This window comes from Thermomonas hydrothermalis (assembly GCF_900129205.1).
In the GTDB taxonomy this organism is placed as follows: Bacteria; Pseudomonadota; Gammaproteobacteria; order Xanthomonadales; family Xanthomonadaceae; genus Thermomonas; species Thermomonas hydrothermalis.
The window spans coordinates 1-55,851 of record NZ_FQUK01000010.1 but is presented as its reverse complement, the minus strand read 5'-3'; the positions used below and the strand labels follow the sequence as shown (position 1 = coordinate 55,851).

Here is a 55,851-nt window from a genome sequence, read left to right as displayed (position 1 = left end):
ATAGGCGTTCGGGGTGGTGGTCGACGGCACCGGTGCACGCGCTGCCCCCATCAATGCGGCGTAGTCCTTGTGATCGGGCTGGATCGCCTGCTTGATGACTGCCTTGTCCTGGCCGTTCTGGTCCTTCTCCCAATCGACCTTGCCGAGGAACTCGATGCCGTCGAGGTCGGCGAACCCGGCGATGCGCCGGGCGTTCTGGGCCTGGGGACTGGCGTCGCCCGGATGGACGCCGCGCGCGGAGTTCAGGATCGCCTTGACGAAGGCGCGGCCCATATTGGCCCACTCGGGGCCCTTGGGGCTATGGAGGCCGATCAGCGACCACATCTTGCGGCGGGCGTACTCGCCCTCCATCACGACGAACTCGCAGTTGAGGTACACCGAACCGGTGTTGTCGTTGCGGGTGGCGTAGCCGCCGGTCCAGCCCTGGCTCGCATCGTCGAAGCCGCCGGGGCGGATGGTCATGCGCACGCGCACCAGCGTGCCCTTGGGGATCAGGTCGAACGAAGACTGCTCGTTGGCATCGTTGAAATCGAAATAACTCATGGTCGTGGCTCCTTATTGCTGTACGGGTTCGGAAGGCGCGGGGCGCGCGAAGTCGAGGCGTTCGAGGGCGGGGCGCGCGGGGCTGGCGATCTTGGCCATCAGCCGGCCAAGATGCGGCTCCTCGATCTGGTCCAGGCGGCCGGAGCGGTCCTTGGCGGGGTAGCCCCAGGGATTGAGCGTGTGGCAGACGAAGGCGCGGTAGGCGGTGCCGTCGTCGGCCTTGAGCTCGGCCAGCGTCACCACCTCGTCGACGATGCCCGGCAGCTCGAGCCCGGTCTTGGAACCGTCGATCTGCAGTTGGAAGACGCGGCGATTGAAGTCGTCGAGTCGCTCGTCGAGGATGCCGACGAACCACACGTTCTTGCCGCGCGTGTGCTGCAGGTGGGTGAGCCAGGCGATCATCTCCTGGCCCATCAGGCCGTAGGCCCCGCGAAGGTCGGGCTTGCCGGTCTTCTCGGAGTAGGCCTGCGGCTGGCCCTTGCACCACTGCAGACACAGACGCCCGGCGACGGTGATCGAGTCGACGAACACGGTCTCGTACTTGTCGAGCACGCTGGGGTCGCCGAAGCGGGCGCAGACGGCGTCGAAGTGGGCCTGGCTGAACGGCTGGTCGTCGCGCAGCGCCGGGTTCGGCCCGCCGATGTACACCGCGAAGTCGCGGCATTCCTGCCAGGTGCGCGGCCGGATCGTGTCGCCGGCCCATCCTTCGACGGCGAGATCGCCCGCCTCGAGGTCGAAGAACAGGGTGGCCTCGGGCGCCAGCGTCCAGAGCTGCGAGGTCTTGCCGATGCCGCTCTTGCCGACCAGCACGCCCTTGACGCCGCGCTTCTCGGCCAGGCGCTGGTCGGCGGAGATGATGGGAAGGCTCATGAGCGGCCCTCCTTGTCGGCGATGGCGTCTCCGATCCGGTGCGCGCCGAGTGCACCGCGTTTACGGGCGAGGTCGTAGAGCTCCCGCAAGGCGTTCATGCGGCGACTGATGGGCCGGACCTCGTTTTCGAGGGCGATGACGGCGAAGGCGATCTGGTCCAGGGTGGCGCTTTCGAGCGGCATCTCGATACCATCCACGCGGACCGTGGCCGGCAACTCGTCCAGCAGGTAGGGATGCTTGTTCTTCAGCTTCTCGAGCAAAGTGCGGTTCTTGAACATGGCGGTCACTCCTTCATCAGGGCGAGGCGGAAGCCGGGCTTGCCGGTCTTGAGCGTGCGGGCGGGCGCGAAGGCGCTCTTCAGCGACTCCGGCCAGGCGTTGAACTTGGTTTCCGAGACGCGATAGCTGATCTCGACGTACTCGGCCGGGTCCTCGCCGCCGTTGGCGATGCGGCGAACGACCTCGGCAAGGCGCCGCTGATCCCACTCGACCCGCTTGGGTAGGTCGGCAGTGACGCGCACGTGGCCGTCATCGAAATGCACGATGCCGGTGTCCTTGCCGGCGGCCAGGCGCAGGGCATGGGCGCGGTCGGCGTATTTCAGTTCGAGTGCCCGGTCGATGTGCTCGACGATGGCGCGGGCCACCGAGAGCAGATCGGCGGCATCGTTCTTCAGCTGGAACAGCGCCTCGCTTTGCAGCGCGGCCAGCTCGCCGGCCGGCGTGGCGAGAACCTGGTCGGGGGTGAGGCGGCTCATGCGACACCTCCCGCGCCGACGCGCTCGGAGGTGCTCTTGCGCAGGCACTCCGCCTCGTAGGACTCGACGTCCTCGACGCGGTAGAGCACGCGGCCTTGGATCTTCAGAAAGACCGGCCCGATCCCTTCGGAGCGCCAGCGTTCCAAGGTGGCTTCGCTGACGCCCCAACGGTCGGCCAGTTGGCGTTGGTTGAGGTGTTTGATACTCACGTTTTTCTCCTTTCGGGTGATTGCGAAAACGTGAGGTCAGTGTCGGATTCGTGATGTGCGGGCGTCCGCCACCACCATGTACGGGCGGATGTACGGGCCCGGCCGAAACGGGGAAATACGGGCCACAGAAAACAAAAAACCGCCCGAAGGCGGTCATGCGGAACAGGGACGGGAAGATGCTGGGGTCAGTCGAGCAGGAACCCGTACTTGCCCTTCTCGGGGTTGGCGATGTAGTCCTCCCACTCGGTGTTGCCGCTGAAGAGGTTCTGCATGCGCTGGCTGCGGGCGGTTTTCTTGTCCGGGTATGCGGCCCCCAAGATTTCGCCGGCTGGCAACAGCCAACGGTCGTTCATTGCCTGCTCGTACATGTAGCGGACGGCCGCCGCTTGGCGTTCGCCCTTGATCACCCAGGGCTTGTTGCTCTTGCTGCGGATGGTGAGCGTGTTGGTGTACTCGTCGAAGTGGACCGGTAGGAGCGGGCGAAGCATCCCGTCCGCAGGCGTCGCCAGGATGCGATGGAGCAGGTCCATGTCCACGGTGGGTGTTGTCACGTAGTCGACGAGTACCTGGCGCACCGCCGCGAATCGGTAGTTCCTGGGGGGACGCACGAACTCGGGCAATGGCTGTCCCGACGTCAGGATCAGGCCTTGATCCGGCAGGGTCGGGGAATGGAAGTGCCGGAAGATGTCTTCAACCGATTGCGCGAGGCCGCGCGCGAACCAGACGTCAGTGTGTGCCGGGCCGACCCGAGCTTTGCCGAGATTCCAGAGCACTCCATCAATTGAGGGCGAGTCGATCCCTTTGCGCAGCGCCTTCGGAATGTCGAGCAGGTCGGCGACCACGCCGAGAAACGCGGTGGGGCGAACGGCATAGACTGCCGCTTCCGCGGCTTCGAGGAATTTCAGCCGGAAGGTTTCCGGGCAGCGATACCGGTACCGGGATGGATCGTCGTCTTCCTCCAGTTCGACGGGAACGTGTTCGTCGCGGCATGGCGCCGGGTAGGAGCCGGAGTACCCGATGCATTCGAGCCACGCATCCCGCTCCTTGGGCGGCATCCGCGTCATACGTGCGAGGTCCCAGCCAGGGACGCCGTGTAGGCGTTGTCCCTCGACATCGACGAGCGGCTGCCGAGATCGCTCGAACAGGTCGATCAGGTCAAGCAGCGACTTCGTCGACAGGCGCTTCGACGACATCGCCGATCTCCTTGACCAGCTGCCATTTGGCGAGCAGCCGATCGCACAGCGCGCGGTCCTTCTCGCGCTTGGTCTTGATGTTGCACTTGTTGTCGTCGCGCAGGATCACGGAGATCGTTCGCGCCCGCTCCCGCCCGACCTTCTTCAAACGGATCGACAATCTGGCGTAGGTCAGGCGGTGATGGCGGAAGTCGAAGGATGGGCCGATCAGCGACTTCGCGGCCGTGTGGATGTCGTCGGGGTCCTTGGCCCAGATCTTCACCAATAGCGAGCGGTGGTTTGAGTCCGAGTAGCCGAGCTCGGCCACCTTGACCGAGGCGACGTTTTCGCCTGAGAGGTCGAAGCTGCGCGGCGCCGCGAGGCTTTGGTAGTCGTACTGCTTGAGCGGGATCCTCTCGCCCGAGAAGGGAGACTGCAGCAGACAGTCCGCAGCGATACGCGCCAGCGCCTCGCGCCCGTCGGTCTCCCTGGACAGCACCTCCAGGTGGCCGTTGGCCGGCTCGTAGGTAATGTGGGAGGATACGGCGCGAACCACTTCCTGGGCCACCAACTCGCTCGCCTGCACGCAGTCGATGATCTCGGGCGGGCGGTTGTTGTGGACGCTGATCTGGTACAGATCGACGTCCTCGCCGGTCTGCGAGTTCGGCCGCAGCCGCTTGAAGATCTGAATGGCGACGTCGTCCTTGGCGCAACCGAGCTGCCGCGCCACGTTCTCGTGGAACGCCTCCTTCGCCTTCTCATCAGTGGCCATGACGAGAGCCTTCGGCGCGACGAAGCCCGAGTAGCACGTGACGCTCTGGCGGAACACGTCGGCCTGCCGGGCATCCAGCGCTTCCTTGAAGATCTCGGCGGCGTTCGCGTACAGCCACAAGGCACGTTCGTATTGGTCGCGCAAGGCATCGAAAGCTTCACGATCCGCATCATCGAAGATGCCGTCCCGGAATCCGTCGACGACATCCTGACCTGCACCGTCAGTCAACAGGATGATCTTCTCGGCGACCTCCTCGATCCTCTGCCGCTCCAGTACGGGCAAGGCGGCCAGCACAGCCTCCATGACTTGGCGATGTTCCGTCTTGGTCTTCTTCTTTTCGAGTTCTGGCATGACGAGCCCGAACTCCTCCGCCATGAAGGCGCGAAACAGCTCGGGCTTCAGGTGCCCGAGCAGCTTGGCCAAGTTTTCAGCATCGTTCATTCGTTCTTGTTCTCCCATGTGACGAAGAATCCTTTCCGGGCGTCAGTGCCGGCCGCTCAATCTTGCTTCGCGGTGAAGAGGGCGAGCCGCTTATTGATCTCGGCATTCGGCAGCCGTGTCCGCGGGTCGTCCAGCATGCCGCGCAGCGCCTTGGCGAGCGTGGGCTTGCGCACGATGCGGTGCTCGGCAAACCGGTCGATGACCCACAAGACGCCGTGCACCTCGAGGTGCTCTTCGTCGGCGAGGGCACGCATGCGCTTGTCACCCGTCAGCAACGGCCAGTCGTTCGTCACGGCCAGGGTGACGGCAAGGCAGTCGTGGAGGGTGAGCTTGGGCCGGGCCGTCTGATAAGTGACGGCCCGGGCCATGCCTTCCGCATCCAGGGACTCGACCCGCAGGCCCAACCCCTTGAGCTGCTCCCGATCGATCTCACCGAGATCGATGAGCTCGTCCTCGTACAGGGCGTCGGGTACCGCAAACTCGAACGGCAGCTTGAAGAGCGCCTCGAGGAGGGACCATTTCGCCAGCTCAATCAGAATCGAGGCGTCGCTCACCAATACCCGCACGATAGGTCACTCCGCGGGTCCTGACATGATCCGGCTCACCTCGCCCGTGCTCGTGCGCAGCAGCTCTGCGGCTTTGGGAAGCGAGATGATGTCCTCAGCAAGGGCGCGGAGCACCAGGCGCTGGAAGCGCCGGGGTTCCTCGTTTTCCGGGAGCGGCTCGGGCTCGGCCTTGCGCCAGGTGCGGCCGATGCCGCGAAACACGGCCTGCAAGGTCCCCTCGGTGATGACGCCGAGATCGCGCAGCCGGACGATCAGGGCGGCGGCGCTGACGCCGTACATGCGCTTGATCTCGATGATCTCGGCATAGCCGAAGGCATGGCGGCGCTGCCCGACCTCGAACAGCAGGTCCTCCCGGGGCATCAAGAGGGCGCTGGCGAAGCGCTGGCACGCTTTCTCCTCGTCCAGGTCGCCGTCGATGGCCATCACCATATGGCCGAGCTCGTGAGCCAGGGTGAAGCGCCGGCGTTCCACCGATTTCGCCACCGAACCCACGATGACCGGTACCTTCTCCTGGCCCGGCCGCGCCACCCGGCAGGTCAGTCCGTCGACCGAGAGCGGGAAGTCGAGCTTGAGCACCTTGATGCCGTGCTCTTCGAGCAGCTCGGTAACGTTGGGGATCGCGTCGCCACCCAGGTTCCAGGCCTTGCGGACGCTCTCGGCGGCGGTCTCCGCATCATCGAGGTCGGAGACCTTGAAGGGAGCCCCTTCGGGCTTGTCCCACACATGGCTGCCGATCTCCAGCAGGTCTTCGACGAGCAGGTAGCGGTCGAGGCTGTCCAGGACGGCGGCTTCCACCATGGCGCGCTCCTGGGCCCGGGTCGCAGCGGTCTTGCGAAACTCCACCCCCTCGAGGCGGATCTCCGAGGGGCTGAACAGGTAGCTCAGCGGGACGCCGAGCGCCTTGGCGAGTTTCAGGGCGGTCGCCGAACCGGGCAGCATCTCGTTGCGCTCATAGCGGCCGATCGCCTGGGCACTGACCGCATGGTTGATGGCATCGGCCAGTCCCCGAAGGGACAGGCCGGAGCGCTTGCGGGCCAGTTTCAGTCTTTCGCCAAACATTGGGGAGCGTCCTCTTTTGTTTACAGTTTACGCATGAAGCTTTGTTTTGTAAACATCGCCAATTCTGTTCGCTTGGCGCAACCCGATCCCGCGAACTCCTTCGCACCAGCCCCCATCGGTCCGCACCGGCCCGAAACTCCCTGATGGCCGAGGTCACGGCCTGACCGGACAATCTCGTCATCAAGCGAGTTGGACGTTCAGGACCGATACCGATGTGCACGATCAACCACCTACCACCCGAACGGATGACGCCGGAGCAGCGCCGGCGCGAAGCCGCATCCTTGCTGGCCCACGGCCTCGTCCGACTGCGCGAGGCCGTGTTCGCCCAGTCCGCAGGCGGCCCCGCGGAGAGCGAGTTTGAGCTTGGCTTCTCCGGCCACCAGCGCCTTCATAGCCACCCCGTCAACAACACTTTGGAGGAGGCTCCATGAAGGCAAGCACCGTCCCACCCACCCCGCCGAGCGTCGTCGCCCGGATCGCCGGGCTCCCGGATCTCTCGATAGAGGAAATGAGGGCGCTTTGGCGAGAACTCTTCGGCAGCGACAACCCGACGCCCAATCGCCAGTTCATGGAGCGGCGGATCGCGTACAAGCTGCAAGAGATCGAGTTCCGCAAGGTCGATCCCAGCCTCTTGGAGCGCAACAAGCGGCGCATCAAGGCCCTGGTGGAGACCGGCAAGGCGCGCAAGCTCGATCGCGACATCCGGCTGATGCCCGGCACCGTGCTCACCCGGGAGTACCAGGGGATCGAGCACCGGGTGACGGTCGCCCAGGACGGACAGTATGAGTTCGAGGGCAGGCGCTACCCGAGCCTGTCCATGATCGCCCGCGAGATCACCGGCACCCGCTGGTCCGGGCCGCTCTTCTTCGGCGTGAAGGCACCGGCCAAGGCGAAGAATCCGAAGAAGCAGGGAGGTCGGCGATGAACGAAGCCCTGAAGCGCCGCCTGCGCTGCGCCGTCTACACTCGGAAGTCCACCGACGAGGGGCTCGACCAGGAGTACAACTCCATCGACGCCCAGCGTGACGCCGGCCACGCCTACATCGCCAGCCAGCGCGCGGAGGGCTGGATTCCGGTGGCCGACGACTACGACGATCCCGCCTTCTCCGGTGGCAACATGGACCGGCCGGCGCTCAAGCGGCTGCTGGCCGACATCGAGGCCGGCAGGATCGACATCGTGGTGGTCTACAAGATCGATCGCCTGACGCGATCGCTGACTGACTTCTCGCGAATGATCGACGTCTTCGAGCGCCACGGGGTCTCCTTCGTCTCGGTCACCCAGCAGTTCAACACCACCACCTCGATGGGGCGGTTGATGCTCAACATCCTGCTCTCCTTCGCCCAGTTCGAGCGCGAGGTGACCGGCGAGCGCATCCGCGACAAGATCGCCGCCAGCAAGCGCAAGGGCATGTGGATGGGTGGCGTGCCGCCGCTCGGCTACGACGTCGAGAACCGGCGGTTGGTGCCCAACGAGCGCGAGGCCAAGATCGTCCGCCACATCTTCCAGCGCTTCGTCGAGCTCGGGTCCTCGACCCTGCTCGTGAAGGAGCTGCGCCTCGACGGCGTGACCTCCAAGGCCTGGACTACCCAAGACGGGCGGGTGCGCGATGGCAAGCCCATCGACAAGAGCCTCGTCTACAAGATCCTCAACAACCGCGTCTACCTGGGCGAGATCCGCCATCGCGATCAGTGGTATCCGGGCGAACACCCGCCCGTCGTCGAGCGCAGGCTGTGGGATGCCGCCCAGGCGATCCTCGCGCAGAACTCGCGTGTGCGAGGCAACAACACCCGCGCCCGGGTGCCGTTCCTGCTCAAGGGGATCGTCGTGGGGATCGATGGCCGGGCGCTCACGCCCTGGTCCACGCGCAAGAAGAACGGACGTATCTACCGCTACTACCTGCCGACGCGGGAGAACAAGGAGCACGCCGGCGCCTCCGGGCTGCCGCGCCTGCCGGCCGGTGAACTGGAGGCCGCCGTGCTGGAGCAGATGCGCCGGGTGCTGCGCGCCCCGGCCATGGTCGCCGGGGTGGCCGAGCGCGCCGCCCGGCTCGACCCCTCCCTGGACGAGGCCCAGGTCACGGTGGCCATGACCCGGCTGGATGCGATTTGGGATCAGCTCTTCCCGGCCGAGCAGCAGCGCATCGTGCGGCTCCTCATCGACAAGGTGATCGTCTCGCCGGACGACATCGAGGTGCGGTTCCGGCCCAACGGCATCGAGGTGCTCGCCCTGGAGCTGCGCCCCGAGCCCGCCCCGGAAACCCTTGAGGAGGCCGTGGCATGAATGAAATCTTGATCGACAAGACCGGTCAGCCAGAGGTGATCACCGCGAGCGACGGCAGCCTTACCATCGCTGTGCCGATCCGGATCAAGCGCCGCGGCAGCCGCAAGGCCGTGGCCCTTCCGGACGGCAGCGCTGTCCAGCCCCGTCCCTGGGATGACACGCCGACGCCGATCCAGCTCGCGCTCGCCCGCGGCCACCGCTGGCTGGCGATGGTGGAGTCCGGCGAGGCGCGCACGCTATCCGAGGTGGCCGAGCGCGAGGGGATGGATCGGGCCTATGTGAGTCGGATGGTGAACCTCACCACCCTGGCGCCGGACATCGTCGCCGCCATCCTCGACGAGACCCTGCCGCCGGAGGTGACCCTGTTTGATCTGGCGTCGGGGACGCCGCTGTTGTGGGATGAGCAGCGAGCCATCATCGATCGCTGATTGCCGCCGGCTCTGACCCTTCAGGTTGGCTTACTTGTCGAGAGACCAGCCGGAGGCCTTGATCAGCTGCAGAACCCGTCCGACTTGGGATGAGGCCGGAGTGGTATCGATGAACGGGAAGAGTTCCTTCAGCATGTCGCCGAAGGTCAAGATCTCGATGGGGTTACCGCCGAGATGCTCACGAAACGTCGCGTTGTCCTGCCAGGCCGATCGGCTGCCGATGACTTTCGTGACGGCCGTGATGTAGGTGAACGAGGACGAACCCGTCAGTTCGGCGACCATCGTCCTGAACGCTGCGGCCCACTTCTCCCTGGTCAGTTCGCGAAACCCGCGCCAGGCCTCACGCCCCGAGACCACCTTGTTCTTGGCGATCGCATCGACCCAGTATTCGGGACGAAAGCCACCCTGCCAGCTCTTGCAGCTCACGACCATCACCCGACGCGCGCCGTCGAGTCGCGGATGGATGCCGATCACGTCGATGTCGCTATGCACGGCATCCTGGCGGGTGTCGTACTCCACATGATCGCCGGCAGGTCGAAACTTGATGTTGTGCCGGGTGAAGTACCCTTTGTGCTGCAGGTACTCGTCCACCATTTGTTCGAGGATGTCCTCTTTCATGCCTGTCCGCCCTCGCGATCGATCCGTTGGCTGGCAAATCCCTCGAACTCAGGCCGGAGGCGGCACTGCAGAAATGCCTCGAGGAGGTTGAGGACGTGGACACCGAGCGACGCATCGAGGATGAAGTTCACCCGATCGGTGTGCTCCCTGATCCAGCCGGGGACGTTCGTTTCGTTCAGGCCGGCGACGCCGATGCGCTCGCCGTGTTTGATCAAGGAGGCTGCCAGAGTGCTCTTCGCGCTGCCGGCGTTGTAGTGTTGAGCCGTGTAGCGAGCAGCGCTGTTGGGGCCGACCTTCCCGACCTTCAGCACATGAGGCCCAAACGAGAAGACGTACACCGCCATGGTGCCGGGCGGTAATGTCTTGGGCGGCACGTGCGGCGCAGGGCACCGCTCGATCGCGATGGCATCAAGCGCCAACGAGACGCCAGCCATGCCGGCGACACGGTGAAAATCCTCCAAGAGCAGATCGGGATTCCAGGTCATCGGCCCGATTCCTCGCCGCTCGACATCCACCCGTTTCCGGCAAGCCATGTTTGCGGAAATGCAGCACCTTGCTGGAGCGCGTCCAGCGGGAATGACAGGAAGGCACGCAGACCGGCAACGACCTCGGAAAGCTGAAGCTCGTCCAAGGCATTCTTCCTCAAGAATGCTTGCCACTGAGTCTGCTTCTGCCGATCCTGCGCGAATTCGTCGCTCAATCCGAAAGGGACGCCATCCGGCAGGGGTGTCCTGCGGCGCTCGAAGGTGGCGTGGATCGCCTTGCACAGGAGCGCGCCGTCGAAGTCGGTGTAGCGCGACAAGATCCAGAGGTCGAAGTAATTCTTCATGCGGCTATTGGCGATGCCGAGTGACACCAGCGCCTCCAGTTTCTCGGCGACGACCGTGTAGCGGGGGTAGGCACGCAGCTTCGGGGCAGGCATGTCCGGCAGCATCACCGGGTAATCGACAGCCTCGGGGCCGGGTGTCACGGCGTCACCGAAACCCACGTCGACCTGTACGTGGCATCGGGCACCGTCCAACAGTCCGAGGAGCGTGACCCGGACACCGGAGTAGTTGGCTTCCTTGCGGATCTCCTCCGCGTGTACCGAGTCAGGCTGGAAGCGTATGCCGTCGTCCAGTTCCACCGCACAGATCTCCCGAAACGCCGCCTCGACATGCGGAATCTCGGCCGAGCCGAAGCCCAGCAGGTCGGCGTCGCGTGTCGGACGATGCGGGATGTCGAACCACAAGTCGAACAGCAGCGCACCTTTCAGCAGGAACTGGTCGGCGTGGGGGGAGATGCTGAGCCGGTAAAGCAGGCGCTCAAGCGCATAGCGGGTCAAGATCAGATTGAAGTCTTGCCGGGTCTCGCGGGCGCGGTTGAGCAGGCGGGTGCGTACCGAGGCGGCGGTGTTGCGGCTGCTCACGTCAGGCTCTCCAAGTAGGGACGCATGACATTGGCCACCCGGCACAGCTGGGCAGACCGCCACAGCTCGTCCATGCCCACGCGTTTTCCTTTCCAGGCCTCACGCAGCGCCTCCAGCGCGACATCCAGGCCGATCTTGTTGCGGTACTTGAAGCAGTCAGCCACCGTGCGGGCGACGTTGGTCACGCGCACCGGCACACCATCGATGAGGTGCTCCTCGACCCCCTCCGTCAGCGCGGCGCCAGAGAAGCGCACGATGCGCAGCGGGGGATAGTCCATCTTTGGCGCGCGTGCCTTGTTGGGAATTGCCAGCCAGACCTCGAACGGCGACTGTGTGGTGAGTTCATGTAGGCGCAGTGCCGACAGCAGGCAGACGATGGCTTGCGGGTGCTTGCGTGCCACCTCGGAGAGTACGCCGTGTTCCGAGACGGCCCGGTCCGGAATTGCGTACAGGCCCCGTCCCACGCGCTGGAGCAGCCCTTGCCGCACCAGCCGCGTGAGGGCGATCGTGGGCAGCCCACGCTCATTGAGATCGCGTGGGCGAATAAGGCCGCGCTGGGCGGCAAGATCCAGAATGCTCTGGTGCGAACTGTCCATGTCGTCATAATGTTGCGAAACGTCGGTAGTTGTCAAGAACTACCGACAAAACACAACGGCCATGGTTTCCTTTGCCTGCCGATGCCGCAATCCAACCGTTTGATTCGTCAGCACGTAACCCATTGATCTGTATAGGTCCACGTTGCGGCCTCTGCGGACTTCGGCCCTTAGCCGGCGAGCGAGGCTGGAGAGAAGAATGGCCAGGAGAGAGCGAAATGGGGCCGAGATGGGCGAGACGACCGGAGGAAGGAAGTCCGCAGGAATCCGCAGGAGTCCCCGCGAACACGCGGGAGCGCGCAAGAAAAAAGGCCAACAGCGAACTGTTGACCTTTGTGTATTGGTGGCCAGGGACGGAATCGAACCGCCGACACGGGGATTTTCAGTCCCCTGCTCTACCAACTGAGCTACCTGGCCGTGTTGGCGAGGCGCGCATGATACGGACTAGGGCCGCCTGGCGCAAGCATCTGTATGCGTCCAGCCCCATGCACAAAGATGGCCTGCCAGGTGCCGCGCCGAGGGCAGGTCGTGCGGGCTGCGTCAGTCGGCCAGTCCGCGCAATAGCTCGTTCACGCTGGTTTTGCTGCGGGTTTTTTCATCGACCTGCTTGACGATGACCGCGCAGTACAGGGAGTGGCTGCCATCGCTGGCCGGCAAGGCACCGGATACGACCACGCTATACGGTGGCACCTTGCCGTAGCTCACCTCGCCTGTCATGCGGTTGTAGATCCGTGTACTCTGCCCGAGGAACACGCCCATGCCGATCACGCTGTGGTGCCCCACCACGACGCCTTCCACCACTTCCGAGCGAGCGCCGATGAAGCAGTGATCTTCGATGATGGTGGGATTGGCCTGCAGCGGTTCCAGCACGCCGCCGATCCCGACGCCACCCGACAGGTGGCAGTGCTTGCCGATCTGAGCACAGGAACCGACGGTGGCCCAGGTATCGACCATCGTGCCTTCGCCGACGTAGGCGCCGATATTGACGAAGCTGGGCATCAGCACCACGTCTCGGCCGATATGGCTGCCGGCACGCACGATCGCGCCTGGCACCACACGGGCACCCACGGCACGGAAGGCCTCGGCATCGAACCCTGCAAAGCGCGCCGGCACCTTGTCCCAGAACGGCGCCGGCTGGGCGTCGATCACCTGCATGTCCTGAGTACGGAAATACAGCAGCACCGCTTTTTTGAGCCATTGGTTGACACGCCAGCCGCCTTGGCCATCCGGCTCGGCCACGCGCAACTGGCCGCTCTCCAGCCCGGCGATGGCCTGCTCCACCGCCGGCCGCACCCGGATTTCGATGTCGTCGGGCGTCAGCTCGGCGCGGCGTTCCCAGGCGTCTTCCAGAACGGCGCGCAGGGTCGAGTGGGGTTGATTCATCGTCGATCTCCGTCGAGCACCGCCAGCAAGGCTGCGCGCAAGGCGTCGCGTCGGGCTGGCGACAGGGGTTGGTTGTTGGAATCGCTGACCAGCAGCAGGTCTTCGGCCCGCTCGCCGAAGGTGGCAATGCGTGCGTCATGCACGCGCAGCCCCTGGGCGCGCAGCACATGGGCGACATCCGCCAATAGACCGGAGCGGTCGGTGCAGATCAGGTCGATACGGGTGCCACCGGGCAGGTCGGTGAACTCCAGCTGGGTCGGCACGCGGAAATGGCGCAGATGAGTCGGCTGGCTGCGCCGGGCCGGCCGCAACTGCTCAAGATCCCCCTCCAGCGCCCGCGCCAGGGTCGCCGCCAGCAATGCCGGCTCCGGCGCCTGCCGCTGCTCGGCGGGCAAGACGTGGAAGGTGTCGAAGATGGTGCCGTTGGGGCCATCCAGTGCGCGCGCCTGCAGCACGCTCATGCCCAGGCGGTCGAGGGTGATCACAATGGCGGCAAACAGACCATCGCGATCCGGCATGTGCACCAGGACGTCCAGCCCATCGCGGCCATCGCGGCCAGGCATGGCGCGGGCGGCAACCACGTTCGATCCTGCGGGTGCGGCATGCAGCGCCGTTGCCTGCCAGGCGATCTGGTCGGGACGGCTGCGCAGGAAATTTTCCTCCGGCATGCGGGCAAACAGGGCTTCGATGACCCGTTCCTCATAGCCCTCGGCCAGCAGCAGGGCACGTGCCGCGGCGCGGTTTTCCGCCACCCGTTCGGCCACCGCCACCGGCTGGCCAAGACCACGCCGCAGGGCCAGCCGGGTGGCGGCATGCAGATCCGCCAGCAGGCGATCCTTCCAGCTGTTCCACAGCTTGGGCGAGGTGCCGGCGATATCGGCACAGGTCAGCAGGTAGAGGTGATCCAGACGCTGGCGATCGGCCACTGCGCGGGCAAAGCGCTGGATCACCTCCGGGTCGGTGATGTCCTGTTTTTGTGCCGTCAACGACATCAGCAGATGGTTGCGCACCAGCCATTCCACCAGGTCGGTATCCGCTTCCGACAGACCGTGCGCCTGACAGAACGCACGCGCATCCTGCGCCCCGAGTTCGGAGTGATCGCCTCCGCGCCCTTTGCCGATGTCGTGGAACAGCCCGGCCAGTAGCAGCAGCTCCGGCTTGCGCAACGACGGCCAGACCTGATGCGCCGTCGAAAATCGCGGATCCGCCTGACCGCTGGCAAAGCTCTCGAGATTGCGCAATACCGCCAGGGTGTGCTGGTCCACGGTGAACACGTGGAACAGGTCGAACTGCATGCGTCCGGATACCTGCTGGAATGCCGGAATCCAGCGCCCCAGCACACCGGCACGCGCCATGCGTTCCAGCGTGCGCACCGGCTGCGGCCCGCGCAGCAGGGCCATGAATGCGTCCCGCAAGGCCTGCGGTGCCTGCGTGTAGGCTGGAATCTGCGGCAGCGCCTGGGCCAACTCGCGTGCCGTCTGCGAGTGCAGGCCACGCATGTCGGGATCGGATGCCCAGGCAGCAAACAAGGCAAACACGTGCGCCGCATCCTGCTCCAGCCAGCCGGGCTGGCGCGCCGCCAGATAGCCGCCACGGCGCTCGAAATGGGAGTCGATAGGGGTCACGGTCAGGGTGCCGGCAAAATGCTCCTCGAACCGCTGCAGCAGGCGGTCGCCGATCCGGCGCACCACCGCAGCGCTGCGATAGAAGCCCTGCATCATCTGCTCGACGGCAAGCGCCTGACCGTCATCCCGATACCCCATGCGCGCGGCCAGTGCTTTCTGGTAGTCGAAGCGCAAACGCTCCTCACGCCGCCCGGCCACCAGATGCAGGCCGTAACGCAGCTGGCACAGGGCACGTCGCTCGCGCTCCAGTGCCGCCGCTTCATCCCACCCCAGCCGGCCCAGCTCAATCAACCGGTCCAGCGCGTGCACCCCGAAACTGCGCAGCGCAAGCCAGCCCAGCAGATGCAGGTCACGCAACCCACCTGGGCCATCTTTCAGATTGGGTTCGAGGTTGTCGGAGGTATCGCCAAAGCGGGCATGACGCTGCCGCTGCTCTTCGCACTTGGCCTGAAAATAGGCGTGCGCAGGCCAAACCTTGGTCGGCGCGATGGCCTCGGCCAGAGCGGCGACCTGCCGCGCATCCGCCTGCAGGGCACGCGCCTCGATCAGCGCGGTCAGCACGGTCTGGTCGGCAGCTGCCTCGGTGCATTGGGCAGACGAGCGCACCGCATGGCTGGCCTGCAGCCCGGCATCCCACAGCAGGGCAAACAGCCGGGCCAGGGCCGGTTCAAAGTGGCGCTGGGCGTCCGGTTCGGCCAGCACCAAAAGGTCGATATCGGAATGCGGGAACAGCTCACCCCGGCCATACCCACCGACCGCAAACAGGGCCAGCGGCGCGTCCTCAGGGATGCAGCGCTGCCAGGCCGCGCGTACCCACCGATCGACGGCACGCGCGCGCATGGCCACCAAACGGTCGGCCGGCCGGCCAGCATCGAATCGCCGCGCCAGACGGGCGTCGGTCTCGGCAAGCGCGGTCCGCGCCGTGGCCGCCCAGGCCGCATCGTCCGTCGTCGGCGTGCTCACAGCTCGTTATCGTCCCCCGGCAGGCGGGTGAGGATCTCCACGCCGTCGCGGGTCACGGCCACGGTGTGCTCCCACTGCGCCGACAGCTTGCGGTCCTTGGTGACCACGGTCCAGCCGTCTGGCAACAAACGGGTATGCCGGCTGCCCTCGTTGATCATCGGCTCGATGGTGAAGGTCATCCCTTCCTGGAGCACCAGCCCCTCGCCGGGGCGGCCGTAATGCAGCACCTGCGGGTCATCGTGATAGACCTTGCCGATGCCATGGCCGCAGTACTCCCGCACCACCGAGAAGCGATGCGATTCGGCATAGCTCTGGATGGCATGACCGATATCGCCCAGGGTGGCGCCCGGCCGTACCGCACGGATGCCACGGAACATCGCCTCCCGGGTCACCTCCACCAGCCGCCGCGCCATCACCGACGGGGTACCGACGAAATACATCCGGCTGGTATCGCCATGCCAGCCATCCTTGATGACAGTGACATCGATGTTGAGGATGTCCCCGTCCTTGAGCACCTTGGTCGGGCTGGGGATGCCATGACAGATGACATTATTGACCGAGGTGCAGATGGTCTTGGGGAACCCGCGGTACCCCAGGTTGGCCGGGATCGCGCCCTGCACGTTGACGATGTGATCGTGGCAGATGCGGTCGAGCTCTTCGGTGGTCACGCCCGGTTTGACATAGGGGGCGACCACCTGCAGCACTTCGGCGGCCAGACGGCCAGCCTCGCGCATCTTTTCGATCTCGGCGGGGGTTTTCAGATGGATAGTCATGGCCGGGATTATCCCCCATTTGCTCCGCCCCGGCAGCCACCGCTATACTTCTTCGGCTTTACCGCCGCCACGCCGGGCGACACCGGCGAATTCACACCCACCGGCAATCCCTGCTCCGGGGTGCCCGCGCAAGCGGGTTCGGCAGCAGTGACGGTGGGGAGGCCCAACCCCGGAATCCAGCGCCCACTGCCCTCGGGCTCAGCGCAGCGCCTTCATCACTGGCGTGGATTCCATCACCAAAACGGAGTTTGCAATGCCCCAGATCACCATGCGCCAGATGCTGGAAGCCGGCGTCCACTTCGGACACCAGACCCGCTACTGGAACCCCAAGATGGCACCGTACATCTTCGGTGCCCGCGGCAAGATCCACATCATCAACCTGGAAAAGACCGTGCCGCTGTTCAACGACGCGATGAACTTCATCAGCGGCGTGGCCCAGAAGCGCGGCATCGTGCTGTTCGTCGGCACTAAGCGCAGCGCGCGCGATGTCGTCAAGGAAGAAGCCGAACGCTGCGGCATGCCATACATGACCCAGCGCTGGCTGGGCGGCACCCTGACCAATTTCGCCACCGTCAAGAAGTCGGTGGCCCGCCTGAAGGAGCTGGAAGCCGCCGAGACCGACGGTACCTTCGCCAAGCTGGTCAAGCACGAAGTGATGGCCCTGCGCCGTGAGCGCGAGAAGCTGCAGGCGTCGCTGGGTGGCATCAAGGACATGCAGCGTCTGCCCGACGCGCTGTTCGTGATCGACATCGGCCACGAAGACATCGCCGTCAAGGAAGCCAAGAAGCTCGGCATCCCCGTGGTGGCAGTGGTCGATACCAACTACGACCCGACCCTGGTGGACTACCCGATCCCGGGCAATGACGACGCCATCCGCGCCGTGCAGCTGTACGCCCGCGCCGCTGCCGACGCGGTGCTGGAGGGCAAGGCGGCGGCTCCCAATGCCGCAGTCGTGCGTGAAGAGGAGTTCGTCGAAGTCGTGGACGGTGACGGCGAGGCCGAGGCCAAGCCGGCCCGCCGCAACGGCAAGAAGGGCGCGTAACCGCCCCGTTACAGCATCACGTCAACCTGTACGGCCCGATCCTGACCGGATCTGGCGCCGTGCAAGGCCGGCGGAAGGGCCGGCCGGGCATCCGCCTACCGGCCCTTCATCCACCCCCACTCCGCTGGAGAGGGGTTTTTCCGCATTCATAGCAGAGGCAACCCCATGGCTGAAATCACCGCTTCCCTGGTCAAGGAACTGCGCGAGCGCACCGGCGCCGGGATGATGGAGTGCAAGAAGGCGCTCACCCAGAACAATGGCGACATCGACGCTGCGGCCGAGTGGCTGCGCAAGCAGGGCCTGGCCAAGGCCGACAAGAAATCCAGCCGGGTGGCGGCCGAAGGCCGCATCGCGCTGGCCCAGGACGGCGGCAAGGCCGTTCTGGTGGAAGTCAACTCGGAAACCGACTTCGTCGCCAACGACAGCAACTTCAAGGCGTTCGCCGAGGCTGTCGCGCAGGCGGCCCTGAGCTCTGGCGCCACCGACGTGGACACCCTCAAGGCAGCCCGCGTGGCCAGCGGCGAGACCGTGGAAGAGGCCCGTGCCGCTGCGGTCGCCAAGCTCGGTGAAAACATCCAGGTGCGCCGCATGGTGCGCGTGGACAGCGCCCACACCGTCGGCGCCTACGTGCATGGCGGCAAGATTGGCGTGCTGGTCGAGCTGGCCGGCGGCAACGCCGACCTGGCCCGCGGCCTGGCGATGCACATCGCGGCCATGAACCCGCCCTACAACAAGGCCGCCGATGTGCCGGCCGAGTTCATCGCCAAGGAAAAGGAAATCGAGCTGGCCAAGATGAGCGAAAAGGACAAGGCCAAGCCAGCCGACATCCTGGAAAAGATCATCACCGGCAAGCTCAACAAGATCATCAACGAGGTCACCCTGTACGGCCAGCCCTATGTGCTGGACGGCGACAAGACCGTCGAAGCCGTGGTCAAGGCCGCCGGCGCCGATGTGATCGGCTTCAGCCGGCTGGTGGTGGGCGAAGGCATCGAAAAGGTGCAGGAAGACTACCTGACCGAAGTCGCCAAGGCCATGCAGGTCTGATCCGCCGACAGTATTCGGCCGGTCAACCCTGATCTGTGTCACGAAAACCCGCCGCAAGGCGGGTTTTCGTCCATACGTGTCCGCATTTTTCAATCGCTCGCGCCATACTATCCGGACACCACAGGATGAAGCGCGATGCGACCGGAACTGGAAGCCACCTTACTGCATTGCCGGAATCTGCCGTCACCCCCAGGCGTGGCGCTGCAGATCATCGAACTCGCACAGGACCCCAATGCCAGCCTGGCCGACGCCGCACGGGTGGTGGCCATGGATCCGGCCCTGAGTGCGCGCATCCTGCGCATGGCCAACTCCCCGCTCTACGCCACCCGCCGACGGGCCACTACCCTGGCCCAGGCCATGAGCACACTGGGCGTCAACGCCACCCTCAGTCTGGCGCTAGGGTTTTCGCTCATGCAAGGCCTGCGTGGTCGCGGCAGCGCCATCGAACTGCAGGAACAGCTCTGGAAACGCAGCGTGCTGGCAGCCGTCATCGCCCGCCTGCTCGCCCAGCACGCAGGCACCGGGCGCAGCGACATCGCCCTGCTGGGCGGTTTGCTGCAGGATATCGGCAAGCTGGCGCTGCTGCACGCGCTCTCGGACGGGTATGCCCGCTTGCATGCGCAGGCGATCGGCAACGACGCCCTGCTGGCGCTGGAACGGGCTGCCTATGGCGATGATCACGCCAGCATCGGCGCCTGGCTGGCGCGGCGCTGGAATCTGCCAGCGGTGCTGGTCGAGGCCATTGCCTGCAGCGAAGCCCCAGCCCCCGTGGACGACCCTCTGGCGCGCTGCGTACAGGTGTCCGGCCCCATTGCCGATCTATGGCTAGCCGGCGATGAACCCGACGACCACCTCATCGAGCAGGCCCAGACTTGGCTTGCCACTTGCCCGGCGGACCCCCCGCCCACCCTGGATGTCCTGCTTCCGGAAATTGCCGCCGCGCTACCGGACATCAACGCCATCTTCGACATCCATATCGACAGCCCGACCCATCTGCAGGCGATCGGGGAACATGCGCGCGAGCTGCTGATCCTGCGCAACCTGCGGCAGATCCAAGAAATGGCGCAAGCCCGTGACGACACGCTGGCCCTGCAGGCGCGTATGCGCGAGCTCACCGAGCAGTCCCGGCGCGACCCCCTGACCGGCGTATACAACCGCCTGCACATGCAGGCGCAGCTCGAGCAGGCCTTCAACGATGCCGGTCAGGACCGATTGCTGAGCTTGGCCATGATTGATCTGGACGACTTCAAGCAGATCAACGACCGTCATGGTCATCTGCTGGGCGATCAGGTCTTGCATCAGTTTGCCCAAAGCCTGCACCGCAATCTGCGCGACAGTGATCTCGTGGCCCGCTATGGCGGCGAGGAATTTCTGGTGCTGCTGCCGGATACCGACGAGACCGCTGCCCAACAGGCACTGGAGCGCCTGCTGCAGACCGTGACCCGACTGCCGATGGCCGTGGTTGATGGCCAACCCTTGCATGTCAGCTTTTCGGCCGGTATCGCCACCCACAATGGCAAGGCTGGCGCCTTCCCGAACCTACACGCTCTGATCGAGGCCGCTGACAACGCGCTGTATCGCGCCAAGCACTTGGGTCGCCAGCGGATCTGTCAGCACACGCCCTGAACCTGCGCGTCAGTCGCAGCTTAAGCCTCGCTTTCCGCTAAACTTTGGGGGATTTCTCCCGCTTGAGGCCTGCCATGTCCGAACTCCTCTATCGCCGTGTCCTGCTGAAGCTCTCCGGGGAGGCGCTGATGGGGGAAGAGGACTATGGCATCGACCCCAAAGTGCTGACCCGCATCGCCCGCGAGGTCATGGAAGCCCACGACGCCGGCGCCGAAGTGGCGCTGGTGATTGGCGGCGGCAACATCTTCCGCGGTGCCGGGCTGGCGGCTGGCGGCATGGATCGGGTCACCGGCGACCACATGGGCATGCTGGCCACGGTCATCAATGCACTGGCCATGCAGGACGCATTGGAAAAGCTCGGCGGCAAGTGCCGGGTGATGAGCGCCATCAAGATCAACGACGTCTGCGAGGACTACATCCGCCGGCGCGCCGTGCGCCATCTGGAAAAGGGCCGGATCACCATCTTCGCCGCCGGCACGGGCAACCCCTTCTTCACCACCGACTCTGGCGCTGCACTGCGGGCAATCGAAATCAATGCTGACCTGCTGCTGAAAGCCACCAAGGTGGACGGCGTCTATGACAAAGACCCCAAACAGCATCCTGACGCCGTCAAGCTGGATGAGCTGACGTACGAAGAGGTCATCGCCCGCAACCTGCAGGTCATGGACACCGCCGCGTTTGCGCTGTGTCGCGATGCCCGTCTGCCACTGCGCGTCTTCGACATGGCCCAGCCGGGCGCGCTGCTGCGCATCCTGCATGGCGAAAAGATCGGCACGTTGGTGCGCGCCCGCAACTAAAGCCCACCCCTGCCATGCGGCCCGGTGGCAGCCGCCTGCCGGCTGCATGGATTGCCTATAATCGTGCGTTTGAGACCATTTCCCGGAGCCACGCCGCCATGTTGAACGAGATCAAGAAAGACGCCCAGGCCCGCATGGCCAAGAGCATCGAGGCGTTGCGCCACAACCTGGTCAAGGTGCGCACCGGTCGCGCCTCGACCGGCCTTGTCGATTCGATCAAGGTGATGGCCTATGGCAGCGAAGTGCCGTTGTCGCAGGTCGCAAGCGTCTCCGTGTCGGATGCCCGCTCACTGGTGATCACGCCCTGGGACAAGAGCGTGGTCGGTGCGATCGAGAAAGCCATCCTCGCCTCTGATCTGGGCCTGACCCCGAACACTGCCGGCACCACCATCCGCCTCAATCTGCCCGCACTCACCGAAGAGCGTCGCCGCGAACTGGCCAAGGTCGTCCACGGCGAGGGCGAAGACGCCAAGGTGGCGATTCGCAACATCCGTCGCGATGCCAATCACCACATCAAGGAACTGCTGAAGAGCAAGCAGATCACCGAGGACGAAAGCGCACGCGCCGAAGCCGAGATCCAGAAGATCACTGACGCCGCAATCAAAGACGTGGATGAGGTGGTCAAGGCCAAGGAAGCCGAGCTGATGTCGGTCTAAGCAGCTGATCGTCTGCCTTATGACCTGTCATCAGCGAATGCGGGACATCACCGCATGAATGCACCGGCCCAACCCGCGCCGGTTCCTCGTCACCTGGCCATCATCATGGACGGCAATGGCCGCTGGGCACAGCAGCGCCATCGCCCGCGCCTGGTCGGTCATCGCGCCGGCGCCCGCGCAGTCAGACGCTGCGTGGCGTTCTGCCTGCAACGCGGCATTCAGGCCCTGACCCTGTTTGCCTTCTCCAGCGAAAACTGGAACCGGCCGCAGGAGGAAGTCAGTGGCCTGATGAAGCTGTTCCTCAGGGCACTGGAACGCGAGGTGGACACGCTGCACCAGCAGCAGGTGCAGGTGCGCTTCATCGGGGCGCGTGAACGCTTCGATCCGGCAATCCGCGCCCGGATGCAGGCCGCAGAGGCCCTGACGGCCAGTAACACTCGGCTGGTTCTGTCCATTGCCGCCAGCTACGGCGGTCGTCAGGACATCACCGCGGCGGCACGAGCGCTGGCCGTCGAAGTCGCAGCCGGTCGCCTGCGCCCGGAGCAGATCGACGAGGAACGCCTGGGCGCGCACATGGCGCTGGCCGACCTGCCGGCGCCGGATCTGTTCATCCGCACCGGTGGGGAACTGCGGATCAGTAATTTCCTGCTCTGGCAACTGGCCTATACCGAACTGTGGTTCACCCCGACGCTGTGGCCCGACGTCGATGCGGCCGTCCTGGATCAGGCCCTGGCCGACTATGCCCGCCGGGAACGCCGGTTCGGGCTGACCACCGATCAGATCCGCAGCCTTGCACCGGAGCCGCACCCATGACCCGGACCCGACTGCTTGCCGCGCTGGTCATGGCACCGGTGGCGATTGCCGCCGTTCTCTGGCTGCCGACCGGATGGCTGATGCTGCCCAGCGCCGTGGTCATGCTGCTGGCACTCTGGGAATGGCTGCGCCTGGCCGATGTCGAGGACACCCTGGCGCGCAGCATCCTGCTGGCCTGCAATCTGGCCCTGATGGTGGCACTGGTCTGGGGCTCGCGCTCCCATCACACCAGTGCCTTGCCGCTGTTCCAGCTGGTCGTGGTGCTGGGCGTGCTGTGGTGGCTGCTGGCACTGCTGTGGCTGCGTCATTACGACTTTGCCGCGCGTCATGACGGCAGCGCCCGCATGCTCAAGCTGGCCGCCGGCACGGCGGCGGTCGTCCCCGCCTGGTGTGCGCTGGCATTGATCCACGCCAGCCAGCCCAATGGCCATCGTTGGCTGCTGCTGGCGCTCGGGCTGGTCTGGGCGGCCGACAGCGGGGCGTATTTCACTGGCCGGCGATTCGGCGGACGTTGGTTCGGCGGCCGCCGGCTGGCGCCGCGGATCAGCCCCAACAAGACATGGGAAGGCGTGGTCGGCGGCGTGGTGGCGGCGCTGCTGATCGCCCTGCCCGGCGCGTTGCTGCTGGGAGCAACCCCCGCCCAACTCCCCGGCATCCTGCTGGTATCCGCATTCACCGTGCTGTTTTCGGTGGTGGGCGATCTGCTGGAAAGCCTGCTCAAACGCCACGCCGGGCTGAAGGATTCAGGCGACCTGATTCCTGGCCACGGCGGCATGCTGGATCGGCTGGACAGCGTACTGGCTGCGTTGCCGGTATTCGCGCTTGGCAAGATCTGGCTGGGGTTCTAAGACCATGCAGCAGATTGCCGTCCTGGGTGCCACCGGCTCGATCGGCACCTCCGCGCTGGATGTGATCGCACGTCACCCGCAGGCCATGCGCGCCAGCGTCCTGGCGGCCGGTCGCCAGGTCGATGCCCTGCTTGCGCTGTGCCGGCAGCATCGCCCCGACCATGCGGTGATCGCCGATCCGGCGCTCTACCCGCGCCTGCGCGACGGCTTGCGCGAGGCGGGCCTGCCGACTCAGGCCCATGCCGGCGATGACGCCCTGCAGTCGCTGGTGCATGGTGACGCCTGCCAGACCGTGGTAGCCGCCATCGTGGGGGCCGCCGGGTTGCCCTCCACCCTGGCCGCTGCTCGCGCAGGCAAGCGACTGCTGCTGGCCAATAAGGAATCGCTGGTGCTGGCGGGCGAGCTGCTGATGGGCACGGCGCAGGCCCACGGCGCCCGCATCATTCCGATCGACAGCGAGCACAACGCCATCTTCCAGTGCCTGGCCGACGGCAACCCGCCGGCGCGGATCACGCTGACCGCCTCGGGCGGGCCCTTCCGGGGCTGGACCCGGAACGCCTTGGCGACGGTGACGCCGGCCCAGGCGGTGGCCCATCCGAAATGGTCGATGGGCCCGAAGATCTCGGTCGATTCCGCCACCCTGATGAACAAGGGGCTGGAAGTGATCGAGGCGCATCACCTGTTCTCGCTGCCCGCCAGCGCCATCCGCGTGCTGGTGCATCCGCAGTCGCTGGTGCACTCCCTGGTCGATTTCATCGATGGCAGTACGCTGGCCCAGCTCGGCCTGCCCGACATGCGCACCGCATTGGCGGTCGGCCTGGCCTGGCCGCAGCGGATTCGCTCTGGGGTCGCCGCACTCGACCTGCTCACGCAGGGCGGACGGCTGGAGTTCGAGGCGCCGGATCCGACCGCATTTCCCTGCCTGGATCTTGCGTACGCCGCGCTGCAGGCCGGTGGCACAGCGCCTGCCGTGCTCAACGCCGCCAACGAGCAGGCGGTTTCAGCCTTTCTTCAGGGCCGGATTGGTTTTCTGGACATCCCCGACACTGTCGCCGCGACCCTCGACGCCCTCCCCGTGCAACCCGCCGACTCCCTCGACGCCCTGCTTGCCGCTGATGCTCGCGCCCGTCGCCTGGCGGACACCCACATCACCCGCATTTCCGGAGCCCGTGCATGAGCGGATTGATGGGATCGGTGTGGTGGCTGCTGATCGCCCTCGGCGTGCTGATCACCTTCCACGAATTCGGCCATTTCTGGGTGGCACGTCGCTGCGGCGTCAAGGTGCTGCGGTTCTCGATCGGCTTCGGCCCGCCGCTGTGGCGCTGGCAGGGCCGCGACGGCACCGAATACGTGATCGCCGCCCTGCCGCTGGGCGGCTATGTGCGCATGCTGGACGAGCGCGAAGGCGAGGTGCCGGCACACGAACGTGACCGCGCCTTCAACCGTAAACCGGTCTGGCAGCGCATGGCGATCGTCGCGGCCGGCCCGTTGGCCAACCTGCTGCTGGCCTTCTTGCTGCTGTGGGCGATGCTGGTGCTCGGCCGTCCTGATTACGCGCCGGTGGTGGGCCAGGCCAAGGCCATCGCCGCCGAAGCCGGGCTGCAGCCGGGCGACCGCATCATGCAGGTCGGCGACCGCCAAACGCCCACCTGGAGCGAGCTGCAGATGGCCCTGCTGACCGCCGCACTGGATCGGCAACCGGTCACGCTTGCGATTCAGCGTGAACCCGACCAAACCCTGTCGCGCACCCTGCCGCTGCACCATCTGCCCGCCAACACCAATGAGCTGCAGGCACTGGCCGCCATCGGCCTGATTCCGCGGCACCTCTTGGTGCCGGCCGTGGTCGGCAGCGTGCGTGAAGGGTCGCCGGCCTGGGGCAAACTGGCAGAAGGTGACCGCATCACCGCCATCGACGCGTCTCCGGTGTCCACGTTCGAGGACATCGCCCCGCTGGTGCAGGCATTGGGCATGCGCGGGGGGCCTGGCATGGTCGAAGTCGAACGTGATGGCCAGCGACTGGCGCTAGAGATCACGCCAGAACGCAACCCGGATGGCAAAGGCCAGCCGCAATGGCTGCTAGGCATTACCAGCGCCCCCGCCGGCCCACCGCCCCGCGACGCCGTGCTGCGCTTGCCCCCCCTGGCAGCCGTACCAGCGGCCGCGCGGGAGACCGGCTACCAGGTCAGGCAACTGGTGACCACGCTCACGCACGCCCTGACCGGACACGTCGCGGTGGAGAACACCGTGGCCGGTCCGATCACCATTGCCCGCGCCGCCAATGCCTTCGCCCAGCGCGGTCCGGCCTGGTTCCTGAACTTCCTGGCCCTGCTGTCGGTCAGCCTGGCGCTGCTCAACCTGTTGCCGATTCCCGTCTTGGACGGGGGTCACCTGCTGTATTACCTTATCGAGCTGATCACCCGCCGTCCCCTGGACGAACGGGTGATGGCCGTGGGGCAGTACATCGGGCTTGCGATCATTGCGGGTCTGATGGGACTGGCCTTCTACAACGACATCCTGCACCTGATGTCGTAACCCATGGGCGTTTGGGGCGTTTTCCCAAGCCCACCGACCAGGGATGGTCGGACGCGCAGCAGGCATGCCCGTGCCTGCCGCGCACCGCACAATCCTGGGCCTGGCCCAGCGTTGTGCACGGTCTGGCAACCTCCGCCCGGAGTTGCCCTGGCCATTTTCGAGTTTTTCTGCCGGCCGGCGCTGCTGTCCGCGCACCCACCCCGCCGCACACCTTTGCAGGTGTTCCGGCAGGCCGCCACGCACAACAGGAAGTTCCGCATGCCCCGACCCTTGTCCCGCCGCCTGCTGTCCCTCGCCCTGGCCTCGGCGCTTGCGCTGCCGGCATGGGCACAGACGGCGATCACCCCCTTCACGGTCACCGATATTCGTATCGACGGCCTGCAGCGGATCAACCCCGGCACCGTGCTGACCTACCTGCCGATCGAACGCGGTGACACCGTCGATCAAGGCAAGGCCGCCGAGGCGCTGCGCGCTCTGTACAAGACCGGCTTCTTCCAGGACGTGCGGCTGGCGCACGATGGCGGCATCCTGGTGATCAGCGTGGTCGAACGCCCGGCCATCAACAAGTTGACCATCACCGGCAACAAGGACCTCAAGACCGAGGATCTGCTCAAAGGCCTGAAGGAAATCGGCCTGGCCGAAGGCGAGACCTTCAACCCCCTGGATCTGGATCGGGTGACCCAGGAGCTGACCCGGCAATACAACAACCGCGGCAAATACGGGGTGCAGATCACACCCAGCGTCGAGCGGCTGGATCGCAACCGGATCAACCTGACCCTGACCATCAAGGAAGGCAAGGCGGCCAAGATCCGCCACATCAACCTGATCGGCAACGAATCATTCAGCGACAAGGAGATCACCAAGGACTGGGAATCGCATACCAGCAACTGGCTGAGCTGGTACAAGCGCGATGACCAGTACTCGCGTGAGAAGCTCTCGGGCGACATCGAAAAGCTCAATTCCTGGTATCTAGATCGCGGCTACGTCGATTTCAGTCTGGATTCCACCCAGGTGGCGATCAGCGCCGATCGCAAAGACATGTTCATCACCGCTGGCCTGACCGAAGGCCAGGTGTACACCTTCGCTGATATCACCGTCTCCGGTGACACCGTGCTGCCGAAGGAAGACATCGAAAAGATCGCCGGCATCATCAAGCCGGGCACCACCTTCTCGCGTGCCCTGCTGGAGTACGTCTCCAATGCCATCACCCTGCGGCTGGCCAACATTGGCTATGCCTTCGCCCGGGTCAATCCGGCGCCGGTGATCGACCGCGACAAACGTACCGTCGCGATCGACTTCCAGGTTCAGCCCGGGCCGCGCGTGATGGTCCGCAGGATCGTGTTCAAGGGCAACACCCGCACCGCTGACGTGGTGCTGCGCCGGGAAATGCGCCAATTCGAAGACACCTGGTATTCGCAGGCCGCGATCGACCGCAGCAAGGTGCGTCTGGATCGACTGGGCTATTTCGAGTCGGTGGACGTGGACACCAAGCCAGTCCCCGGCAGCGATGACCAGGTGGACGTGATCTACACCGTCAAGGAAACCACGTCCGGCAGCATCACCGCAGGCATCGGCTACTCCCAGCTGACCGGCATGAACCTGTCGCTGGCACTGTCCGAAAACAACTTCCTGGGAACCGGCAACCGCACTTCGCTGGCCCTGACCCGCAACACTTACCAGAAACGCTACGACTTCTCCTTCGTCAACCCCTATTTCACTGACGATGGCGTCTCGCTGGGCTACAACCTGTGGTGGCGTGAGTTCGATTACTCCAACTTCAACGTCGCCCAGTACTCCAGTAACAGCGGTGCGTTCCAGATTTTCCTGGGTGTGCCGCTGAGCGAAAGCGATTCCGTGTCGCTGATGCTGGGAATCGATTCCAATCAGATCCTGGCCTATCAGGGCACCACCCCACAGCCGCTGGTGGATTACGTGGATGCCGTCGGTCATCGCACTTTCCATTCCTGGCGCGCCCAACTCGGCTGGGGACGCGACACCCGCAACAACTACTTCACGCCGGTGGTCGGCACCACCCAGAACCTGGTGCTGGAAGCCACCCTGCCAGGCTCCACTGTCGAGTACTACAAGCTTAGCTATGACATCGCCAAGTACTGGCCGCTGAGCCAGTCGCTGGTGCTCAAGACCGGGCTCAACCTGGGCTACGGCAATTCGTATGGCAAGTCCTACGTCCGCAATATCTGCTTCACACCGCCAACCCTGGTCGATACCAACAATGACGGCATCGGCGACACCTGGGTGCCAGGCCCGGCTCCCAGCAATCCCTGTCTGAAAACCTCCAGCGATTACGTCAAGACCGTCACCGCCAAGGGCTTGCCGTTCTTTGAGAACTTCTACGCGGGCGGCATTTCCTCCAATGGCCGCGTGCGCGGCTTCATGGACAACACCCTGGGGCCATCGTGGACGTCGACCTACGGCTACAAGCAGCCGCTGGGTGGCTCATTCCTGCTCGCCGGCTCGGTGGAAACGATTTTCCCCAAACTGTTCGACAGCCCGTCGGCTCGGGTATCGGCGTTCTTCGATTTCGGCAACGTGTTCGACGGCTACAACAACTTCCGCGCCAACGATCTGCGTGCATCGGCCGGCGTGGCACTGCTGTGGCGCTCGCCGATGGGGCCGCTGTCGATCAGCTATGCCATACCGATTCGCAAGAAGAACGGCGACCAGATCGAACGACTGCAGTTCAACTTCGGCGGTCAGCTCTAAGCGGGGCATCGGCATGGGGGGAGCCGCCTATTCCGCATCCGGGCTGGCCGAACGGTTTGGTCTGAAACTGCACGGCGAGGATCGCCAGGTGACCGGCGTGGCGACCCTGGCCGATGCCACGCCATCGCAGCTCGCGTTTCTGGCCAACCCGCGTTATCGCAGCCAGCTTGGTCAAACCCAGGCGGGCGTCGTGGTGATGCGGGCCGATGACGCGCATGCGTTTTCCGGTACCGCCTTGCTGGCCCGCGATCCATATGCCGCCTTTGCGAAGATCGCGGCACTGTTCGAGCCCCGCCCGGTGCGTCAGCCGGGTGTCCATGCAAGTGCCGTGATCGCACCCGATGCCGTGATCGACCCCAGCGCCAGCATCGGGCCGCTGGTGAGCGTCGGGGCAGGCAGCCGCATCGAGGCGGGCGCAGTGATCGGCCCAGGCTGTGTGATCGGGGAAGACTGCCACATCGGTCAGGACTGCACGCTGGTCGCCCGGGTCACCCTGGTCACGCGCGTGCGCCTGGGGCGGCGCGTGCTGATCCACCCGGGCGCAGTGCTGGGTGCGGACGGGTTTGGACTGGCCATGGATCAGGGGCACTGGATCAAGGTGCCGCAGCTGGGCGGCGTGGTGGTCGGCGACGATTGCGAAATCGGCGCCAATACCACCATCGATCGCGGTGCGCTGGGCGATACCGTGCTGGAAGAGGACGTGCGCCTGGACAACCAGATCCAGATCGGCCACAACGTGCGCATCGGCGCACATACGGCCATGGCCGGCTGCTCTGCGGTCGCCGGCAGCGCCAAGATCGGCCGGTACTGCCTGGTCGGCGGTGGCGCCGGCATTCTCGGCCACCTGGAAGTCTGCGACCGGGTGACGATCACCGCGATGTCGCTGGTCACCCACTCCATCCGTCAGCCCGGCGAGTATTCTTCCGGCACACCGCTGATGGACAACCGTAGCTGGCGCAAAAGCGCCGCCCGCTTCAAACAACTCGACCGCATTGCCCGACGCTTACCGGGCAGCGGCAAGGACGACGAATGAACGACGCGACTGCATCCGTGCACCTGCCTGTGACAAGCGCCGAAATCGAACAGCTGCTGCCACACCGCTACCCCTTCCTGCTGGTCGACCGGGTGGTCGAGTTCGAGAAAGACAAGCGCGTATTGGCCTACAAGAACGTCAGCTATAACGAGCCGTTCTTCACCGGCCACTTCCCTGGCCACAAGGTGATGCCAGGCGTATTGGTGGTGGAAGCGCTGGCCCAGGCGGGCGGGTTGCTCACCCAACTCTCGCGCGACCCAGGCGCCGGTGAGGGTCAGATTTTCTATCTGGTCAAGGTGGACAACGCCAAGTTCACCCGCATGGTGGTGCCGGGCGACCGGTTGGAGCTGGAGGTGGTGCTCAAGCGCCGCATCCGCAACATGGCCCAATATGCCGGCATTGCCCGTGTGGACGGCGAACAGGCCGCCTGTGCCGAAATCCTGTGCGCAGCTGCTCGCAATTGACCCCAATGACCACCGACCTCATCCATCACACTGCTGTCATCCATCCCGGCGCCCGTCTGGGTGCGGGCGTGGAGGTGGGGGCGTATGCGGTGATCGGCGATGCCGTGGAAATCGGCGACGGCACCCGGATCGGCCCGCACTGCATCATTGAGGGACCGACCCGGATCGGCCGCAACAACCGCATCTATGGCCATGCGGCCATCGGCGGTGAGCCGCAGGACAAGAAATACCGCGGTGAACCGGTGGCGCTGGAGATCGGTGACGGCAACACCATCCGCGAGTTCGTCACCATCAACCGTGGCACCGGCGGCGGCGGTGGCATCACCCGCGTCGGCAGCCGTAACTGGATTCTGGCCTATTGCCACATCGCCCATGACTGCAGCGTCGGCGATGACTGCGTGTTTTCCAACAACGCCACACTCGCCGGCCATGTCACTGTCGGCAACCATGTCATCTTGAGTGGCTTTTCCGGAGTGCACCAGTTCTGCCGGATTGGCGACCACGCGTTCATCGGCATGGGCGCCTTCGTCAACGGCGACGTCCCACCCTACCTGATGGTGGCGCAGGAAAAGTACGCACGACCACGCGGCATCAATATCGAAGGCCTCAAGCGGCGCGGCTTCGATGCCACCCGCATCGCCGCAATCAAGCGCGCCTACCGCGCGCTGTACATGGGCGACGCCAAGCTGGACGATGCCAAGACGCAAATCGCCGAGATCGCCGCGGCCAGCGACGATGTGCGCGCGTTCCTCGAGTTCATCGACGCCGGCGAGCGACCGCTGCTGCGGTGAATGCGATCGACTTCGTCGTGATCGAGACGGGGGCGCACTCCAAGTCACTCCACATCCTTCGCGTTGTGGGAACATGCCTCCGCCTCGGCCGCGATCGGTTTGAAGCACGGGACGCTGTATGACGGTTCGCATTGCCCTTTGCGCTGGCGAAACCTCTGGCGACCAGCTCGGCGCCGGGCTGGTCGAAGCACTGCGCGCGCGCTTCCCCAATGCACAGTTCGCCGGGATCGGCGGCGATGCCATGCGCACCGCAGGCGTAGACACCTGGTGGGACGCCAGCGACCTGGCGGTGATGGGGCTGACCGAGGTCCTGGCGCATCTGCCGCGCTTGCTGAAGCTGCGCAGGACGTTCCGCCAGCGGGTATTGGACTGGCAACCCGATGTGTTTGTCGGCATCGATGCACCCGACTTCAACCTCGGCGTGGAACGCTGGCTGAAACAGCGCGGTGTGCGCACCGTGCACGATGTTAGCCCCTCGGTTTGGGCCTGGCGGGAACACCGCGCAGCGAAGATCGGCGCGAGTGCCGATCGCGTGCTCTGCCTGTTTCCGATGGAGCCACCGATCTACGCAAAGCACGGCGTGGATGCCATATTCATCGGTCACCCGCTGGCCGATGCGATCCCGCTGCACCCGGATCGTGCCGCTGCCCGCGCCGCACTGGGCGAGCCAGAGGATGCCCCGATCCTGGCGCTGCTGCCCGGCAGCCGGCTGGGCGAAATCCGCCGCCTGTTGCCGGTCTTTACTGATGCCGCCCGCCGCCTGGCGACGGACATACCGGGGTTGCGCGTAGTGGTGCCGGCCGCAAATGCGCAGTGTCACGCCGCCATCCATGAATCTCTGGGCGATGCCACCGATATTCGTGTTGTCGCCGGTCAGGCGCAGGCCGCCATGATCGCCAGCGATGTGGTGCTGCTGGCCTCTGGCACGGCCGCACTGGAAGCCATGCTGTGCAAGCGGCCGATGGTGGTTGGCCACCGGATTGCCCCGCTCACCTACCGCATCGTCCAACTGTTCGGCCTGCTGAAGTCCGCCCACGTCAGCCTGCCCAATGTACTGGCCGGCGAGGCACTCATCCCCGAGCTGCTGCAGGACGACTGCACGCCGGACAAGCTGCACGCCGAGCTGCTGCGGTGGTTCCGCGATGCCGACGCGGTGGCCGCACTGCAGCCCCGCTTTCTGGCCTTGCACGAAATCCTGCGCCGCGACGCCTCCCAGCGCGCCGCCGACGCCATCGCCGAGGTGCTGCAATCGCGATGAGTCTGCGTATCGCCGGAATCGACGAAGCCGGACGCGGCCCCCTGGCAGGCCCGCTGGTGGTGGCGGCGGTGGTGTTCCCGCCGGGCCGCTGCCCGGTCAATGGCCTGGACGACTCCAAGGCCCTGACCGAACGCATGCGCGAACAGCTCTATCCACGCATCATCGAGCGTGCACTGGCGTGGAAGATCGTGTTCATCGAGGCCGATGAGATTGACCGTCGCAATATCTTCCAGGCCACCATGCACGGCATGCGCGAGGCCCTACTGGGCGTGGCACATGCCGCCGACTGTGCGCGCATCGATGGCAACCGCTTGCCGCAGGATCTCCCCTGCCCAGCCGAGGCCTGGGTCGGCGGCGATGCCCGTGATCGCAGCATCATGGCCGCCTCGATCCTGGCCAAGGTTGCCCGCGACCGGCGCATGCGGGAGCTCCACGATGTCTACCCGCAGTACGGCTTCGACCGCCACAAGGGGTACCCCAGCCCGGCCCATCTGGACGCACTGCGCCGCTACGGGCCCAGCCCGCAGCATCGGCGCAGCTTCGCGCCAGTCCGCGCCGCGCTGGCGCAGGTGCCGATACAGACATTACTCCCCGGTATTCCTGCCGGCTGAGCCGACAGCGTTGCAGCGATCTGTCAAGACCTTGCCGGAGCTGGCCCACCGGCCTACCCTGCAAGTTCACCACGCGGCCACGCGATGCCTGTACGTTTCGTTCACCTGCACCTGCACACCGAGTTCTCGCTCGTGGATTCCACCATCCGCGTGCCCGAGAAACCTGACTATGCGCGCCCGGAAAAGGCGGGCGACCGTCCCAACTTGCTCAGCCGCGCGCTGGAGCTTGGGCTGCCGGCGCTGGCTGTGACCGATCGCAACAACCTGTTCGCCTTGGTGAAGTTCTACAAGGCAGCGGAAAGCGTGGGCATCAAGCCCATCGCCGGCAGCGACGTGATGATCGCCGACGGCGGCGACGCCCCCTCGCTGCTCACCCTGCTCTGCCGTGACCGCACCGGCTATCTGAGCCTGTCGCGTCTGCTCAGCCGGGCCTGGCTGGAAGGCCACCGCGGTGATGGCGTTGCCATCGAACCGGAATGGCTGCGCGAAGAACATGCCGGCCTGTTCGCACTTGCGGGTCGCCAGAGCCTGGCCGGGCGACTGGCGCTGGCCGGCCGTCACGATCTGGCCCTGGCCCAGCTGCGCGCCTGGCGCGATGTGTTCGGCGAAGACCTGCATCTGGAGCTGACCCGCACCGGCCGTGAGGGCGAGGAGGCGTTCAACCGGTTTGCCTTGCACGCCGCCGCGTCCCTGGGCCTGCCGGTCGTCGCCAGCAATGACGTGCGCTTTCTCGATGCTGCCGGCTTCGAGGCACACGAAGCGCGGGTGTGCATCGCCAGTGGCCGCATCCTGAACGATCCACGCCGACCGCGTGAGTACAGCCGCGAGCAGTACCTGAAATCCACCGAGGCGATGGTCGAGCTGTTCGCCGACGTGCCTGACGCGCTCGACAACACCGTGGCATTGGCGCAGCGCTGCAATATCGAACTCCGGCTGGGCACTTACTTCCTGCCGGCCTACCCGGTGCCCTCCGACGAGACCCTGGACAGCTGGATCCGCAAGCAGGCGAAAGAGGGGCTGGACGCACGCCTGGCCCGGCATCCGCTGGCGCCCGGCAAGACTCGCGCCGATTACGACGCCCGCCTGGAGTTCGAGCTGGACACCATCTGCAAGATGGGCTTCTCCGGCTACTTCCTGATCGTGGCCGACTTCATCCAGTGGGGGAAATCACAGGGCATCCCGATCGGCCCTGGCCGTGGCTCCGGCGCCGGCTCGCTGGTGGCCTGGGCGCTGCAGATCACCGATCTCGACCCGCTGCCCTACAACCTGCTGTTCGAGCGCTTCCTCAACCCGGAACGCGTGTCGATGCCGGACTTCGACATCGACTTCTGCATGGATCGGCGCGACGAGGTGATCGAATACGTCGCCCGCAAATATGGCCGCGACCGCGTCAGCCAGATCATCACCTACGGCACGATGGCCGCCAAAGCGGTGCTGCGCGACGCCGGGCGCGTGCTGGGGCTGAGCTACGGCATGGTGGACGGTGTCGCCAAGCTGGTGCCCAACATCTTGGGCATCAGCCTCAAGGACGCCCTAGGCCGCGGCAAAGGCGGACGCGAAAGCGAAATGGCCTCGCCGGAGCTGATCCAGCGCTACGAAACCGAAGACGAGGTGCGTGACCTGGTCGATCTGGCGCTGCAACTGGAAGACCTCACCCGCAACGCCGGCAAGCACGCTGGCGGCGTGGTGATCGCGCCCTCGCCGCTGACCGACTTCTGCCCGCTGTTTGCCGAACACGATCACGGCACGCTCGGCAAGAACCCGGTCACCCAGTTTGACAAGGACGACGTGGAAGCGGTGGGGCTGGTCAAGTTCGACTTCCTCGGCCTGCGCACACTCACCATCATCGACTGGGCAGTCAAGGCCATCAACGCACGGCGTGCACGTGAAGGCGCCGAGCCGATCGACATCAGCGCTATCCCGCTGGACGATGCCAGCGTCTATCGCGACATCTTCGCCAGCGGCAATACCGGCTCGGTGTTCCAGTTCGAATCCGCCGGCATGCGGCGCGCGTTGAAGGATGCCAAGCCTGACCGGTTCGAAGATCTGATCGCCCTGAATGCGCTATACCGCCCGGGGCCGATGGAAATGATCCCCTCGTTCGTGGCTCGTAAACACGGGCGCGAAGAGTTCGAGTACCCCGATCCGCGCACCCGGGACATGCTCCAGGAGACCTACGGCATCATGGTCTACCAGGAGCAGGTGATGCAGATGGCACAGATCGTCGGCGGTTACTCGCTGGGCGGCGCCGACCTGCTGCGCCGGGCGATGGGCAAGAAGATTCCGGCGGAAATGGCCAAACACCGCCAGATGTTCCGCGAAGGCGCCGCCAAGAATGGCGTGGATGAGCGCAAGGCGGATGAAATCTTCGACCTGATGGAGAAGTTCGCCGGCTACGGCTTCAACAAGTCGCATGCCGCTGCCTACTCGCTGGTCGCCTACCAGACCGCGTGGCTGAAAAAACATTACCCAGCCGAGTTCATGGCCGCCACGTTGTCCAGCGACATGGACAAGACCGACAAGGTGGTGGGCTTTCTGGAGGAAGCGCGCAATCTGGGTCTGACCATCCTGCCGCCGGACGTCAATGCCTCCGGCTACCGGTTTACCGCCATCGACGCCACCACCCTGCGCTACGGGCTGGGCGCAGTGAAAGGCGTCGGCCAGGGGGTGTGCGAGGCCATCGAAACAGCCCGCCAGGCGGGCGGCCCGTTCCGCGACCTGCTCGACTTCTGCCAGCGGGTCTCTGCCGCCGGCCTCAACCGCCGCACGCTGGAAGCGCTGATTCACGCTGGCGCGATGGACGGCCTGGCGGTCAACCGAGCCTCGCTGATGCTGCAACTGCCGGAAGTGCTCAAAGCCACCGAGCAGATCGCCCGCAACCGCGAATCCGGGCTGTTTGACATGTTCGGTGGGGGCGGCGACATCCGGGTGGACTTGCCTGTGACCTCGGAGTGGCCCTTGTCACGCCGGCTGCAAGGCGAACGCGAAACGCTGGGGCTCTACCTCAGCGGGCACCCGATGGATCCTTACCGCGAGGACGTGGTCAGGCTGGTCGGCCACGACCTGTCGATGCTGCAAACCCTGTGGGAACGCGGCGCAACACCAGCACGCGGCGGTCAGGAGGGCGGCCGCGGCGGCTACCGGCCTGGCGTGCCGACCGTGGTTGCCGGGCTGGTCACGGCTATCCGTAAGCGCGGCGACGGGCAGGCGTTCGTGCAACTGGAAGACGGTCGCGGCCGGATCGAATGCGGTTTCTTCGGCGACCAGTGGAGCGAGATCGCCCCGCTGCTTACCCGTGACCGCCTGCTGATAGTCGAAGGCCAGCTGCGCGAGGACGAGTTCAACGGCGGCTTCTCGCTCCGCGCCAACCGTTGCTGGGACTATGCCGAGCTATGCCGCCATCAGGCCCAGCGCATCTCGCTGCGGATCGACCTGCGCGCAAGTGGTGCGCTTGCCCAGCTTGAAGCCCTGCTGGCCGCGCATTCCGGCCCGATTCCGCTGCTGCTGGAGGCCACGACCGCCGCTGGTCGCGGCCGCCTGCTCTTCAATGATGGACGCGGCCTGCAGATGTCGCCCGATCTTCCCGCCCTGCTGCGCAGCCTGCCAGGTGTCAGTGCGGTCAGCGTGCAGATGGCGCGCCCCTGGGCAGGCACTGCCTGATTGCGTGCGCACTCCACCAGACGTCTCGGTACGGTATCGGCCGGTGCGCTAAACTCGCCCGGATGAACCCGAACTATCTCGACTTCGAGCAGCCCATCGCCGATCTGGAAGCCAAAATCCAGGCCCTGCGCCAGGCCAGCCAGGCGCCCGGGCTGGACATCGACGGCGAAGTGCGCGCCTTGCAGGAAAAGCTGCGCAAGCGCACCGCGGCCATCTTCCGCGACCTCACCCCGTGGCAGGTCTCGCAGCTGGCCCGGCACCCGCAGCGCCCTTACACCCTGGACTACATCAAGGTGATGTGCGAGGAGTTCCAGGAACTGGCCGGCGACCGCGCCTTTGCTGATGATCCCGCCATCGTCGGCGGGCTGGCCCGCATTGATGGACAGGCGGTCCTGGTGGTCGGCCATGAAAAAGGCCGCGACACCAAAACCAAGGTCCGGCGCAACTTCGGCATGCCCAAGCCGGAGGGCTACCGCAAGGCGCTGCGGCTGTTCAAGCTGGCCGAGCGCTTCGGCCTGCCGATTCTCACCTTCATCGACACCCCGGGCGCCTGGCCCGGCATCGATGCCGAAGAACGCGGCCAATCCGAGGCGATCGCCCGCAACCTGCTGGAAATGGCCGAACTGCGCGTACCAATCGTATGCACGGTGATCGGCGAAGGCGGCAGCGGCGGCGCGCTGGCCATCGGCGTCGGCGATCGCACCCTGATGCTGGAATACAGCACCTATTCGGTCATCAGCCCGGAAGGCTGCGCCTCGATCCTCTGGCGCGATGCCGCCAAAGCCAAGGACGCGGCCGAACAGCTTGGCCTGACCGCCCGCCGGCTGAAAGAATTGGGTCTGATCGACAAAGTCGTGCGCGAACCGATCGGCGGTGCCCACCGCAACCCGGTACAGATGGCCAAGCGTCTGAAAGCGGTGCTGCTCAACGAACTCAATGCCCTGCAGAACGTGCCCATCGACACCTTGCTGCAACGCCGCTACCAGCGCCTGCGCAGCTATGGTGCCTACGAGAAGCATTGAAGAAGGCAGTCAAGTTCCGGACACGTCCACCCTGGGCCTGCTCGCACAGGCCGTGACCCACGGATGCGACATACGCGAACGCAATCGCCTGCGCGATGGTTTCGCGGCCCCACCATCCCCGTTCGGCGCCTGCCGACGTGGTGAGGCGTGCGGTCACCACCTCTGCCTCGCCCGCTGCCTTTGCTAGAGTTCCGACGCCGGCAAACCGCCGGTGTCTATGGGGAGCGTTCAATGATCATCAAGCGTATCGATGTGTTATCCGCAGGCAAGGTCGCGGCCATCATCTCAGCCATGCTCGGTCTGCTGGTTGGAATCCTGATGTTCGTCTTTGGCAGTGTGTTTGGCGCCATCCTGGGGGCCGCGATGGGGCACAGCAATAGCGGTGCGTTCGCTGGCGGGTTCATGGGGCTGATCATCATGCCGATCCTGTACGGGATCTTCGGGTTCATCGGCGGGGTGATCCAGGCGCTCCTGTACAACCTCGCGGCCGGCTTTGTCGGCGGGATCCGCATCGACACCGAGTAAGGGCCTTGACGCCGCGCCAGCCGGCGCGGCGTTTCCACCCCCCCCATGCCCATCTCTACCTTCCACCCACACTGGCAACCCGCCCGACGTCCCGGGCCGGTGCTGGTGGGCTACAGCGGCGGCATGGATTCTTCCGTGCTGCTGCATCTGCTCGCCCAAGATGCGCAACTGCGCCAGCAGGGCCTGCGCGCAGTGCACATCCACCACGGCCTGCATCCGCAGGCCGATGCCTGGGCGGATCACTGCCGGCAGGTCTGCGCAGGCTGGGATATCCCGTTGCTCGTGCTGTCGGTGCAGGTCGAGCGTGACAGCCCGCTTGGTCTGGAAGGCGCGGCGCGGCAGGCACGCCATGCCGCCTTCGCGCAGGTATTGGCCGCCGACGAGATCCTGGCCCTGGCACACCATGCCGATGACCAGGCCGAAACCCTGCTGCTACGCCTGCTGCGCGGCGCTGGGGTAGAGGGGCTGGCGGCGATGCGACCGTGGCGCAGATATGCACACGGCTGGCTCTGGCGGCCCCTGCTGGGGCTGCCGCGCGCCTGCCTGGCTGACTACGCCCTGCAGCACGGCCTACGCTGGGTACATGACCCGGACAATACCAACCTGGCGTTCGACCGCGCCTACCTGCGCCACCAGGTGATGCCCCAGCTACGGCAGCGCTGGCCACAGGCGGCAAGCCAAATGGCGCGAAGTGCCGCGCTGTGCGCCGAAGCCTGTGACCTGCTTGATCCAGACGATGCCGATGCGCTGGCCACCGCCCAGCGCGCACCGGATCTGCTGCACGTCCCCACTCTGCTCGCCATGCCTGCCGGACGCCGGGCCCGGGTCTTGCGACGCTGGATCCATCACGTGGGGCTGCCGCCGCTACCGGCCCGCGGCATTGCCTGTTGCGAGACCACCCTGTTCAACGCAAGCCCAGATGCCCGCGCCTGCTTCGACTGGCAGGGGGCGCGTCTGCAACGCTGGCGCGACCTGTTGCATGCCGGCTGGCAGCGGCCACCGCTGCCCCCCGACTGGCAGACCGAATGGGATGGCCGCACACCGTTGCGGCTGCCAACCGGCGACACCTTGCATTTGACCGGCGCGGCCGCGTTCGAGCACCCCCTAAGGGTGCATGCTCGCCGCGGCGGCGAACGGATCTGGCTGCCGGGCCGGCGCCACTCGCATTCGCTCAAACACGCGCTCCAGGAGGCCAACATTCCGCCCTGGCTGCGCGTGCGCATGCCGCTGCTCTCCGATGGCGAGTGTCTACTGGCGGCCGGCGACCGCCTGCTCGCCGAGCCCCTGGCGACCTGGCTTGCAGCCCATGGGGCCCGGCTCAACTGGTCGCTGCTGACGTAAACTTCCGGCATGCACACGACACCCGACTCCCAGGACACCTCCCCGGTCAGTGATTTCGAACGCTCGATGAAGGAGCTGGAATCACTGGTCTCCCGACTGGAATCCGGCGACATGACGCTGGAGCAGTCGCTGGATGCCTACGCCCGCGGCGTCGCCCTGTACAACCGCTGCAAAGCGGCCCTGGATGAAGCCGAGCTGCGGGTTCGCCAGTTGTCCGATCCGGCGCGCCCCGAGCAGTCCAGCGAGTTCACCAGCGGCAGCGATGACTGAGGCTGACCTTACCCGCTGGCGCCAGCGCGTCGAAGCGGCGCTGGCCCGCGCCCTGCCCGATCCGGCCCTGCCGCCGCAGCGGCTGCATGCCGCCATGCGACATGGCGTACTCAACGGCGGCAAACGCATGCGCCCACTGCTGGTCTACGCCACCGGCACTGCCTTGGGTGTCGAGGAAGCCGCGCTGGATGCCGCCGCGACCGCTGTGGAACTGGTGCACTGTTATTCGCTGATCCATGACGACCTGCCGGCCATGGACGACGATGCCCTGCGCCGTGGCCAACCCACCGTGCACGTGGCGTTTGACGACGCCACTGCGATCCTGGCCGGCGATGCCTTGCAGGCGCTGGCCTTCGAAGTATTGGCGCACGCCCCGCAGCCTGCCGCGACCCGGCTGACCATGCTGCAGACATTGGCCCATGCCGCCGGCCCAGCCGGCATGTGCGGCGGTCAGGCACTCGACATCGACGCCACCGGTCGGCGGATCGAGCTGGCCGAGCTGGAACGCCTGCATGCCTGCAAGACCGGCGCCTTGTTGCACTGCGCCATTCGTCTCGGTGCATTGGCCGGCGATGCCACCCCGGCACAGCACGCCGCACTGGATACCTTCGCCGCCGCACTCGGCCTGGCCTTCCAAATCCGTGACGACCTGCTGGACATCGAGGGCGACGCGGCCACGCTGGGCAAGACGGCCGGCAAAGACGCCGCCCAGGACAAAGCGACCTTCCCCGCCCTGCTGGGCCTTGATGCCAGCCGTGCACGCCTGTCTGAACTGGCCGTCACCATGCAGCAGGCACTGGCGGCACTGGATGCCGATACCCGCGCGCTGACGGCGCTGGCGCGTCAGGCCATCGAACGCCAGCACTGAATGCGCGTGCGCGACCATTGCGCGCACCTCACCATCGCTGGCCTGGGACGCACCGGCTGAAGCAAAGCCACTGGCTTAACGCCTTGGCGGCTGATGCTGGCGATTACCGTCGCGCCCACCGGAACGTGCCGGCTTGGTGCCGGTATGGGCATGGGCATGCGCTTCACCATTCCGCGCCCTGGCGTGCGGACGCCGGCTACGCGACTGGCGCGGGGCCTGTTCGAACGGGCGCACATCCGTGCGAATGGCTCGACTGGGCGCATACCCTGGCACCACATCCATCGCGATCTCGCAGCCCAACAAGGTTTGAATCTGACGCAGCAGATGCGCTTCGTCCGGCGACACCAGCGAGATCGCCTCGCCGTTGGCACCGTTGCGGCCGGTACGGCCGATGCGATGGACATAATCCTCGGCCACCATCGGCAGATCGTGGTTGATCACCAACGGCAGTTCGGGGATGTCCAGACCACGTGCGGCCACGTCGGTGGCGACCAGGATGCGGATCTTGCCGCTCTTGAACTCGTTGAGCGCCTTCTGGCGCGCCGCCTGGCTCTTGTTGCCGTGGATCGCCAGGGCCGGCAGGCCAGCGTTTTCCAGCTGTTCGGCCAACCGGTTGCAGCCATGCTTGGTCTTGCCGAAGACCAGCACCTGCTCGGTATGCCGACGCGCCAAGATATCGATCAGCAACGCACGCTTGTTCGAAGCATCCACCGGGTGCGCACGATGGGCAATGGTCTGCGCCACCGTGTTCTGGGCGGCCACCTGCACTTCACGCGGATTCTTCAGGAACTCCAGCGCCAGCGCCTTGATGCGTGGCTCGAAAGTGGCGGAGAACAGCAGCGTCTGGCGCTGTTTGGGTACACGGTTGACGATACGCTTGATCGCCGGCAAAAACCCCATGTCGAGCATGCGGTCGGCCTCATCCAGCACCAGAACCGAAACGCCATCGAGCGACACGCTGACGCGCTCCAGATGATCGATCAGCCGGCCAGGGCAGGCCACCAGCACATCCACACCACGCCTGAGTTGATCGACTTGCGGCTGCATCCCCACGCCGCCGAACAAGGTGGTGACATTGAGGCGGAGATGGCGCCCGTAGGTTTTGAAGCTGTCGGCGACCTGCACCGCCAGCTCACGCGTCGGCACCAGAATCAGCGCCTGCGGCCGACGCGGGCCAGCGGGCGGTGTCTGCCGGGACAGCCGATCGAGGACGGGCAGCGCAAACGCGGCGGTCTTGCCGGTGCCAGTCTGGGCACTGCCCAGCACGTCATGCCCGGCAAGCACCAGCGGAATGGCCTGGGACTGGATGGAGGTGGGGGTGGCATAGCCGTGATCGGCCAGCGCGCGCAGCAACGCAGGCGCAAGGCCCAGAGATTGAAACGACATGTGGAACTCCTTGGAGATCCCGCAGTGTGCGGGAGAGCCCAGGCGTTCCTGTGAAACCGCGCCGCAGGCAGAGGTGGCACGACGCCGGTGATCCGGGCCGTGTCTGCGCGACGAAAGGCGTTACGGGTGAAAGCCGCAGAAGCGGCCGGCTCGATCAGGAAACACGCGACCTTCGTGACGAAGGCGGATCAGCCGTGCGCAGAACGCAAGCATTGTACGTCATGACAGACCCACATGGCACATATGGCACACATGGACCATTCACACAGACATCCAGTCTGATCTGCATGCGCCACGCACGGCAGGTGTTGCCACTCAAAGCATCCGCTTGAGCGTGTCGTCGCGACGCACCCAGTGGTGATACAGCGCCGCCAGCACGTGCAAGCCGATCACCCAGTAGAACGCCTCGCCGATGCTGCCATGCAGATCTTCCAGCTGGTGCGCCAGCGCTTCGTTCTCAGGCAGCAGCGCCGGCAGGGCGATGCCGGTGAACGGGATCATCACCGCCTTGCCGTCGCTCCACGCCGTGGCCATGCCCAACAGCGGCATGACGATGAAAAAAGCGTACAGCGCCAGATGCGTAAGCTTCGACAGCAGCGCGCTGATCGTGTCCAGCGGCGGGGTAATCGGCGGCGCGCCATGCCGCAACCGGCTGGCGATCCGCCACCAGGCCAGCAGGAAGATGGTGATCCCGGCCCAGAAGTGGCCCTGCATCATCGCAAAGCGGCCACCACTGCCACGCGGAAACAGGCCGCGCTGCTCGATCAGCACATACGCCAGCACCACGAGCAGTGCCATCCACCAGTGCAGATGCCGTTGGATTCGACTGTAGCGTGCAACGATCGGATTGAGCATGGCCATAGCTTCCTGATGAATTGGATTTACGCTAACGCATTCAACGTTGCCGACGCCATCCCCTGCCTGCCCCCCCCTTCTGCATCCCACACCATGCCCACCCGCCCCCATTTCGACATCATCATCGCCGGCGCAAGCTTCTCCGGCGTGGCCTGCGCCATTTCGGCAGCCCGCCGCGGGCTGCGGGTATGCGTACTGGAACGCAAGCAGGATCCAGGAGAGAAACTTCATACCACCGGCATCATCGTCAAAGAAGCTGCGGAACAGACCCTGCTCAACGCCTTGCCCACCAACGCCACGCGGCGCGTGGAGAGGGTCTGCCTGTACTCGCCTCGTCTGAAGCAACTACGTCTGACTGCGCCTGGCTACTATTTCCTGACCACGGATACCCCCCAGGTCATGCGCTGGCTGGCCAGCCAACTCCATGAACACGGGGTCGAGTTGCGCCTGGGCCAGCCGTTCCGCGACGCCTGCCGCCGCGCTGGAGGATGGGATGTCACCGACGTCGGCACCACGCACTATTTAGTGGGCGCCGATGGCGCCCGCTCGCAGGTCGCACGCAAATGCGGGCTTGGGCTGGTCCGGAATTTTCTTTATGGCGTCGAATACGAATTCCAAGGCGCCGATCTTGTCGATTCCGACGCACTGCACTGTTTCATCAGCAAACGCTATGCGCCGGGCTATATTGGCTGGTTTGCGCAGAATCCTTGCGGCGTGCAGGCAGGGCTGGCCCTTCGACACAACCCCGCACATGCGCGCCTCCCCGATATCGACGGCTTCCTTGCGCACACGAAAGCGATTACCGGACTCCCCCTGTCTATGAAACCGTGTCATGTGCGCGCCGGCTTGATTCCCTGCTCCGGCCCAGTGCGCACCCTTGCCAACGACCGCGCCATTCTCACTGGCGATGCCGCAGGCATCGTCTCACCGGTCACCGCAGGCGGCATCCACTCGGCCTGGGATCATGGCTGGCGGGTCGGCGCCGCCATTGCTGCACACCTGCTCGATCAGGGCCCGCCAGCCGAGCAGGCTGCCATCGACGCCGCACCCCGCTTTTACACCAAGCGGCTACTGCGCTGGACATTCGACAAGTTTCAAATGGATTGGCCGTTCGACCTACTTCTGCATTCCTTGCCGCTGCGCTGGGCGGCAGAAACCATATATTTTCACCACCGCCGGGCAGACCAGAAACATGTGTCTGCACAGCCGTGAGTGCTGGGTGACTTTGGCAGAACGCCAGCGATGCCTCACTCGACCTTCAACAGCGCATCCAGATCCGCGTCCTTGCGCGCCCATAGGTCATTCATCCACTGCTGGAAACGCACCCGGAACGCACGGTCGTTCTGGTAATCCCCGCCGACAAGCTCGGCCGGGATCGGCCATTGGCGGATACGCACGCGGACTTCCGGCACGCGGTCGGCGAACAGATCGAGCATGCTCGGTACACCGGCAGGATAGGCAATGGTGACATCCAGAATGGCATTCAGCCCCTGCCCCATGGCTTCGAGCACAAATGCCACGCCACCTGACTTGGGTTTGAGCAGGTGCCGGTAAGGCGAACCTTGCCGCGCGTGCTTGTCAGCAGAGAAACGGGTGCCTTCGACGAAGTTCATGATGGCCACCGGAATCTCACGGAACTTGGCGCAGGCACGCCGGGTCACGGCAATGTCGCGGCCAGCCAGCGCCGGATTACGCGCGATCTGCTTGGGCGTGTAGCGGCCCATGAACGGGAAATCCAGCGCCCACCAGGCCAGCCCCAGCAGCGGCACCCAGAACAGCTGCCGCTTGAGGAAAAACCGCAACAGCGGGATGCGCCGGTTGAACACTTTTTGCAACACCACGATGTCGACCCAGCTCTGGTGGTTGGCCAGCACCAGGTAATGACCATCGCGCTGCAAATCGACCGCCCCATCCACCACCAGCCGGGTCTTGGTGAAGCGATCCCAAAGCCAGTTGTTGAAGCCAATCCAGGACTCGGCGATACCGGTCAAAAGCGGGTCGCACCGGCGCTTCAGGCTGCGTCCGGGCAACAGCGCCTTCAGCAAGGCCACCAGTAGCAGCGGAACGACATGAACCACCGTACTGATGCACAGCAAGATCAGCGGGATCAGGGCTCGAATCAACGCCATCGCGCTCACATTTGCAAAAACGGGCGCATGATTGTCGCGCAATCTAGCCGGCATGACTGCACCGCTATCATGTCCTGATGCCGCGCCCCAGCACCCCCTTGCTCACCCGACCCCTGGCCGATGCCCTGCACGCAGCACGGGCACAGGGGCACACGCACTGGCACGCCTCGTTCGATCTGGGCCGCAGCCAGGAAACGGTCATGCTGACCGAGGACGGCTGGGACTGGCGCGGCAAGCGCCTGCCCTACCCGCAACCGCTCAAGGATCGCACCCTGTACTTTTGGGATGGCGAGACGTTCGCACCAATCGCGCGCTACACCGGCCAGCTGATCAAACTGGTGCCCACCGAATGGGACGTCCCGACCTTCGAGATCGACGGCATCAAGATGCTGCCGACGTCAAAACAGTCGCCACTGGACGATGCGCGCCGCAAGGTGGCCCTGATCCAGCCGCGTGGCAAAACCGTGCTGGATACCTGTGGTGGGCTGGGCTATTTCGCCGCCTGCTGCCTCGAGTCAGGGGTGGCGGCGATTGCGTCGTTCGAGAAGAACGAGGACGTGTTGTGGCTGCGCACCCTCAACCCGTGGTCGCCTGATCCTGAGGCCAGCGGTGGGCGTCTGCGGCTGACCCACGCCGACATCGTGCAGGTGCTGCCGACCCTGCCTGATGCTGCATTCGATGCCATCCTGCACGACCCGCCGCGCTTTGGGATCGCCGGCGAGCTGTACTCGCAGGCGTTCTATCAACAGCTGTTCCGGGTGCTGCGGCCCGGCGGCCAACTGTTCCACTACACCGGCAGCCCCAACAAGCTGACCTCCGGCCGCGACGTACCAGGCGAGGTCATCCGCCGGCTGACACGCGCGGGATTCCGGGCAGAGCGGGCGCTGGACGGCGTGCTGGCCATCCGGCGCTGACCGCATGGCGGCCACGGGCGGCGCAGCACACCGTGCCGGATCAACGTATGTTGGAAATCGAGTTCTTGGCCGTATCGTGTTTGGTTTTCAGACGCCCCGCCTTGACCTCGAACGCCTGCACGATACGCACTTGGCGCCCCGGTGCTTCACCGGCCGCAGCGGGCGGCTGCACGACCAGGGTGAGCAGATACTCGCCCTCCGCCAGCGGCTCGGTGACATCGATCCGGCCCGGGGCGACAGTCTTGCTGGACAACGGCAATGCCTGGCCAGACACGCGTGCATACCCTGCTGAGGCAGCCGTCCCACCTGGCATGTTGCTCAACCCGCTCGAAACCACTGCGGACACGATCCCGGCGCCCGGAATCACCCCGCCGACCTGCGCCGCAGGTTGGCTGCCAGTCTGCGGCGCACCCGGGCCCAGCGTCATCGCCTTCAGATCAGCGCGGATGGCGTCTCCTTCGGGGAAGGTGATGACACAGGCATCGGCCTGACAGGCGATATCGATCGTCATCTGCGCGCCGCTGGCCACGGCATTCCCTGCCTGCTGCAAACCGGCATTGACCTTTTCGCCAAACGTCGCCCCTTGCGATTGCTTGGCCACCGAGACATTCATCGAAATGCGATTGGGCATACCGCTGTCGATCTTCATCCCAGCCCATGCCGGGGAGACGGCACCAAGCACCCACAAGAGCCCGACTGGAATCACTGCCTGAAGACACTTCATTTGCCACCTCCAAATCCATGCTGGTTTGACGACTCTACGCCTGTCCCGGCCCGCTGGCATGGCGCCGCCTGGCGTTGTGGCGTAGGATGCGGGGACGCTCTGCACTGGCAGAGGCTTTTGTTCTATCGCCCAATCGCCAGGTTTTTTTTCACACCTGGGCCAAATCGGGTCAGCCCCGCTTTCCGCTCCCCTACATTGCGGGCCCTGTCGCACCGTCCTCAAGCGTCGCCCATCGTGGTGACGCCTGAGCCCACATCCATCCTGGAGGTTGTGCATGCCCCGCAAACACGACGAAAAACCATCCACACCACCATCCGCTGCATCCAGTCGGACCAGCGCCCTGTTCAAAGGGCGCAAACCGGCCGAACGCAGCGCGGCGATGACCCGGGAGCGGATCGCCGAGCACATGGAGGCCTTCCAAAGGGCTGGCGGCACCATCGAAGTACTGGGCACCACACGCGCTCTGCAGCGCATCGGCCTGCCCGAAGACCCGCCCAGCCCCACGCCCGCACCCACGCCCAGTCAGGGGCGTTCGCGCAAATCCCGATGACCCAGGAGCCCTGGCGTGCAAAAACCCAACTACGCATTCGAAAAGCGTCAGCGCGAACTGGCCAAGAAAAAGAAACAGGACGAGAAGGACGCACGTAAGCGCGAAGCCCGTGCCACATCCACCGTCAGCCAGACCGACTCAACCAGCGCGCCTGCCGCACCTGCCCTCGACTCCCCTCGGGTACACCTGCGCAAGCACAGGTGATCAACACCCGGCTCGACCTCTACCATTGCGCCCCTCATTCAGACTGCGCTTGCAGCATCCGGACACGTCCCGATGCGTGATGGCAGGATTGGCGTATGGAACCTCTCCCACCCCACCCGCTCCCCTCCGAACTGGACACCGCCGCGACCCTGCTCATGCAGGGCCGCCTGGTCGGCCTACCCACCGAAACCGTCTATGGGCTGGCCGCCGACGCCCGTAACCCGGACGCGGTGCGCGCGATCTTCGCACTCAAACAGCGCCCGGCCGATCATCCGCTGATCGTGCACATCGGCACCGTGGACGAGCTGCGGGAATGGGCAACCGAGGTACCGCCCGCCGCGCTGACGCTGGCGCGCACGTTCTGGCCCGGCCCCCTGACCATGGTGCTGCCGGCACGCCCCGACGTGCCCCGCGTGGTCACCGGCGGGCTGGATACGGTGGCGCTGCGGATGCCGGCGCATCCGGTGGCACTGGCGCTGCTGCGCCGCCTCGGGCGCGGGGTCGCCGCGCCATCGGCCAACCGCCATCTGCGGGTCAGCCCGACCACCGCCGCCCATGTGCGTGAGGAGTTCGGGGATGCCCTGCCGCTGGTGCTGGATGGCGGCCCCTGCACGGTCGGCATCGAATCCACCATCGTCGATTTGAGTCATGACAGGCTGCGCATCCTGCGCCCGGGTGCGATCAGCGCCGCCCAGATCGCCGACTGCCTGCAGCGCGAGGTCAGCCTGCAACCCGCCGCCGGCACCCGTGCGCCCGGCCTGATGAAGCGCCACTACAGTCCGCGTGCGCAGGTGGAATGTGTCGCCACCCATGCCCTGCCCGAACGGGTTGCACACCATCTGATGGCCGGCCTGCGGGTTGCGCAACTCTCGGCCGCAGCGCCCGCCCAGCCCCACCCTGCGCTGGTCTGGCTGGCCGCAGGCGAGACGCTTGATGCCCGCATGCAGCGGCTGTATGGCCTGCTGCGGGAAGCCGACATCCTGGGTGTCGATGTGGTGGTGGCGGAACTGCCGGAAGGCGACGGCCCCGCCGACGCCCTGCGCGACCGTCTGCTGCGTGCCGCCGGCCAGGGCAGCGTGCCGACGGATTGACCCCACGCGCCCAGAAATCCAGGCCATACCCAGCGCCGTAAGGGCACACCGGCAGGTCTGCCTGCCGAGATACATCGACAGCGTTTGCTGTCATGGGCAAGAATCCTTCCGCCACCTCACGCTGCCCGACATGGCCAGACTCCAGTTTTTTCGCAATCGTTGGCGCTTCACCGCGGTGCTCGCTGCCGGACTTCTGGCCCTCTGGGGTCTGCCGAAGCTACGCGGCCCAGTGCTGCCCGGCTATCAGGTGCAGTCCGGCCCGCTGATACAAAGCGTGGTGGCCACCGGTCGAGTGGCGGCACCTTCGCGGGTTCAGATCAGCCCGGAGATCACTGGCCTGGTTCAGGAACGCCGGGTGCGCGAGGGCGATCACGTCGCCGCTGGTGATGTGCTGATCGTGTTGCGGGCCGACGACCTCAAGGCGCGACGCGACCAGGCCCGCGCCGCACTTGCGGCCCTGCAGCAGGCCGAGCGACCGAACGCGCTGGCCCGACTTCGCCAGACCGAGGCGCAACTGGCGCAGGCCGAGCGCGAGCTCCAGCGCCGGCGTGACCTCTCCACCCGTCAACTCATCGCCCGGGAAAGCGTCGAGCAGGCCGAACAGGCGGTCATCGCGGCCCGTACTGCCGTGGAGCAGGCGCGGCTCACTGCCCGCACGCTGGCCGATGACGGCGCCCGTGAGGCACAGGCGCGCAAAGAACTGGAGGCCGCCGAGGCCGCCCTGGCACGTGCGGTGATCCGCGCCCCGATCGCCGGCACGGTGCTCACCCGCCGTGTCGAACCCGGCGATACGGTGCGCCCCGGCATGGTGCTGCTGGAGATCGCGGCGGATGCCCCCGACGAAATCCTGCTGCCGGTGGACGAGAAGCTCATCGCCCCGATCAAACCCGGCCAGACGGCCACCTGTATCGCCGACGCCTTCCCGACCCGTCCGTTCCAGGCCATCGTCGATCGCATCGCACCGGTGGTGGACCCCGCCCGTGGCAGTGTCGATGTGCGCCTGCGGATCACACCGGCGGTCGATTTTCTGCGCCAGGACATGACGGTGACCGTCACCGTGCGCACCGGGGAGCGTTCACAGGCGCTGGTGATTCCCAACGATGCGCTGCTTCCAGTTGAGAACGGCAGCGACCGGGCGCGTGTGCTGGTGGTGCGGGATGGCCGGGTGCAGCCGGTCACCGTGACCTTGGGATTGCGCGGGACGGCGATGAGCGAGATCACCTCCGGTCTGCGCGCTGGTGAACACGTCCTGGCCGTGGCGGCGCTGCCGCCTGACACCCTGCCGAACGCGGGTGCGCGCGTGCGGGTGGAGCCGCAACAGTCACCTTCCGACAACGCGTCCACGCGTCGCGAACTGCCGGTGAAGTTCAACTAAGGCGATGTGGACCGAGACTGTCATCGCGCTGCGGTTTCTGCGTCAGGGACGCGCACAGACGCTGCTGATCCTGTTTGGCATCACCGTCGGCGTCGCCGTGATCGTGTTCGTCACCGCGCTGATTTCCGGGCTGCAGGCCAACGTCATCCAGCGCACGCTGGGCACCCAGGCGCATATCCGGATCAGCGCCCCGGACCAGGAAAACCGGATTGCCCCAGCGCCGCCGGGCACGCTGCACCTGATCCTGGAAGACCGCCGCGCCCAGGTGTTGCGCACCATCCTCAACTGGCCACAGGTGTTGGCGGTGCTGGATCACACCCCCGACATCGTCGCGGTCTCCCCCATCGTCTCCGGCCCGGCGTTGGCACGCCGGGGTCAGGCGGTCAAATCGGTGGCCCTGATCGGTGTGGATCTGCCACGCTACCAACGCATCATCCCGCTTGATCGCAATCTGGTGGCAGGCCGGCTGGACGTGGCCTCTGGCAATGCCCTGATCGGCAGCGAGCTGGCCCGCGAGCTAGGGCTGCGGCCGGGCGGCAAACTGCGTCTGGACGCCGGTGACGGCCGCGAGGCGGTGGTCAACGTCGCCGGGATTTTCGAACTGGGCGTGCGCGATCTGGATGCCCGCTATGTCTATCTCGACCTCAAGCAGGCGCAATCCCTGCTGGGGCTGCCCGGCGGGGTCACCGTCATCGATGTCACCGTGCGCGAGCTGTTCTCCGCCAACCGCACCGCGGCCCGTCTCCGTGGCCTGACCGGGCTGAAGGCGGAGAGCTGGATGGAAACCAACGCCCAGCTGATGAACGCGCTCAGCTCGCAAAGCATGTCCACCCGGATGATCAGCCTCTTCGTGGCACTGTCGGTGGCGCTGGGGATCGCCAGTGTGCTGGCGGTCAGCGTCACCCAGCGTACCCGCGAGATCGGCATTCTGCGCGCCATGGGCGCCCGCCGCCGGCAGATGCTGCGGGTGTTTCTGGTGCAAGGCGCCGTGCTGGGCCTGATCGGCTCACTGTTCGGGGCGCTGGCCGGGCTTGGCCTGGTTGCCGCATTCAACACCTTCGGGCCGAAGCTGTTCTATATCCCGCTCCCACCGGCCCTGATCCCGGCCGCCATGGTGCTGGCCACGCTGGCGGGCGTGGTGGCCGCGGCCGTGCCCGCCTCACGCGCTGCGCGCCTGGATCCGGTGGAGGCCATCCGCCATGTCTGAGCCCCGCGAGGTGCTGCGGCTGTCCGGCCTGCGCAAGTCCTACAACGTCGGAAAACCCAATGCCTTCGAGGTGCTGCATGGCATCGATCTGCGTCTGGATGGCGCGGATTTCACGGCACTCATCGGCCCGTCCGGCTCCGGCAAGAGCACCCTGCTCAACCAGATCGGCCTGCTCGACTCACCCACCGAGGGCGAGCTGTTTCTGCTGGGGCAGCCCACCCGCGGCATCGACGATGAAACCCGAACCCGCCTGCGCGCCCGCCACATCGGGTTCGTGTTCCAGTTCCATCACCTGATCAACGCCTTTACCGCACTGGAAAACGTGCTGATGCCGGTGATGCTGGCCCGTGGCAAGCCAGACCCGGACACGGTGGAACGCGCTCGCGCCCTGCTGGCCGACGTCGGGCTGGAAACGCTGGCGGATCGCAAACCCGACCAGCTCTCCGGCGGCCAGCAACAACGGGTGGCGATCGCCCGGGCCCTGATCACCCGGCCCGCGCTCGTGCTGGCCGACGAACCCACCGGCAACCTCGATACGCAAAGCGCCGACGAAGTGTTTGAGTTGCTGCGCCGGTTCAATCGCCAACATGGCTGTGCAGTGCTGGTCGTGACCCATGATCCGCGCCTGGCAGCGCGCTGCGACCGCATCATTACGCTGGTGGACGGACGTATCGAAAGCGACGTTCGCCGCTGACCCCGCCCTGGTCTGCGGCCGGCACGCGCGTGGGCATCATAGACATTCGGCCGATGACATTCGTCATCTGTCTGACGCGCGGCAAGGCGGTATAGTCCCTGCACACAGTCATGCCGGCATCCGGCCCGGCCAGTCAGGGAGACCACCATGGGTTTGATTCAGGCAGTTCGCGGCGCAGTCGGCGGAGCACTGGCCGACCAGTGGCAGGATTTCTACACCATTCCCGACCGGCTCCCGCCCACCGCGGCGCTGTTTGCCGCGGTTCCGCGTGGCAGCAATGCCGGCCGCGGTTCCAATCTGCACGGCTCCAGCAACATCATCAGCAACGGCTCGAAGATCGTGGTGCCGGAAGGCTATGGCCTGTTGCTGATGCAAGACGGCAAGATCACCGCCCTGGTCGCCGAGCCGGGCGGCTATGAATGGCGCTCGGATGCCTTGCAGTCGAAGTCGGTCTTTGCCGGCGACGGCCTGCTCGACCCGCTGGTGATGCAAAGCTGGGAACGCTTCAAGTTCGGTGGACAACCGGGCACCCAGCAGCTGGCCTTCTTCGTGTCGCTCAAGGAACTGCCGGACAACCGGTTCGGCACCCAGTCGGAGATCTACTGGGACGATGCTTTCCTCAATACCCAGGTCGGCGCGATCACCCGTGGCACCTACACGCTGCGGATCGTTGACCCGATCCTGTTCGTGAAAAACTTCGTCCCGGCCAGCTACCTCCAGCCGGGCCGAGTGTTCGACTTCACGGATCTGGACAACCCGGCCGCCGAACAGCTGTTCAATGAAGTGGTGGCATCGCTGGCGCCGGCGTTCTCGCGCTATACCAACGACCCGGCCAAGGGCAACCGCATCACCCGCATCCAGCAGGACTCGGTGGGCTTTGCGCAGAGCCTGTCGGAGGCGGTGGAAGCGGCATACCAGTGGCGCTCACAGCGCGGCCTGGAAATCGTCAAGACCGCCATCCTGTCGATCGAATACGACGCCAACACCCGCGAGCTTCTGAAAACCGTCCAGCGCGCCGATGCCCTGTCCGGTGCCCGCGGCAATGCCAACCTTCAGGCCAGCGTTGCCCAGGGCATGCAGGCAGCCGGTGAACATGGCGGCGCCGCCGGGATCATGGGGCTGGGCATGGCCTCGGGCATGCTGGGTGGGCTTGGCGCCTTGCAGCAGCCCACGGCACCAGCGGCCGAAGATCCCGTGGCCAAGCTCAAGAAAGCCAAGGAGATGCTGGACATGGGCCTGATCACCCAGGCCGACTACGACACGCTGAAAGCCAAAACCCTGGGCCTGTAACGCGCTGCGGCCATGACCGGCCATCCTTTGCCCCCCTCGCCACCTACCGGCCCGGGCTCGCCCCGCGATGTGCCCCCCATCCCGGATGGGCCGGCGCCAGACCGCCTGCCCGGTGTGTCCGGTGATGTCTCAAGCGAACCTGCTCCGGCCATTCCGGATCACGCAGATGCCACGGTGAAAGATGGCCTGAACCGCTGCCCGAAGTGCGGCGCCAGCGACATCCGCCAGAAGCCTGGCAGTGACATGCTGATCTGCCTGTTCTGCCGGCATACCTGGCAGGGTGAACGGGTGGAAGAAGCGCTGGGGCTGGGTGACGGCATCGAACACCTGCGCGGCACCGTCACGACTGCCGGCGCCCGTGAAATCGATGCTGGCACCAGCGATCTGCGCAGCTTCAAATGCGCCGGCTGCGGTGCCGAGGTGACCATCAACACCCAGACCAGCATGACCGCACGCTGTCACTGGTGCCGGCATGTGTTCGGCGTCAACGAGCAGATCGAAAACGGCGCCGTCCCCGACGCCGTGTTGCCCTTCCGCATCCGCAAGGAAGACGCCATCGCCCGTATCCGCCAGTTCGTGGACAAGCGGCGCCTGTTTGCCCTGAAAGACTTTCTCGAACAGTTCACACCGGAAAATGTGGTGGGGGTGTATCTGCCCTACATGATCGTGGACGCCAATGCCAGCGCCGCACTGGCAGGCTTCGGCGAAATCCAGACCCGCCGCTACACCGTCGGTTCCGGCAACGACCGCAAGACCTACTACGACGCCGACGTATACCAGCTGGAACGGGCGCTGGACTTCACCGTCGATGACCTGCCGCTGGAGTCCTCGCGAACCCGCCGCAATCTCGACACCCGGGTCAACACCCAGAACATCATCAACGCCATCCTGCCATTCGATACCAAGAACGCCGTCAAGTGGAACGCGTCCTATCTGGTCGGCTACAGCACGGAGAAACGCGATCTCAACGTCACCGACCTGCAGCCCGCGCTGGAAGATCAGCTGCTGTCGATCGCCCGCGCCCAGGTGGAAGATTCGGTGCGCCGCTACGACCGCGGCGTCCGCTGGGAAGAGGAAGGCCTTGACCTGCATGGCAGCCGCTGGGTGTCGATGGCCATGCCGGTCTGGCTGTATTCCTATCACCAGCCCGGCCCCAACGGCGGAATGCTGCATTACATCGCCGTCAACGGCCGCACCGGCGAGACCATGGGGAGCGTGCCAGTGCAGCACTGGAAGCTGTTGCTGGCCGCACTCACCGTCGGCACCGTACTGGAGACCATCGTGATCTGGCTGTTGGGGAATTCCACATGAGCGGTGATCACAGCGGCTGGCTGCTTCTCCTCGGCCCGGCCGGCGCAGCCGGCTTTTACTGGGCGATGTACCGCTATTACCGCAACACCGACAAATCGCATGCGTTCGAGCGCGAAACCGAGGTTCGGCGTCTGTCGCTGACAGGCGCTGAACACGACATCAAGGTGGATGAAATCCGAGGCACCCGTGAGTCCCGCATCCGCGGCGACAACCTGCGCGACTACCGCCGCCGGGTGCGGCGCGTGCCTTACCGCAAGACCTAAATCGGTTTACGCAAAAGACAAAGACAACATCGGGCGCAATCAACTGCCCAGCGACGTCAATACGCCCACCGCCAGCTCGGCCCAAAGGTAAAGAAACACCGCGAGCACGGCCAGCCCCACCTTCCAGCGGTGCCGTGCCGACACCCGACGTGCCATCAGCACGAACGCCCAACCCGCTGTCAAAAGCAGCGTCCCCATGACAAGGAAGTCACCGACCGTCCAGTGCACCCCGAGGTCGAACTGCATGGCCAGCAGCGGAATGAGCAGCAGCGCGCCTGCGGCCAAGGCAATCCAAATAAAGACGCGGTTGTGCACGATCAGGCGGTCGAATACTTCAGCCATTGTGCTTCTCCTGAAGCCGATTTCGGGCTTTGCTGGACACCGCGGCGACCGGGAAGTCTCCCTGCAAAGCCTCAATCAGCGGGCAGCGCCGCGCTGCATGCGGTTGCCGGCAATCCCGAATCAGCGCCTGCAAGGCGGCTTCCATCCGGCGCAACTCCCGCAACCACGACCGCACATCGGCAAGCCGATGCTCGGCCTGCTCGCGCACCTCGTCACAGTGATCGCCGTCTTCCAGCCGCAACAGGCCAGCCACTTCGTCCAGGCTGAACCCCAGCCGTTGCGCTGACTTGATGAAGCGCAAACGCATCAGGGCGTCATGCCCATAGCGGCGGATGCTGCCATACGCACGCTTGGGCAACGGCAGCAGCCCTCTGCGCTGGTAAAAGCGGACGGTTTCCACATGCACACCAGCCGCCTGGGCCAGGGCGCCGATGGTCAGGTTTGACGCTCCCTGCGGCATGCCTTGACTCCGTACTGGACTCCGGACTGAACATTAGCGCAGTCCCCATTGAAGGAGAACCCGATGACGAAGCCACCAGCACGCACCGGGCGCGGCACGCTTGCCGTCGGCGGACTGGCCGCCATCCTCGCCTCGACCTGCTGCCTGGGGCCGCTGGTGCTGGTCGCACTCGGCTTTAGCGGCGCCTGGATCGGTAACCTGACCGTGCTGGAGCCCTACCGGCCATTCTTTATCGGCGTTGCGCTGATCGCCCTTTTCTTCGCCTGGCGACGCATCTTCCGGCCAGCGGCCGCCTGCCAACCGGGCGAGGTCTGCGCCATTCCGCAGGTGCGCAGCACCTACAAGCTGATGTTCTGGATCGTGACCGGCCTGGTCGTGATTGCGCGGCTCAATCGCGATTCCAGTGGAAACGGTTCATGTCTGATGGGGAGCATGGAGCCAAGGGTGACGGGGTAGATGCCTGAGCTTGGCGCACAGCAGGTAGCTGATGGCGATCAGGTTGGCGTCAGTGCGATAGCCCTTGGCGCGGGCCTTGGCGGCCTGGATCTGGGCGTTGAAGGCCTCGACCTGGCCGTTGGACAGGCCGGTGTCGAAATGCCGCAGGATGCCGGTGAGGTGGTCGCGGATGGTGGCACCGAGCTTCTTGAAGGGCGTCAGCCGACACCGTCGTGCCC

Annotated in this window: 59 protein-coding genes, 1 tRNA gene and 1 pseudogene (1 of these 61 only partly in view); 37 read left to right on the top strand and 24 right to left on the bottom strand. The window is 65.6% G+C overall.

Annotated features, from left to right (window positions below):
* The 9 genes from BUA29_RS04500 to BUA29_RS04460 form a co-directional block, all read right to left on the bottom strand.
* Positions 1-543, bottom strand: the 5' portion of a protein-coding gene (locus BUA29_RS04500) for a hypothetical protein (protein WP_072755424.1). It extends 54 nt beyond the left edge of the window; the window shows 543 of its 597 coding nt (coding positions 1-543); it begins with the start codon at positions 541-543; the stop codon falls past the left edge of the window.
* A gap of 12 nt (positions 544-555) precedes the next feature.
* The gene (locus tag BUA29_RS04495) at positions 556-1,413 is read right to left on the bottom strand and encodes an ATP-binding protein (RefSeq protein WP_072755423.1); all 858 of its coding nucleotides are present in this window, start codon (positions 1,411-1,413) and stop codon (positions 556-558) included.
* Positions 1,410-1,691 (bottom strand): hypothetical protein, encoded by a 282-nt coding sequence (locus BUA29_RS04490; RefSeq protein ID WP_072755422.1) that lies wholly within the window; start codon positions 1,689-1,691, stop codon positions 1,410-1,412. The genes BUA29_RS04495 and BUA29_RS04490 overlap by 4 nt, the downstream gene beginning before the upstream one ends.
* Before the next feature lie 5 nt (positions 1,692-1,696).
* Positions 1,697-2,167, bottom strand: a complete 471-nt coding sequence (locus BUA29_RS04485) for a hypothetical protein (RefSeq protein ID WP_024892259.1) — start codon at positions 2,165-2,167, stop codon at positions 1,697-1,699.
* Complete coding sequence (locus tag BUA29_RS04480; protein WP_024892258.1) at positions 2,164-2,376, bottom strand: helix-turn-helix transcriptional regulator; 213 nt, start codon at positions 2,374-2,376, stop codon at positions 2,164-2,166. Before BUA29_RS04480 ends, BUA29_RS04485 begins: the two co-directional genes overlap by 4 nt.
* Before the next feature lie 185 nt (positions 2,377-2,561).
* Positions 2,562-3,569, bottom strand: coding sequence for a hypothetical protein (locus BUA29_RS04475; RefSeq protein ID WP_024892257.1), 1,008 nt, complete (start codon positions 3,567-3,569; stop codon positions 2,562-2,564).
* Positions 3,532-4,743 carry a hypothetical protein gene (locus tag BUA29_RS04470; protein ID WP_201769619.1) on the bottom strand — a complete coding sequence of 404 codons (1,212 nt, stop codon included), beginning with the start codon at positions 4,741-4,743 and terminating at the stop codon, positions 3,532-3,534. Before BUA29_RS04470 ends, BUA29_RS04475 begins: the two co-directional genes overlap by 38 nt.
* 74 nt (positions 4,744-4,817) lie before the next feature.
* Positions 4,818-5,327, bottom strand: a complete 510-nt coding sequence (locus BUA29_RS04465) for a PIN domain-containing protein (protein WP_024892255.1) — start codon at positions 5,325-5,327, stop codon at positions 4,818-4,820.
* Positions 5,328-5,333: 6 nt separating this feature from the next.
* Positions 5,334-6,386 (bottom strand): helix-turn-helix domain-containing protein, encoded by a 1,053-nt coding sequence (locus BUA29_RS04460; RefSeq protein WP_024892254.1) that lies wholly within the window; start codon positions 6,384-6,386, stop codon positions 5,334-5,336.
* A gap of 212 nt (positions 6,387-6,598) precedes the next feature.
* Here BUA29_RS04460 and BUA29_RS04455 point away from each other — a divergent pair, with 212 nt between their 5' ends.
* Genes BUA29_RS04455 through BUA29_RS04440 form a run of 4 tightly spaced genes read left to right on the top strand, consistent with a single transcriptional unit; the run spans position 6,599 to position 9,094 of the window.
* Entirely contained in the window at positions 6,599-6,817 is a 219-nt protein-coding gene (locus tag BUA29_RS04455) for a hypothetical protein (protein ID WP_072755421.1), read from the top strand.
* Positions 6,814-7,311: a DUF2924 domain-containing protein gene (locus tag BUA29_RS04450; protein WP_072755420.1), complete on the top strand. Its 498-nt coding sequence runs from the start codon at positions 6,814-6,816 to the stop codon at positions 7,309-7,311. Before BUA29_RS04455 ends, BUA29_RS04450 begins: the two co-directional genes overlap by 4 nt.
* Positions 7,308-8,666 (top strand): recombinase family protein, encoded by a 1,359-nt coding sequence (locus tag BUA29_RS04445; RefSeq protein ID WP_072755419.1) that lies wholly within the window; start codon positions 7,308-7,310, stop codon positions 8,664-8,666. The genes BUA29_RS04450 and BUA29_RS04445 overlap by 4 nt, the downstream gene beginning before the upstream one ends.
* Positions 8,663-9,094, top strand: coding sequence for a hypothetical protein (locus tag BUA29_RS04440; protein WP_072755418.1), 432 nt, complete (start codon positions 8,663-8,665; stop codon positions 9,092-9,094). Before BUA29_RS04445 ends, BUA29_RS04440 begins: the two co-directional genes overlap by 4 nt.
* Positions 9,095-9,124: 30 nt before the next feature.
* Here the strand turns inward: BUA29_RS04440 and BUA29_RS04435 are convergent, their stop codons facing one another.
* The 8 genes from BUA29_RS04435 to map form a co-directional block, all read right to left on the bottom strand.
* Positions 9,125-9,712: an NERD domain-containing protein gene (locus tag BUA29_RS04435; RefSeq protein ID WP_072755417.1), complete on the bottom strand. Its 588-nt coding sequence runs from the start codon at positions 9,710-9,712 to the stop codon at positions 9,125-9,127.
* Positions 9,709-10,197, bottom strand: a complete 489-nt coding sequence (locus BUA29_RS04430) for a hypothetical protein (protein ID WP_024892248.1) — start codon at positions 10,195-10,197, stop codon at positions 9,709-9,711. The genes BUA29_RS04435 and BUA29_RS04430 overlap by 4 nt, the downstream gene beginning before the upstream one ends.
* Positions 10,194-11,120 carry a nucleotidyl transferase AbiEii/AbiGii toxin family protein gene (locus BUA29_RS04425; RefSeq protein WP_178137888.1) on the bottom strand — a complete coding sequence of 309 codons (927 nt, stop codon included), beginning with the start codon at positions 11,118-11,120 and terminating at the stop codon, positions 10,194-10,196. Before BUA29_RS04425 ends, BUA29_RS04430 begins: the two co-directional genes overlap by 4 nt.
* Positions 11,117-11,716, bottom strand: a complete 600-nt coding sequence (locus BUA29_RS04420; protein WP_072755416.1) for a type IV toxin-antitoxin system AbiEi family antitoxin domain-containing protein — start codon at positions 11,714-11,716, stop codon at positions 11,117-11,119. Before BUA29_RS04420 ends, BUA29_RS04425 begins: the two co-directional genes overlap by 4 nt.
* Positions 11,717-12,054: 338 nt before the next feature.
* A tRNA-Phe gene (locus tag BUA29_RS04415) sits at positions 12,055-12,130 on the bottom strand.
* Between the two features lie 123 nt (positions 12,131-12,253).
* Positions 12,254-13,096 carry a 2,3,4,5-tetrahydropyridine-2,6-dicarboxylate N-succinyltransferase gene (dapD, locus tag BUA29_RS04410; protein WP_072755415.1) on the bottom strand — a complete coding sequence of 281 codons (843 nt, stop codon included), beginning with the start codon at positions 13,094-13,096 and terminating at the stop codon, positions 12,254-12,256.
* Positions 13,093-15,684 carry a [protein-PII] uridylyltransferase gene (gene glnD, locus BUA29_RS04405; protein WP_072755414.1) on the bottom strand — a complete coding sequence of 864 codons (2,592 nt, stop codon included), beginning with the start codon at positions 15,682-15,684 and terminating at the stop codon, positions 13,093-13,095. The genes dapD and glnD overlap by 4 nt, the downstream gene beginning before the upstream one ends.
* Positions 15,681-16,457, bottom strand: coding sequence for a type I methionyl aminopeptidase (gene map, locus BUA29_RS04400; RefSeq protein WP_072755413.1), 777 nt, complete (start codon positions 16,455-16,457; stop codon positions 15,681-15,683). The genes glnD and map overlap by 4 nt, the downstream gene beginning before the upstream one ends.
* A 253-nt stretch (positions 16,458-16,710) precedes the next feature.
* Between map and rpsB the strand changes: the two genes are divergently transcribed.
* The 21 genes and pseudogenes from rpsB (at position 16,711) to BUA29_RS04295 (ending at position 40,382) form a co-directional block, all read left to right on the top strand.
* The gene (gene rpsB / locus BUA29_RS04395; protein ID WP_072755433.1) at positions 16,711-17,499 is read left to right on the top strand and encodes a 30S ribosomal protein S2; all 789 of its coding nucleotides are present in this window, start codon (positions 16,711-16,713) and stop codon (positions 17,497-17,499) included.
* Between the two features lie 144 nt (positions 17,500-17,643).
* Positions 17,644-18,543: a translation elongation factor Ts gene (tsf, locus tag BUA29_RS04390; protein ID WP_483887630.1), complete on the top strand. Its 900-nt coding sequence runs from the start codon at positions 17,644-17,646 to the stop codon at positions 18,541-18,543.
* Between the two features lie 135 nt (positions 18,544-18,678).
* Positions 18,679-20,169, top strand: coding sequence for a GGDEF domain-containing protein (locus BUA29_RS04385; RefSeq protein WP_072755411.1), 1,491 nt, complete (start codon positions 18,679-18,681; stop codon positions 20,167-20,169).
* Between the two features lie 74 nt (positions 20,170-20,243).
* Positions 20,244-20,966: a UMP kinase gene (gene pyrH / locus BUA29_RS04380; RefSeq protein ID WP_072755410.1), complete on the top strand. Its 723-nt coding sequence runs from the start codon at positions 20,244-20,246 to the stop codon at positions 20,964-20,966.
* 98 nt (positions 20,967-21,064) lie between these two features.
* On the top strand, positions 21,065-21,622 hold the full coding sequence (frr, locus tag BUA29_RS04375; protein ID WP_072755432.1) for a ribosome recycling factor: 558 nt from the start codon (positions 21,065-21,067) through the stop codon (positions 21,620-21,622).
* 54 nt (positions 21,623-21,676) lie between these two features.
* Positions 21,677-22,435: a polyprenyl diphosphate synthase gene (gene uppS / locus BUA29_RS04370; protein ID WP_072755409.1), complete on the top strand. Its 759-nt coding sequence runs from the start codon at positions 21,677-21,679 to the stop codon at positions 22,433-22,435.
* Positions 22,432-23,283 (top strand): phosphatidate cytidylyltransferase, encoded by an 852-nt coding sequence (locus BUA29_RS04365; protein ID WP_072755408.1) that lies wholly within the window; start codon positions 22,432-22,434, stop codon positions 23,281-23,283. The genes uppS and BUA29_RS04365 overlap by 4 nt, the downstream gene beginning before the upstream one ends.
* Before the next feature lie 4 nt (positions 23,284-23,287).
* Positions 23,288-24,460 (top strand): 1-deoxy-D-xylulose-5-phosphate reductoisomerase, encoded by a 1,173-nt coding sequence (locus BUA29_RS04360; RefSeq protein WP_072755407.1) that lies wholly within the window; start codon positions 23,288-23,290, stop codon positions 24,458-24,460.
* A complete protein-coding gene (gene rseP / locus BUA29_RS04355) occupies positions 24,457-25,815 on the top strand; it encodes an RIP metalloprotease RseP (protein WP_072755406.1) in 1,359 nt (452 codons plus the stop codon). Before BUA29_RS04360 ends, rseP begins: the two co-directional genes overlap by 4 nt.
* Positions 25,816-26,073: 258 nt before the next feature.
* Positions 26,074-28,539: an outer membrane protein assembly factor BamA gene (gene bamA, locus BUA29_RS04350; protein ID WP_072755431.1), complete on the top strand. Its 2,466-nt coding sequence runs from the start codon at positions 26,074-26,076 to the stop codon at positions 28,537-28,539.
* A gap of 13 nt (positions 28,540-28,552) precedes the next feature.
* The gene (lpxD, locus tag BUA29_RS04345; protein ID WP_072755405.1) at positions 28,553-29,572 is read left to right on the top strand and encodes a UDP-3-O-(3-hydroxymyristoyl)glucosamine N-acyltransferase; all 1,020 of its coding nucleotides are present in this window, start codon (positions 28,553-28,555) and stop codon (positions 29,570-29,572) included.
* The gene (fabZ, locus tag BUA29_RS04340) at positions 29,569-30,036 is read left to right on the top strand and encodes a 3-hydroxyacyl-ACP dehydratase FabZ (RefSeq protein WP_072755404.1); all 468 of its coding nucleotides are present in this window, start codon (positions 29,569-29,571) and stop codon (positions 30,034-30,036) included. Before lpxD ends, fabZ begins: the two co-directional genes overlap by 4 nt.
* A 5-nt stretch (positions 30,037-30,041) precedes the next feature.
* Entirely contained in the window at positions 30,042-30,827 is a 786-nt protein-coding gene (lpxA, locus tag BUA29_RS04335) for an acyl-ACP--UDP-N-acetylglucosamine O-acyltransferase (RefSeq protein WP_072755403.1), read from the top strand.
* 127 nt (positions 30,828-30,954) lie between these two features.
* A pseudogene (lpxB, locus tag BUA29_RS04330) lies at positions 30,955-32,085 on the top strand (lipid-A-disaccharide synthase); the annotation flags it as partial.
* Entirely contained in the window at positions 32,082-32,696 is a 615-nt protein-coding gene (locus BUA29_RS04325) for a ribonuclease HII (RefSeq protein WP_072755402.1), read from the top strand. The pseudogene lpxB and the gene BUA29_RS04325, both read left to right, overlap by 4 nt.
* A gap of 84 nt (positions 32,697-32,780) precedes the next feature.
* The gene (dnaE, locus tag BUA29_RS04320) at positions 32,781-36,356 is read left to right on the top strand and encodes a DNA polymerase III subunit alpha (protein WP_072755401.1); all 3,576 of its coding nucleotides are present in this window, start codon (positions 32,781-32,783) and stop codon (positions 36,354-36,356) included.
* A gap of 62 nt (positions 36,357-36,418) precedes the next feature.
* Positions 36,419-37,378, top strand: coding sequence for an acetyl-CoA carboxylase carboxyltransferase subunit alpha (locus BUA29_RS04315; protein WP_072755400.1), 960 nt, complete (start codon positions 36,419-36,421; stop codon positions 37,376-37,378).
* 231 nt (positions 37,379-37,609) lie between these two features.
* Positions 37,610-37,903 (top strand): hypothetical protein, encoded by a 294-nt coding sequence (locus BUA29_RS04310; protein ID WP_072755399.1) that lies wholly within the window; start codon positions 37,610-37,612, stop codon positions 37,901-37,903.
* Between the two features lie 51 nt (positions 37,904-37,954).
* On the top strand, positions 37,955-39,244 hold the full coding sequence (gene tilS, locus BUA29_RS04305) for a tRNA lysidine(34) synthetase TilS (RefSeq protein ID WP_425443762.1): 1,290 nt from the start codon (positions 37,955-37,957) through the stop codon (positions 39,242-39,244).
* 9 nt (positions 39,245-39,253) lie between these two features.
* Complete coding sequence (locus BUA29_RS04300; RefSeq protein WP_072755397.1) at positions 39,254-39,514, top strand: exodeoxyribonuclease VII small subunit; 261 nt, start codon at positions 39,254-39,256, stop codon at positions 39,512-39,514.
* Positions 39,507-40,382 (top strand): polyprenyl synthetase family protein, encoded by an 876-nt coding sequence (locus BUA29_RS04295; protein ID WP_072755396.1) that lies wholly within the window; start codon positions 39,507-39,509, stop codon positions 40,380-40,382. Before BUA29_RS04300 ends, BUA29_RS04295 begins: the two co-directional genes overlap by 8 nt.
* Positions 40,383-40,457: 75 nt before the next feature.
* Here BUA29_RS04295 and BUA29_RS04290 read toward each other — a convergent pair whose 3' ends face one another.
* Positions 40,458-41,768 (bottom strand): DEAD/DEAH box helicase, encoded by a 1,311-nt coding sequence (locus BUA29_RS04290; protein ID WP_072755395.1) that lies wholly within the window; start codon positions 41,766-41,768, stop codon positions 40,458-40,460.
* Positions 41,769-42,083: 315 nt separating this feature from the next.
* On the bottom strand, positions 42,084-42,623 hold the full coding sequence (locus tag BUA29_RS04285) for a cytochrome b (RefSeq protein ID WP_072755429.1): 540 nt from the start codon (positions 42,621-42,623) through the stop codon (positions 42,084-42,086).
* 15 nt (positions 42,624-42,638) lie between these two features.
* Here BUA29_RS04285 and BUA29_RS04280 point away from each other — a divergent pair, with 15 nt between their 5' ends.
* Entirely contained in the window at positions 42,639-43,835 is a 1,197-nt protein-coding gene (locus tag BUA29_RS04280) for an NAD(P)/FAD-dependent oxidoreductase (RefSeq protein WP_245770503.1), read from the top strand.
* 35 nt (positions 43,836-43,870) lie between these two features.
* On the opposite strand, the gene BUA29_RS04275 is transcribed toward BUA29_RS04280, so the two are convergent.
* Positions 43,871-44,752 carry an acyltransferase gene (locus BUA29_RS04275; RefSeq protein WP_072755393.1) on the bottom strand — a complete coding sequence of 294 codons (882 nt, stop codon included), beginning with the start codon at positions 44,750-44,752 and terminating at the stop codon, positions 43,871-43,873.
* Positions 44,753-44,829: 77 nt separating this feature from the next.
* Between BUA29_RS04275 and BUA29_RS04270 the strand changes: the two genes are divergently transcribed.
* Positions 44,830-45,666, top strand: coding sequence for a class I SAM-dependent methyltransferase (locus BUA29_RS04270; RefSeq protein WP_072755392.1), 837 nt, complete (start codon positions 44,830-44,832; stop codon positions 45,664-45,666).
* Between the two features lie 40 nt (positions 45,667-45,706).
* On the opposite strand, the gene BUA29_RS04265 is transcribed toward BUA29_RS04270, so the two are convergent.
* Positions 45,707-46,315, bottom strand: coding sequence for a hypothetical protein (locus BUA29_RS04265; protein WP_072755391.1), 609 nt, complete (start codon positions 46,313-46,315; stop codon positions 45,707-45,709).
* 349 nt (positions 46,316-46,664) lie between these two features.
* Between BUA29_RS04265 and BUA29_RS04260 the strand changes: the two genes are divergently transcribed.
* From BUA29_RS04260 to BUA29_RS04220, 9 genes are all read left to right on the top strand, one after another.
* Positions 46,665-46,940 (top strand): hypothetical protein, encoded by a 276-nt coding sequence (locus BUA29_RS04260; protein ID WP_072755390.1) that lies wholly within the window; start codon positions 46,665-46,667, stop codon positions 46,938-46,940.
* Positions 46,941-46,955: 15 nt separating this feature from the next.
* On the top strand, positions 46,956-47,144 hold the full coding sequence (locus BUA29_RS04255; RefSeq protein WP_072755389.1) for a hypothetical protein: 189 nt from the start codon (positions 46,956-46,958) through the stop codon (positions 47,142-47,144).
* 95 nt (positions 47,145-47,239) lie between these two features.
* Entirely contained in the window at positions 47,240-48,235 is a 996-nt protein-coding gene (locus BUA29_RS04250) for an L-threonylcarbamoyladenylate synthase (protein ID WP_072755388.1), read from the top strand.
* Between the two features lie 130 nt (positions 48,236-48,365).
* Positions 48,366-49,610: an efflux RND transporter periplasmic adaptor subunit gene (locus BUA29_RS04245; protein WP_072755387.1), complete on the top strand. Its 1,245-nt coding sequence runs from the start codon at positions 48,366-48,368 to the stop codon at positions 49,608-49,610.
* Positions 49,611-49,614: 4 nt separating this feature from the next.
* Positions 49,615-50,817, top strand: coding sequence for an ABC transporter permease (locus tag BUA29_RS04240; protein ID WP_072755386.1), 1,203 nt, complete (start codon positions 49,615-49,617; stop codon positions 50,815-50,817).
* Positions 50,810-51,511, top strand: a complete 702-nt coding sequence (locus BUA29_RS04235) for an ABC transporter ATP-binding protein (RefSeq protein ID WP_072755385.1) — start codon at positions 50,810-50,812, stop codon at positions 51,509-51,511. The genes BUA29_RS04240 and BUA29_RS04235 overlap by 8 nt, the downstream gene beginning before the upstream one ends.
* A 147-nt stretch (positions 51,512-51,658) precedes the next feature.
* A complete protein-coding gene (locus tag BUA29_RS04230; RefSeq protein WP_072755384.1) occupies positions 51,659-52,801 on the top strand; it encodes an SPFH domain-containing protein in 1,143 nt (380 codons plus the stop codon).
* A 12-nt stretch (positions 52,802-52,813) separates the two neighbouring features.
* Entirely contained in the window at positions 52,814-54,112 is a 1,299-nt protein-coding gene (locus BUA29_RS04225; protein ID WP_072755383.1) for a hypothetical protein, read from the top strand.
* A complete protein-coding gene (locus BUA29_RS04220) occupies positions 54,109-54,375 on the top strand; it encodes a hypothetical protein (protein ID WP_072755382.1) in 267 nt (88 codons plus the stop codon). Before BUA29_RS04225 ends, BUA29_RS04220 begins: the two co-directional genes overlap by 4 nt.
* Before the next feature lie 39 nt (positions 54,376-54,414).
* Here the strand turns inward: BUA29_RS04220 and BUA29_RS04215 are convergent, their stop codons facing one another.
* Both BUA29_RS04215 and merR read right to left on the bottom strand, forming a co-directional pair.
* Entirely contained in the window at positions 54,415-54,717 is a 303-nt protein-coding gene (locus BUA29_RS04215) for a hypothetical protein (RefSeq protein WP_084602339.1), read from the bottom strand.
* Positions 54,710-55,177 carry a mercury resistance transcriptional regulator MerR gene (gene merR / locus BUA29_RS04210; RefSeq protein ID WP_072755381.1) on the bottom strand — a complete coding sequence of 156 codons (468 nt, stop codon included), beginning with the start codon at positions 55,175-55,177 and terminating at the stop codon, positions 54,710-54,712. Before merR ends, BUA29_RS04215 begins: the two co-directional genes overlap by 8 nt.
* Positions 55,178-55,240: 63 nt before the next feature.
* On the opposite strand from merR, the gene merT reads away from it, so the two are divergent.
* Positions 55,241-55,633 carry a mercuric ion transporter MerT gene (gene merT, locus BUA29_RS04205; RefSeq protein WP_084602338.1) on the top strand — a complete coding sequence of 131 codons (393 nt, stop codon included), beginning with the start codon at positions 55,241-55,243 and terminating at the stop codon, positions 55,631-55,633.
* Here merT and BUA29_RS04200 read toward each other — a convergent pair.
* The coding region (locus tag BUA29_RS04200) for a transposase (RefSeq protein ID WP_143148801.1) at positions 55,592-55,851 on the bottom strand (260 nt) is incomplete at its 5' end. The two genes, merT and BUA29_RS04200, sit on opposite strands and share 42 nt — an antisense overlap.

Bases quoted from the DNA above. Each gene is read 5' to 3' on its own strand.
- BUA29_RS04495 (WP_072755423.1), bottom strand. From the start codon at position 1,413: ATGAGCCTTCCCATCATCTCCGCCGACCAGCGCCTGGCCGAGAAGCGC.
- BUA29_RS04490 (WP_072755422.1), bottom strand. From the start codon at position 1,691: ATGTTCAAGAACCGCACTTTGCTCGAGAAGCTGAAGAACAAGCATCCC.
- BUA29_RS04485 (WP_024892259.1), bottom strand. From the start codon at position 2,167: ATGAGCCGCCTCACCCCCGACCAGGTTCTCGCCACGCCGGCCGGCGAG.
- BUA29_RS04475 (WP_024892257.1), bottom strand. From the start codon at position 3,569: ATGTCGTCGAAGCGCCTGTCGACGAAGTCGCTGCTTGACCTGATCGAC.
- BUA29_RS04460 (WP_024892254.1), bottom strand. From the start codon at position 6,386: ATGTTTGGCGAAAGACTGAAACTGGCCCGCAAGCGCTCCGGCCTGTCC.
- BUA29_RS04455 (WP_072755421.1), top strand. From the start codon at position 6,599: ATGTGCACGATCAACCACCTACCACCCGAACGGATGACGCCGGAGCAG.
- BUA29_RS04450 (WP_072755420.1), top strand. From the start codon at position 6,814: ATGAAGGCAAGCACCGTCCCACCCACCCCGCCGAGCGTCGTCGCCCGG.
- BUA29_RS04445 (WP_072755419.1), top strand. From the start codon at position 7,308: ATGAACGAAGCCCTGAAGCGCCGCCTGCGCTGCGCCGTCTACACTCGG.
- BUA29_RS04440 (WP_072755418.1), top strand. From the start codon at position 8,663: ATGAATGAAATCTTGATCGACAAGACCGGTCAGCCAGAGGTGATCACC.
- BUA29_RS04435 (WP_072755417.1), bottom strand. From the start codon at position 9,712: ATGAAAGAGGACATCCTCGAACAAATGGTGGACGAGTACCTGCAGCAC.
- BUA29_RS04430 (WP_024892248.1), bottom strand. From the start codon at position 10,197: ATGACCTGGAATCCCGATCTGCTCTTGGAGGATTTTCACCGTGTCGCC.
- BUA29_RS04420 (WP_072755416.1), bottom strand. From the start codon at position 11,716: ATGGACAGTTCGCACCAGAGCATTCTGGATCTTGCCGCCCAGCGCGGC.
- dapD (WP_072755415.1), bottom strand. From the start codon at position 13,096: ATGAATCAACCCCACTCGACCCTGCGCGCCGTTCTGGAAGACGCCTGG.
- map (WP_072755413.1), bottom strand. From the start codon at position 16,457: ATGACTATCCATCTGAAAACCCCCGCCGAGATCGAAAAGATGCGCGAG.
- rpsB (WP_072755433.1), top strand. From the start codon at position 16,711: ATGCCCCAGATCACCATGCGCCAGATGCTGGAAGCCGGCGTCCACTTC.
- BUA29_RS04385 (WP_072755411.1), top strand. From the start codon at position 18,679: ATGCGACCGGAACTGGAAGCCACCTTACTGCATTGCCGGAATCTGCCG.
- pyrH (WP_072755410.1), top strand. From the start codon at position 20,244: ATGTCCGAACTCCTCTATCGCCGTGTCCTGCTGAAGCTCTCCGGGGAG.
- frr (WP_072755432.1), top strand. From the start codon at position 21,065: ATGTTGAACGAGATCAAGAAAGACGCCCAGGCCCGCATGGCCAAGAGC.
- uppS (WP_072755409.1), top strand. From the start codon at position 21,677: ATGAATGCACCGGCCCAACCCGCGCCGGTTCCTCGTCACCTGGCCATC.
- BUA29_RS04365 (WP_072755408.1), top strand. From the start codon at position 22,432: ATGACCCGGACCCGACTGCTTGCCGCGCTGGTCATGGCACCGGTGGCG.
- BUA29_RS04360 (WP_072755407.1), top strand. From the start codon at position 23,288: ATGCAGCAGATTGCCGTCCTGGGTGCCACCGGCTCGATCGGCACCTCC.
- rseP (WP_072755406.1), top strand. From the start codon at position 24,457: ATGAGCGGATTGATGGGATCGGTGTGGTGGCTGCTGATCGCCCTCGGC.
- bamA (WP_072755431.1), top strand. From the start codon at position 26,074: ATGCCCCGACCCTTGTCCCGCCGCCTGCTGTCCCTCGCCCTGGCCTCG.
- lpxD (WP_072755405.1), top strand. From the start codon at position 28,553: ATGGGGGGAGCCGCCTATTCCGCATCCGGGCTGGCCGAACGGTTTGGT.
- fabZ (WP_072755404.1), top strand. From the start codon at position 29,569: ATGAACGACGCGACTGCATCCGTGCACCTGCCTGTGACAAGCGCCGAA.
- lpxA (WP_072755403.1), top strand. From the start codon at position 30,042: ATGACCACCGACCTCATCCATCACACTGCTGTCATCCATCCCGGCGCC.
- BUA29_RS04325 (WP_072755402.1), top strand. From the start codon at position 32,082: ATGAGTCTGCGTATCGCCGGAATCGACGAAGCCGGACGCGGCCCCCTG.
- dnaE (WP_072755401.1), top strand. From the start codon at position 32,781: ATGCCTGTACGTTTCGTTCACCTGCACCTGCACACCGAGTTCTCGCTC.
- BUA29_RS04315 (WP_072755400.1), top strand. From the start codon at position 36,419: ATGAACCCGAACTATCTCGACTTCGAGCAGCCCATCGCCGATCTGGAA.
- BUA29_RS04310 (WP_072755399.1), top strand. From the start codon at position 37,610: ATGATCATCAAGCGTATCGATGTGTTATCCGCAGGCAAGGTCGCGGCC.
- BUA29_RS04300 (WP_072755397.1), top strand. From the start codon at position 39,254: ATGCACACGACACCCGACTCCCAGGACACCTCCCCGGTCAGTGATTTC.
- BUA29_RS04295 (WP_072755396.1), top strand. From the start codon at position 39,507: ATGACTGAGGCTGACCTTACCCGCTGGCGCCAGCGCGTCGAAGCGGCG.
- BUA29_RS04290 (WP_072755395.1), bottom strand. From the start codon at position 41,768: ATGTCGTTTCAATCTCTGGGCCTTGCGCCTGCGTTGCTGCGCGCGCTG.
- BUA29_RS04285 (WP_072755429.1), bottom strand. From the start codon at position 42,623: ATGCTCAATCCGATCGTTGCACGCTACAGTCGAATCCAACGGCATCTG.
- BUA29_RS04280 (WP_245770503.1), top strand. From the start codon at position 42,639: ATGAATTGGATTTACGCTAACGCATTCAACGTTGCCGACGCCATCCCC.
- BUA29_RS04275 (WP_072755393.1), bottom strand. From the start codon at position 44,752: ATGGCGTTGATTCGAGCCCTGATCCCGCTGATCTTGCTGTGCATCAGT.
- BUA29_RS04270 (WP_072755392.1), top strand. From the start codon at position 44,830: ATGCCGCGCCCCAGCACCCCCTTGCTCACCCGACCCCTGGCCGATGCC.
- BUA29_RS04265 (WP_072755391.1), bottom strand. From the start codon at position 46,315: ATGAAGATCGACAGCGGTATGCCCAATCGCATTTCGATGAATGTCTCG.
- BUA29_RS04260 (WP_072755390.1), top strand. From the start codon at position 46,665: ATGCCCCGCAAACACGACGAAAAACCATCCACACCACCATCCGCTGCA.
- BUA29_RS04250 (WP_072755388.1), top strand. From the start codon at position 47,240: ATGGAACCTCTCCCACCCCACCCGCTCCCCTCCGAACTGGACACCGCC.
- BUA29_RS04245 (WP_072755387.1), top strand. From the start codon at position 48,366: ATGGCCAGACTCCAGTTTTTTCGCAATCGTTGGCGCTTCACCGCGGTG.
- BUA29_RS04240 (WP_072755386.1), top strand. From the start codon at position 49,615: ATGTGGACCGAGACTGTCATCGCGCTGCGGTTTCTGCGTCAGGGACGC.
- BUA29_RS04235 (WP_072755385.1), top strand. From the start codon at position 50,810: ATGTCTGAGCCCCGCGAGGTGCTGCGGCTGTCCGGCCTGCGCAAGTCC.
- BUA29_RS04230 (WP_072755384.1), top strand. From the start codon at position 51,659: ATGGGTTTGATTCAGGCAGTTCGCGGCGCAGTCGGCGGAGCACTGGCC.
- BUA29_RS04225 (WP_072755383.1), top strand. From the start codon at position 52,814: ATGACCGGCCATCCTTTGCCCCCCTCGCCACCTACCGGCCCGGGCTCG.
- BUA29_RS04220 (WP_072755382.1), top strand. From the start codon at position 54,109: ATGAGCGGTGATCACAGCGGCTGGCTGCTTCTCCTCGGCCCGGCCGGC.
- BUA29_RS04215 (WP_084602339.1), bottom strand. From the start codon at position 54,717: ATGGCTGAAGTATTCGACCGCCTGATCGTGCACAACCGCGTCTTTATT.
- merR (WP_072755381.1), bottom strand. From the start codon at position 55,177: ATGCCGCAGGGAGCGTCAAACCTGACCATCGGCGCCCTGGCCCAGGCG.
- merT (WP_084602338.1), top strand. From the start codon at position 55,241: ATGACGAAGCCACCAGCACGCACCGGGCGCGGCACGCTTGCCGTCGGC.